Source organism: Bradyrhizobium sp. 2TAF36, from assembly GCF_052114925.1.
In the GTDB taxonomy this organism is placed as follows: Bacteria; Pseudomonadota; Alphaproteobacteria; order Rhizobiales; family Xanthobacteraceae; genus Bradyrhizobium; species Bradyrhizobium barranii.
The window spans coordinates 55,509-110,257 of record NZ_JBFRFR010000015.1 but is presented as its reverse complement, the minus strand read 5'-3'; the positions used below and the strand labels follow the sequence as shown (position 1 = coordinate 110,257).

52 protein-coding genes and 1 pseudogene (1 of these 53 only partly in view) are annotated in these 54,749 nt (G+C 64.0%); 28 read left to right on the top strand and 25 right to left on the bottom strand.

What is annotated here, in order from left to right; translation table 11 throughout:
- The 6 genes from AB4Z51_RS11340 to AB4Z51_RS11315 all read right to left on the bottom strand — a co-directional run.
- Positions 1-179 (bottom strand): helix-turn-helix domain-containing protein (locus tag AB4Z51_RS11340; protein ID WP_441497416.1); only part of this gene is annotated, 179 nt, incomplete at its 3' end.
- Positions 180-304: 125 nt separating this feature from the next.
- Complete coding sequence (locus tag AB4Z51_RS11335) at positions 305-697, bottom strand: cytochrome C oxidase subunit IV family protein (RefSeq protein WP_085404837.1); 393 nt, start codon at positions 695-697, stop codon at positions 305-307.
- 9 nt (positions 698-706) lie between these two features.
- On the bottom strand, positions 707-1,429 hold the full coding sequence (locus tag AB4Z51_RS11330; protein WP_085404836.1) for a heme-copper oxidase subunit III family protein: 723 nt from the start codon (positions 1,427-1,429) through the stop codon (positions 707-709).
- Between the two features lie 14 nt (positions 1,430-1,443).
- Positions 1,444-2,148, bottom strand: coding sequence for a cytochrome c oxidase subunit 3 (locus tag AB4Z51_RS11325; RefSeq protein ID WP_441268360.1), 705 nt, complete (start codon positions 2,146-2,148; stop codon positions 1,444-1,446).
- Complete coding sequence (locus AB4Z51_RS11320) at positions 2,145-3,923, bottom strand: cbb3-type cytochrome c oxidase subunit I (RefSeq protein ID WP_441268359.1); 1,779 nt, start codon at positions 3,921-3,923, stop codon at positions 2,145-2,147. Before AB4Z51_RS11320 ends, AB4Z51_RS11325 begins: the two co-directional genes overlap by 4 nt.
- Positions 3,924-3,997: 74 nt before the next feature.
- Positions 3,998-4,831, bottom strand: a complete 834-nt coding sequence (locus tag AB4Z51_RS11315; RefSeq protein ID WP_071915136.1) for a cytochrome c oxidase subunit II — start codon at positions 4,829-4,831, stop codon at positions 3,998-4,000.
- A gap of 545 nt (positions 4,832-5,376) precedes the next feature.
- Between AB4Z51_RS11315 and AB4Z51_RS11310 the strand changes: the two genes are divergently transcribed.
- Positions 5,377-6,285 carry a DUF2189 domain-containing protein gene (locus AB4Z51_RS11310; RefSeq protein WP_166105719.1) on the top strand — a complete coding sequence of 303 codons (909 nt, stop codon included), beginning with the start codon at positions 5,377-5,379 and terminating at the stop codon, positions 6,283-6,285.
- Between the two features lie 54 nt (positions 6,286-6,339).
- Here the strand turns inward: AB4Z51_RS11310 and AB4Z51_RS11305 are convergent, their stop codons facing one another.
- Both AB4Z51_RS11305 and AB4Z51_RS11300 read right to left on the bottom strand, forming a co-directional pair.
- Positions 6,340-7,536, bottom strand: a complete 1,197-nt coding sequence (locus AB4Z51_RS11305) for a DUF2865 domain-containing protein (RefSeq protein WP_441268358.1) — start codon at positions 7,534-7,536, stop codon at positions 6,340-6,342.
- Positions 7,537-7,666: 130 nt separating this feature from the next.
- Entirely contained in the window at positions 7,667-7,972 is a 306-nt protein-coding gene (locus tag AB4Z51_RS11300) for a hypothetical protein (protein WP_354117388.1), read from the bottom strand.
- Between the two features lie 289 nt (positions 7,973-8,261).
- Here AB4Z51_RS11300 and cysS point away from each other — a divergent pair, with 289 nt between their 5' ends.
- From cysS to AB4Z51_RS11280, 4 genes are all read left to right on the top strand, one after another.
- Positions 8,262-9,644, top strand: coding sequence for a cysteine--tRNA ligase (gene cysS / locus AB4Z51_RS11295; RefSeq protein WP_441268357.1), 1,383 nt, complete (start codon positions 8,262-8,264; stop codon positions 9,642-9,644).
- 115 nt (positions 9,645-9,759) lie between these two features.
- Positions 9,760-10,251 carry a GNAT family N-acetyltransferase gene (locus tag AB4Z51_RS11290; protein WP_063986451.1) on the top strand — a complete coding sequence of 164 codons (492 nt, stop codon included), beginning with the start codon at positions 9,760-9,762 and terminating at the stop codon, positions 10,249-10,251.
- Complete coding sequence (gene cimA / locus AB4Z51_RS11285) at positions 10,248-11,846, top strand: citramalate synthase (protein WP_441497415.1); 1,599 nt, start codon at positions 10,248-10,250, stop codon at positions 11,844-11,846. The genes AB4Z51_RS11290 and cimA overlap by 4 nt, the downstream gene beginning before the upstream one ends.
- Positions 11,847-11,988: 142 nt before the next feature.
- Entirely contained in the window at positions 11,989-12,366 is a 378-nt protein-coding gene (locus AB4Z51_RS11280) for a VOC family protein (RefSeq protein ID WP_441268355.1), read from the top strand.
- A gap of 4 nt (positions 12,367-12,370) precedes the next feature.
- On the opposite strand, the gene AB4Z51_RS11275 is transcribed toward AB4Z51_RS11280, so the two are convergent.
- Positions 12,371-12,976, bottom strand: coding sequence for a TIGR00730 family Rossman fold protein (locus AB4Z51_RS11275; protein ID WP_071915130.1), 606 nt, complete (start codon positions 12,974-12,976; stop codon positions 12,371-12,373).
- A 201-nt stretch (positions 12,977-13,177) separates the two neighbouring features.
- Here AB4Z51_RS11275 and AB4Z51_RS11270 point away from each other — a divergent pair, with 201 nt between their 5' ends.
- The 4 genes and pseudogenes from AB4Z51_RS11270 to AB4Z51_RS11255 all read left to right on the top strand — a co-directional run bounded on the left by AB4Z51_RS11270 (position 13,178) and on the right by AB4Z51_RS11255 (position 17,825).
- Complete coding sequence (locus AB4Z51_RS11270) at positions 13,178-15,136, top strand: ABCB family ABC transporter ATP-binding protein/permease (protein WP_441268354.1); 1,959 nt, start codon at positions 13,178-13,180, stop codon at positions 15,134-15,136.
- A 74-nt stretch (positions 15,137-15,210) separates the two neighbouring features.
- Positions 15,211-15,921 (top strand): annotated as a pseudogene (locus tag AB4Z51_RS11265) (phosphatidylserine decarboxylase); the annotation flags it as partial.
- An 80-nt stretch (positions 15,922-16,001) separates the two neighbouring features.
- On the top strand, positions 16,002-16,883 hold the full coding sequence (locus AB4Z51_RS11260; protein ID WP_028146689.1) for a CDP-alcohol phosphatidyltransferase family protein: 882 nt from the start codon (positions 16,002-16,004) through the stop codon (positions 16,881-16,883).
- A gap of 222 nt (positions 16,884-17,105) precedes the next feature.
- On the top strand, positions 17,106-17,825 hold the full coding sequence (locus tag AB4Z51_RS11255) for an RraA family protein (RefSeq protein ID WP_441268353.1): 720 nt from the start codon (positions 17,106-17,108) through the stop codon (positions 17,823-17,825).
- Between the two features lie 16 nt (positions 17,826-17,841).
- On the opposite strand, the gene AB4Z51_RS11250 is transcribed toward AB4Z51_RS11255, so the two are convergent.
- Positions 17,842-18,135, bottom strand: a complete 294-nt coding sequence (locus tag AB4Z51_RS11250) for a hypothetical protein (RefSeq protein ID WP_441268352.1) — start codon at positions 18,133-18,135, stop codon at positions 17,842-17,844.
- Between the two features lie 100 nt (positions 18,136-18,235).
- On the opposite strand from AB4Z51_RS11250, the gene AB4Z51_RS11245 reads away from it, so the two are divergent.
- The 9 genes from AB4Z51_RS11245 (at position 18,236) to AB4Z51_RS11205 (ending at position 29,201) form a co-directional block, all read left to right on the top strand.
- The gene (locus AB4Z51_RS11245) at positions 18,236-19,060 is read left to right on the top strand and encodes an SDR family NAD(P)-dependent oxidoreductase (protein ID WP_441497414.1); all 825 of its coding nucleotides are present in this window, start codon (positions 18,236-18,238) and stop codon (positions 19,058-19,060) included.
- 226 nt (positions 19,061-19,286) lie between these two features.
- A complete protein-coding gene (locus tag AB4Z51_RS11240) occupies positions 19,287-20,060 on the top strand; it encodes a motility protein A (protein ID WP_028146686.1) in 774 nt (257 codons plus the stop codon).
- Positions 20,061-20,084: 24 nt separating this feature from the next.
- A complete protein-coding gene (locus tag AB4Z51_RS11235; RefSeq protein WP_441497413.1) occupies positions 20,085-20,915 on the top strand; it encodes a flagellar motor protein MotB in 831 nt (276 codons plus the stop codon).
- A 273-nt stretch (positions 20,916-21,188) separates the two neighbouring features.
- The gene (locus AB4Z51_RS11230) at positions 21,189-23,087 is read left to right on the top strand and encodes a potassium transporter Kup (RefSeq protein WP_441268350.1); all 1,899 of its coding nucleotides are present in this window, start codon (positions 21,189-21,191) and stop codon (positions 23,085-23,087) included.
- Between the two features lie 140 nt (positions 23,088-23,227).
- Positions 23,228-25,156, top strand: coding sequence for a potassium transporter Kup (locus AB4Z51_RS11225; protein WP_028146684.1), 1,929 nt, complete (start codon positions 23,228-23,230; stop codon positions 25,154-25,156).
- Positions 25,157-25,460: 304 nt separating this feature from the next.
- Positions 25,461-25,787 carry a rhodanese-like domain-containing protein gene (locus AB4Z51_RS11220; protein WP_028170872.1) on the top strand — a complete coding sequence of 109 codons (327 nt, stop codon included), beginning with the start codon at positions 25,461-25,463 and terminating at the stop codon, positions 25,785-25,787.
- A 7-nt stretch (positions 25,788-25,794) separates the two neighbouring features.
- Complete coding sequence (locus tag AB4Z51_RS11215; protein ID WP_441268349.1) at positions 25,795-26,976, top strand: aminotransferase; 1,182 nt, start codon at positions 25,795-25,797, stop codon at positions 26,974-26,976.
- Positions 26,977-26,981: 5 nt separating this feature from the next.
- On the top strand, positions 26,982-28,094 hold the full coding sequence (locus tag AB4Z51_RS11210) for a polyamine ABC transporter substrate-binding protein (protein WP_441268348.1): 1,113 nt from the start codon (positions 26,982-26,984) through the stop codon (positions 28,092-28,094).
- A 300-nt stretch (positions 28,095-28,394) separates the two neighbouring features.
- Positions 28,395-29,201: an outer membrane protein gene (locus AB4Z51_RS11205; protein WP_441268347.1), complete on the top strand. Its 807-nt coding sequence runs from the start codon at positions 28,395-28,397 to the stop codon at positions 29,199-29,201.
- Between the two features lie 225 nt (positions 29,202-29,426).
- On the opposite strand, the gene AB4Z51_RS11200 is transcribed toward AB4Z51_RS11205, so the two are convergent.
- The 6 genes from AB4Z51_RS11200 to AB4Z51_RS11175 all read right to left on the bottom strand — a co-directional run bounded on the left by AB4Z51_RS11200 (position 29,427) and on the right by AB4Z51_RS11175 (position 34,215).
- Positions 29,427-30,359 (bottom strand): lipid A biosynthesis lauroyl acyltransferase, encoded by a 933-nt coding sequence (locus AB4Z51_RS11200; protein ID WP_439034590.1) that lies wholly within the window; start codon positions 30,357-30,359, stop codon positions 29,427-29,429.
- A gap of 8 nt (positions 30,360-30,367) precedes the next feature.
- Positions 30,368-31,645, bottom strand: a complete 1,278-nt coding sequence (locus tag AB4Z51_RS11195; RefSeq protein WP_063983968.1) for a beta-ketoacyl-ACP synthase — start codon at positions 31,643-31,645, stop codon at positions 30,368-30,370.
- Positions 31,646-31,692: 47 nt separating this feature from the next.
- A complete protein-coding gene (locus AB4Z51_RS11190) occupies positions 31,693-32,898 on the bottom strand; it encodes a beta-ketoacyl-ACP synthase (RefSeq protein WP_441497412.1) in 1,206 nt (401 codons plus the stop codon).
- Entirely contained in the window at positions 32,895-33,365 is a 471-nt protein-coding gene (locus AB4Z51_RS11185; protein ID WP_441268346.1) for a 3-hydroxyacyl-ACP dehydratase FabZ family protein, read from the bottom strand. Before AB4Z51_RS11185 ends, AB4Z51_RS11190 begins: the two co-directional genes overlap by 4 nt.
- 10 nt (positions 33,366-33,375) lie before the next feature.
- The gene (locus AB4Z51_RS11180; RefSeq protein WP_007592476.1) at positions 33,376-33,663 is read right to left on the bottom strand and encodes an acyl carrier protein; all 288 of its coding nucleotides are present in this window, start codon (positions 33,661-33,663) and stop codon (positions 33,376-33,378) included.
- Between the two features lie 210 nt (positions 33,664-33,873).
- Positions 33,874-34,215: a hypothetical protein gene (locus tag AB4Z51_RS11175; protein WP_063983965.1), complete on the bottom strand. Its 342-nt coding sequence runs from the start codon at positions 34,213-34,215 to the stop codon at positions 33,874-33,876.
- Between the two features lie 337 nt (positions 34,216-34,552).
- Here AB4Z51_RS11175 and AB4Z51_RS11170 point away from each other — a divergent pair, with 337 nt between their 5' ends.
- A complete protein-coding gene (locus AB4Z51_RS11170) occupies positions 34,553-35,182 on the top strand; it encodes a ParB-like protein (RefSeq protein WP_063983964.1) in 630 nt (209 codons plus the stop codon).
- 15 nt (positions 35,183-35,197) lie between these two features.
- Here AB4Z51_RS11170 and AB4Z51_RS11165 read toward each other — a convergent pair whose 3' ends face one another.
- Complete coding sequence (locus tag AB4Z51_RS11165; RefSeq protein WP_166352319.1) at positions 35,198-35,353, bottom strand: hypothetical protein; 156 nt, start codon at positions 35,351-35,353, stop codon at positions 35,198-35,200.
- Positions 35,354-35,629: 276 nt separating this feature from the next.
- On the opposite strand from AB4Z51_RS11165, the gene AB4Z51_RS11160 reads away from it, so the two are divergent.
- Positions 35,630-35,773, top strand: coding sequence for a hypothetical protein (locus AB4Z51_RS11160; RefSeq protein ID WP_441268345.1), 144 nt, complete (start codon positions 35,630-35,632; stop codon positions 35,771-35,773).
- A 43-nt stretch (positions 35,774-35,816) separates the two neighbouring features.
- On the opposite strand, the gene AB4Z51_RS11155 is transcribed toward AB4Z51_RS11160, so the two are convergent.
- Positions 35,817-36,014, bottom strand: a complete 198-nt coding sequence (locus AB4Z51_RS11155) for a hypothetical protein (RefSeq protein WP_441497411.1) — start codon at positions 36,012-36,014, stop codon at positions 35,817-35,819.
- 162 nt (positions 36,015-36,176) lie between these two features.
- On the opposite strand from AB4Z51_RS11155, the gene AB4Z51_RS11150 reads away from it, so the two are divergent.
- Both AB4Z51_RS11150 and AB4Z51_RS11145 read left to right on the top strand, forming a co-directional pair.
- Positions 36,177-36,908, top strand: coding sequence for a Crp/Fnr family transcriptional regulator (locus tag AB4Z51_RS11150; protein ID WP_441497410.1), 732 nt, complete (start codon positions 36,177-36,179; stop codon positions 36,906-36,908).
- Between the two features lie 139 nt (positions 36,909-37,047).
- Positions 37,048-37,215 (top strand): hypothetical protein, encoded by a 168-nt coding sequence (locus AB4Z51_RS11145; RefSeq protein WP_441497409.1) that lies wholly within the window; start codon positions 37,048-37,050, stop codon positions 37,213-37,215.
- Between the two features lie 32 nt (positions 37,216-37,247).
- Here the strand turns inward: AB4Z51_RS11145 and AB4Z51_RS11140 are convergent, their stop codons facing one another.
- The 5 genes from AB4Z51_RS11140 to AB4Z51_RS11120 form a co-directional block, all read right to left on the bottom strand.
- The gene (locus AB4Z51_RS11140) at positions 37,248-37,745 is read right to left on the bottom strand and encodes an MgtC/SapB family protein (protein WP_441497408.1); all 498 of its coding nucleotides are present in this window, start codon (positions 37,743-37,745) and stop codon (positions 37,248-37,250) included.
- The gene (locus AB4Z51_RS11135; protein ID WP_441268342.1) at positions 37,742-38,323 is read right to left on the bottom strand and encodes a peroxidase-related enzyme; all 582 of its coding nucleotides are present in this window, start codon (positions 38,321-38,323) and stop codon (positions 37,742-37,744) included. The genes AB4Z51_RS11140 and AB4Z51_RS11135 overlap by 4 nt, the downstream gene beginning before the upstream one ends.
- Before the next feature lie 114 nt (positions 38,324-38,437).
- Positions 38,438-40,210 (bottom strand): di-heme-cytochrome C peroxidase, encoded by a 1,773-nt coding sequence (locus tag AB4Z51_RS11130; protein ID WP_441497407.1) that lies wholly within the window; start codon positions 40,208-40,210, stop codon positions 38,438-38,440.
- 275 nt (positions 40,211-40,485) lie between these two features.
- On the bottom strand, positions 40,486-43,380 hold the full coding sequence (locus AB4Z51_RS11125; protein WP_441497406.1) for an ATP-binding protein: 2,895 nt from the start codon (positions 43,378-43,380) through the stop codon (positions 40,486-40,488).
- Between the two features lie 249 nt (positions 43,381-43,629).
- Positions 43,630-45,219 (bottom strand): ATP-binding protein, encoded by a 1,590-nt coding sequence (locus tag AB4Z51_RS11120; protein ID WP_224580704.1) that lies wholly within the window; start codon positions 45,217-45,219, stop codon positions 43,630-43,632.
- On the opposite strand from AB4Z51_RS11120, the gene AB4Z51_RS11115 reads away from it, so the two are divergent.
- The gene (locus AB4Z51_RS11115) at positions 45,218-45,436 is read left to right on the top strand and encodes a hypothetical protein (protein WP_231144588.1); all 219 of its coding nucleotides are present in this window, start codon (positions 45,218-45,220) and stop codon (positions 45,434-45,436) included. The genes AB4Z51_RS11120 and AB4Z51_RS11115 overlap by 2 nt on opposite strands.
- A 368-nt stretch (positions 45,437-45,804) precedes the next feature.
- Positions 45,805-46,773, top strand: a complete 969-nt coding sequence (locus tag AB4Z51_RS11110) for a catechol 2,3-dioxygenase (protein WP_038955078.1) — start codon at positions 45,805-45,807, stop codon at positions 46,771-46,773.
- Between the two features lie 70 nt (positions 46,774-46,843).
- On the opposite strand, the gene AB4Z51_RS11105 is transcribed toward AB4Z51_RS11110, so the two are convergent.
- Both AB4Z51_RS11105 and AB4Z51_RS11100 read right to left on the bottom strand, forming a co-directional pair.
- A complete protein-coding gene (locus tag AB4Z51_RS11105; protein WP_441497405.1) occupies positions 46,844-50,371 on the bottom strand; it encodes a molybdopterin cofactor-binding domain-containing protein in 3,528 nt (1,175 codons plus the stop codon).
- Entirely contained in the window at positions 50,371-50,853 is a 483-nt protein-coding gene (locus tag AB4Z51_RS11100) for a (2Fe-2S)-binding protein (protein ID WP_028159320.1), read from the bottom strand. Before AB4Z51_RS11100 ends, AB4Z51_RS11105 begins: the two co-directional genes overlap by 1 nt.
- 250 nt (positions 50,854-51,103) lie before the next feature.
- On the opposite strand from AB4Z51_RS11100, the gene AB4Z51_RS11095 reads away from it, so the two are divergent.
- The 4 genes from AB4Z51_RS11095 to AB4Z51_RS11080 form a co-directional block, all read left to right on the top strand.
- Positions 51,104-52,561, top strand: coding sequence for a 6-hydroxynicotinate reductase (locus tag AB4Z51_RS11095; protein ID WP_175618064.1), 1,458 nt, complete (start codon positions 51,104-51,106; stop codon positions 52,559-52,561).
- Complete coding sequence (locus AB4Z51_RS11090) at positions 52,558-53,454, top strand: UPF0280 family protein (protein ID WP_441268337.1); 897 nt, start codon at positions 52,558-52,560, stop codon at positions 53,452-53,454. The genes AB4Z51_RS11095 and AB4Z51_RS11090 overlap by 4 nt, the downstream gene beginning before the upstream one ends.
- 15 nt (positions 53,455-53,469) lie before the next feature.
- The gene (locus AB4Z51_RS11085; RefSeq protein WP_085404807.1) at positions 53,470-54,054 is read left to right on the top strand and encodes an amino acid synthesis family protein; all 585 of its coding nucleotides are present in this window, start codon (positions 53,470-53,472) and stop codon (positions 54,052-54,054) included.
- Between the two features lie 80 nt (positions 54,055-54,134).
- On the top strand, positions 54,135-54,749 hold the 5' portion of the coding sequence (locus AB4Z51_RS11080) for an ABC transporter substrate-binding protein (protein ID WP_166094556.1). The gene runs 588 nt beyond the window's last position; the window shows 615 of its 1,203 coding nt (coding positions 1-615); the start codon lies at positions 54,135-54,137; its stop codon lies off the right edge, out of view.

The following is a 54,749-nucleotide window of genomic DNA, read 5'->3' as shown; positions in this document are numbered from 1 at the left end:
CGCCGGGAGCGGTCGGCCAGCTCCCGATCGCCGGCCTGCCAGCGCGCCAGCCACTTGTAGCCGACGTCAGGACTGATGTTGAACCGACGGCACAGTTCGCGCCGGTTGGCGCCCTCCTGCAAAGCCAGCCGCACAAACTCGTGACGCTGATCCATCACTGACACCTCGCTCCAAGGCATGGACGGCCTCCCGAATCGGACCAATCCAGCCAATGTTGATGTGTCAGCTATGTCTCCGAACACCCGTCAGTGATCTGTCCGGGCTAAACACTTCGCGGGGCATGACAGTGCAAATCAGCTTGCCGCTACGACGGGGTTGCGAAAAACATCACCCGAAGCAAGTGGGTGTATTCGGATTCGAGCACCATGATGGTCACAAACACCATTACCGCGATCGGCGGCAGCAGGATGGCATAGGTGAGGGCCAGCCGCTCCCAGGCCATGTGCATGAAGACGGCGACGATCAGGCCGGCCTTCAACACCATGAACAGCAGGATCAGCGACCACCTGAGGTAGCCGTGTAGGCCAAAGTAGTCGACGAGGTAGGAGCACGTGCTGAGGACGAACAGCCAGCCCCAGACCACGAGGTAGAGCTTGATCGGGTGCTGTTGCCCCTTGGCGTGCACGGCTGCTGTTGCGACTGCGCCGTGCGCCGGAGCGTGGAGCTGGCCTTCCATGTGTACCGCCGCGTTTGTCATGCGCCGACCTCACCAAAGATAGAACAATGCAAAGATGAACACCCACACGAGATCGACGAAGTGCCAGTACAGGCCCATGATCTCGACGATCTCGTAATAGCCCTTGCGGCTTGTGAAGAAGCCGCGCCTCTCGACGTCGAAGTCTCCACGCCAGACCTTTCGCGCGATCGCGATCAGGAAGATCACGCCGATCGTCACGTGGGTGCCGTGGAAACCGGTGATCATGAAAAAGCTTGAGCCAAACTGCGCCGCGCCCCATGGATTGCCCCAGGGCCGGACGCCCTCCATGATCAGCTTGGTCCATTCGAACGCCTGCATTCCGACGAAGGTTGCGCCGAATGCCGCCGTGACCAGCATCAGGATTGCGGTTCTCACGCGATCGCGGCGGTAGCCGAAATTGACGGCCATCGCCATCGTGCCGCTGCTGCTGATCAGGACGAAGGTCATGATGGCGATCAGGATCAGCGGGATGTGGTTGCCCCCGATATTGAGGGCGAAGACTTCGCTGGGATTCGGCCACGGCACGGTCGTGGACATGCGCGCCGTCATGTAGGAGAGCAGGAAGCAACTGAAGATGAAGGTGTCGCTGAGGAGGAAGATCCACATCATGGCCTTGCCCCAGGACACGTTCTTGAAGGCGCGCTGATCGGACGCCCAGTCGGCGGCGATGCCGCGCCAGCCTTCAAGCCGCGCAGGCGATTGGCCCGAATGTGTCAGCACGGTTTCAGCCATCTGGTCTCGCCTCCCTAGCTCAGCAATTGACGGCAGATGTTGACGAAATCGTCGGTCCAGCCCGTGAGAAGACCGAGCAGGACAAGCCAGACCAACAGCAGGAAGTGCCAGTAGATGGCGCACAGCTCCACGCTCAAGCGCATGTCGGCGATCTCGGTGCCGCGCCACACCTTGGCCGAGGTTCGCCCGAGGGCCACCAGGCCGCCCGTCAGATGCAGCCCGTGCACCGCAGTCAACAGGTAGAAGAAGGAATTCGCCGGATTGGACGCCACGAAATATCCGGCAGCCCCGAGCCGTTGCCAGGCCAGGAGCTGTCCGGCGAGGAAGATCACGGCAGATGCTCCGCCGGCGAGCAGACCGATCTTGACGCTCTCGGTATCGTCTCGCCCGGCAGCCACGTACGACCATTGCAGCGCGACACTGCTCAGGACCAGGACGCCCGTATTGACCCACAGCAGCCGCGGGACCGGCAGCGGCCGCCAGTCCACCACGCTCATGCGCATCGAGTAGGCGCTGATGAAGAGGACGAACAGTGTGCTCGCGACAGCGAGAAACACGCCAAGTCCGACCTTCGCTGCCGGCCAGGTCATGCTATCGCCGCCGGGGAAGTCACCGACCGAGCCTTCCTCCAGCCAGGGCTTGGCCATCAGCCGCTGCTGCGACAGCCACCATCCGGCGATCACCGCAAGCACAGCCAGGAACAGGATGATGGCGCTCACGAAGCAGCTCCCTGAACGAACTGCGTCGCGCGTGGCGGCTGGTTCTGCGGAATGAAGTCCTCCGCGGCGCCGGGCACACTGTAGTCATAGGCCCAGCGGTACACGACCGGGAGCTCCTTGCCCCAGTTGCCGTGTCCGGGGGGCGTCTCCGGCGTCTGCCACTCCAGCGTCGTCGCCCGCCACGGATTGCCGCCCGAGGCCTCGCCCTTGAACAGGCTCCAGGCAAGATTGAACAGGAACACCATCTGGCTGAAGCCGACGGTCAAGGCCACCACGGAGATGAAGGCGTTCAGTGTATGGGCCGAGGACGGGATGAACGCCGTGTCGCCGAGTTCGAAATACCGGCGCGGAACCCCGAGCAGTCCAAGGTAGTGCATGGGGAAGAAGATCAGGTAGGCGCCGAGGAAGGTGACCCAGAAGTGAAACTTGCCGAGGAGGTCGTTCAGCATCCGTCCCGTGACCTTGGGGTACCAATGATAGATCGCGCCGAGCACGACCATGATCGGCGCCACGCCCATCACCATGTGGAAATGCGCGACCACGAACATGGTGTCCGAGAGGGGCACGTCCACGACGACGTTGCCGAGGAAGAGGCCGGTGAGGCCGCCATTCACGAAGGTGATGATGAAGCCGAGGGCGAACAGCATCGGCACCCTGAGATGAATGTCGCCGCGCCACAGGGTCAGCACCCAGTTGTAGACCTTGATCGCTGTGGGGATGGCGATGATGAGCGTCGTGGTGGCGAAGAAGTACCCGAACTGCGGGAACATGCCGCTCACATACATGTGGTGCGCCCACACGACGAAGCTGAGCGCACCAATCCCCACGATGGCCCAGACCATCATGCGATAACCGAAGATGTTCTTGCGCGCATGCGTGCTGATCAGATCGGAGACGATGCCGAAGGCGGGCAGGGCGACGATGTAAACCTCGGGGTGGCCGAAGAACCAGAACAGGTGCTGGAAGAGCAGCGGGCTGCCGCCGCCGTATTTCGACAGCTGTCCCATCTCGACGAGGGAGGGCATGAAGAAGCTGGTTCCCAGGAGACGGTCGAGCAGCAGCATGACCGAGGCAACGAACAGTGCAGGGAATGCCAGCAACGCCATGACGGTCGCCGTGAAAATGCCCCACACCGTCAGGGGCAGGCGCATCAACGTCATGCCGCGGGTGCGCGCCTGCAGCACCGTGACCACGTAATTCAGCCCGCCCATGGTGAAGCCGATGATGAACAGGATCAGGGACGACATCATGAGAATGATGCCCCAATCCTGCCCGGGCGTTCCGGAGAGGATGGCTTGCGGCGGGTAGAGCGTCCAGCCGGCGCCGGTGGGGCCGCCGGGGACAAAGAATGTCGAGGCCAGCACCAGGACTGCGAGCAGGTAGACCCAGTAGCTCAGCATGTTCACATAGGGGAAGACCATGTCCCGGGCGCCGACCATCAGCGGGATCAGGTAGTTGCCGAAGCCGCCCAGGAACAATGCGGTGAGCAGATAGATCACCATGATCATGCCGTGCATGGTGATGAACTGGAGGTACTGGTTGGCATCGATGAAAGAGAAGGTGCCGGGGAATCCCAGTTGCAGTCGCATCAGCCACGACAGCACCAGGGCCACCAGCCCGATGGCCGAGGCCGTCAGCGAATACTGAATGGCGATCACCTTGGCGTCCTGCGAGAAGACATACCGTGTCCACCAGCTCCTTGGATGATAGAGCTCGACTTCAGGTACTTCGGCAGGCGGGATGCCTGCGATCCCTTCATATGGAATATCGACCATAGAAACCTCCTCGGTCGTTTCCATCGGGGGTGAGGCATTGGCCTCGTGCACCCGATCTTCGCAGCGGCAGCCTGCTACTTGCCGCCGGATTGGTACGTCGCCTTCACGACAGCTCGCGCCGGCGACAATTCGGCAAACGTCTTTTGTTGCTCAAGCCAAGCGTGATATTCACGCTCTTCGTCGACGATGACCTTGGCCCGCATCTGATAATGAGCCGCGCCACAGAGCTCCGCACATAGAACATCGAACGTTCCGGTTCGGATCGGCGTTATCCAGAAGTAGGTCACCATGCCGGGGACCATGTCCATCTTGGCGCGGAATTCGGGCACGTAGAAATCGTGCAGGACATCAACCGAGCGGAGGAGAACCTTGACCGGCTTTCCCATTTGAAGGTGCAGGTCGCCGTTCTCGATCACGACGTCGTCCTGCGCATGCGGGTCGTCACGATTGAGCCCCATCGGATTGTCGGAAGCGATGTTGCGGACATCGGATGTGCCCAGCCGCCCATCCTTGCCCGGAAGGCGGAAGCTCCATTGCCATTGCTGGCCCATGACTTCGACCTCGGTGGCATCCGCAGGCACCGTCACGAACTGGTGCCAGACCACGAGACCGGGCGCGAGCATGGCGGCGACGCCGACGCCGGTCCCGACGCTCAGCCACCATTCGAGCTTTTTGTTTTCCGGATTATAGTCGGCCCGCCTTCCCTCTTTGTGGTGAAAGCGGAAGACGCAATAGGCCATGAAGGCGATGACCGCGACGAAAACGAAGCCCGTGATCCAGAACGTGATGCTGATGGTGTGGTCGATATAGGCCCAGTTCGTGGCGATCGGCGTCCACCACCACGGGCTGTAGAGGTGAAACAGCACCGAGCCGATCGCGACCAGAAGCAGTATCAGTGCGACAGCCATCCTGATCCATCCTTGCCATCGAAGGCTACGGATACGAATCCAGGGCGGAGCTCACGTCTGTCGCGATGGCGGACTTTCTCTACGCGGACATCTATGCTGACATATGCGCCATCACCGCGCCTCTTGCCTCGCCCATTCAACCGGTCGCGATATTCAAGAGGAAGACCGCGACCGCTGGGGGCGTCCAGACTTTTAAAATGATCCCCCGCGAACCCGGCGTCAATAGCATGTCAGCACGCTTAGGCGGCGTGGGCGATCCATGTTGCCGTGCAAGCTGGCGAGCGTCAGTCGCATTCTCGATGTGATGCATCGCACAAAATATGCGACGCACAATTCACCCAGCCGGGAGCGCTGGTCATTCCAGATCGCGCGCGCTAAGCTCGGGRCGCAGGTCGCGACGGGTTTCGTCCGGCTAAGCTCCTTCCTCGTTGAGCCTGGAACTGCCGTACTCGGCTCGATCGCGTCTCCCGCACATAAGGGCGGATACGCGCGGCCGGAAAGCGCGCCGTTTGCCGCCGCGACTTTCAGCAGAGGAGGGTGTGTCCATGGCCACTCTTTATCCCGACAACATCATAAAGCGGCACCTGTTCGGCGAAGCGGCCTCCTACCCCATTCGCAAGATCAGCTTGTCCGACCTGACCGAGGCCCTACGCCTGGGTTGGGAGGATTTCCAGGCGATGCCGAGCCACGCGATCGTCGTGTGCGTGATTTATCCCGTTCTCGGTCTCGTCCTGTTCAGGATGGTTCTCGGCTATTCGGTGCTGCCGCTCCTGTTTCCGCTGGCTGCCGGCTTTGCCTTGATCGGCCCTTTTGCCGCGATCGGTCTCTATGAACTCAGCCGGCGTCGCGAGCGCGGCGAGGAGGTCGATGCATGGGATGCGATCAAGGTGCTGCGCGCACCGTCGTTCGGCGCCATGGTCGAGCTCGGCGTGCTTCTGCTGGTCCTGTTCGGGGCCTGGATCGGTGTCGCGAACGCAATCTATGTCACGATCTTCGGTCACGCGGCGGCCGCAAGCATTCCCGACTTCGCAACGCGCGTGCTGACGACACCGGAGGGCTGGTCGCTCATCATCGTCGGTTGCGGTTGTGGCTTCCTGTTTGCGGTTGTGGCCTTGTGCGTCAGCGTCGTGTCGTTTCCGTTGATGCTCGACCGGCATGCGACTGCGATCGACGCGATCCGCACGTCGCTCCGAGCAGTGGCCGCGAATCCGGTTGCGATGGCCGGATGGGGCCTCATCGTCGCGGCACTGCTCGTGATCGGCTCGCTGCCGTTCTTCGTCGGTCTCGCTGTCGTCCTGCCGGTGCTCGGTCATGCCACCTGGCACCTCTATCGGCGGGTGGTCGAGCCGAATCCGAATCCACCGGACGAGCCGCCGCCGCCCCCGAAGGGAAAGCGCTACGCAGCGGACTTTCCGGCCAATCTCTTCCCGTGGAGCCGCGAGGGTAAGCAGTAACAGCGAAACGGCCGCACCTGGCGGCCGCCTTCGCGGGGCATGACGGGTTAGAGCCTACTTCTGCTGCTGCGGCAGGAACGTCGGGCCGACCGAGCGGATCGGCTTGTTCTCCGACGAATTGGTGGCCGTGCCGGTATCCGCAGGCGCTGCCGCAGCCGGTGCGCTGGCCGTCGTCGGCGCGGGAGCCGCGCCCTTCTTGGCAGTCGCAGGCGTGCCCTTGTTGAGCCGCTGCTGCTGCATCTTCTTGGCGCTCTCCTCGGTGACGATGATGTCACCCTGCTGCTCGGCCGCCGCCTTGTCGTCGGCGGATTTCAGCGCGTCGGCCCAGGTCTGGCCTGCGGCCTTRCAGGAGCAGGACGGGTTGAACTCGCTGCGGAATTTGAACGCGGTCGGCAGCGCCGTGTAGGGCTGGCCGCTGGTGGAGACCGCGGAGTTCATGTCCTCGCCGGGATTGCGATGGGTGTAGAGCACGGCTTCCGCGGCCGGGCACAGCGCCTTGCAGGTCTTCTCATCGTCGGGGAAGCGCGCCGGCACGGTGGCAAACGAGACCGGGAAATAGGCGCCGTCGCAGGTGCGCACGCACACGGTGCGGTAGGTGCCGGATTGTGGTCCGAGATCGGAGGGCGGCACGCCTTGCGGATTGTTGGGGTTGTTGCCGCCGCCGCCGAACAGATTGTTCAGGAAGTTGCCGCCTTGCGATTGCGCGGCGTTGGCATATTGCGGGCCGCAATTGTTCTGCGCCAGCGCCGCCAGCACCGAGCGGCGCTGGTTGTCGCGCTCCGGGCTGAAGCCGCCGGGGCCGCCGCCGCGCAGGCGTTCGAGATTGCCGGTGATCTGGTCCAGATTGGCGCGCATCTGCTGGATCTGGGTGTTGACCGGACCGCATTGCGCCGACTGGCCGTTGAACAGCGAGAAGAAGCCGGAGGAATCGCAGCCCATGCGCTTGGCCTGCATGGTGACGCGGTCGAGCTCGGCCTGCTGCTTGGCCTGGGAATCCTGGTAGCGGCGGATCTGGTCTTCGCGCGCGGGGTCGCCACCGCCGCCGCCACGATCGAGCCCGGCGAGCTGGCCTTCCAGCCGCACGCACATCGGATTTGGTCCAAGCCCGTTCTGGCCGGGCTGAGGCGGCGGGCCGGGCGGGCCCGCTTGCGCGAAAGCACCGTTGGCGAGCACGACCGTGCCCAGAAGCACGGTGCAGGCAAGGATGGAGCGAGCACGGGAGAGAGACAAAAATTCAGGCATATCCGCCATTCTAGCGAGGTCACGGCCCGGCGTGATTTTGGGGGCCGACGCGCGCCCTCCAATAGCCGCTTCCTGCGGCATCGTCACGTCGTTTCAGGGGCCGAAAACTGGTCCTAAGGTCCGCCAGCTCCGAGGGAATTCAGCGCTGGCAGGTGATTGCGACATATTCGTCGCAATGGCCATGGGAGCAGTTTGCGCCGGTTTTTGGGACAGAGCCGGTAATTTCGTCGGGATCGACCCGGCGATAGGCCGAGGCCTGGGCAAAATCGCGTGACTGGCAATAGGTGCGCGCGACCTGTGCGCCGCATTTCTCACCCTTGGCGAGGCACTGGTCGACACCGTAGCCGTCCGCCTGGTTGGCGATGATGAAGACGCGGGTCTCGGCGAATGCGCTGGATGCCGCGATGATGGAGGCACAAGAGACGAGCGCGAGCAGGGATCGCATGGGTGCACCGGGGCTTTAGGGAACCGCCGGGTTTCAAGTAAACTCAAAAGGTTAAGGATGATGAACCATCAAGGCGGGGCGGCCGCGCTTTGCGGAGATAAAACGGCGTTTTCGCGGCTCTCTTGACGCGGGGGCGCCTGATAGCCCATATGTGGCCGCATGTACGGTCTCCTCGCCATTTGTGGCATTTGCCGCGAGATTACGAGCTAGCGATTCGCTGGCTGGAGCCGTCTTTTCTCAAAAGCATTGAGAGCACTGGACGCCCGGCCAACAGCCGACGGGTATCCATATGGAATTGCGCCTTTACGATACGCTGAGCCGGGACAAGCGCACCTTCGTGCCGCTCGATGCGAAGAACGTCCGCATGTATGTCTGCGGACCGACCGTCTATGACTTCGCCCATATCGGCAATGCGCGGCCGGTGATCGTGTTCGACGTGCTGTTTCGGCTGCTGCGCCATCTCTATGGCGAGGCGCACGTGACCTATGTCCGCAACATCACCGACGTCGACGACAAGATCAACGACCGCGCCGCGCGCGATTTTCCGGGGCTCCCGCTCAACGAGGCGATCCGCAAGGTCACCGAGCAGACAGGAAGACAGTTTCACGCCGACGTCGACGCACTTGGCGCGCTGAGGCCGAGCGTCGAGCCGCGCGCGACCGAGCATATCGGCGAGATGCGCGAGATCATCGAGAGGCTGATCGCCGGCGGCTTTGCCTATGCTGCCGAGGACCATGTGCTGTTCTCGCCGCAGGCGATGAACGCGGCCAATTCCGGCCTGCCGCGCTATGGCGCGCTGTCCAATCGCTCGCTGGACGAGATGATCGCCGGCGCCCGCGTCGATGTCGCGCCCTACAAGAAGGACAACACCGACTTCGTGCTGTGGAAGCCGTCCAAGCCGGGTGAGCCGTCATGGCCGTCGCCGGCCGGCATCAAGGCAGACGGCCGTCCGGGCTGGCACATCGAGTGCTCGGCCATGGCCTGGAAGCATCTCGGCGAGTATTTCGACATCCATGGCGGCGGTATCGATCTCGTGTTTCCGCATCACGAGAACGAGGTCGCGCAAACCTGCTGCGCCTTCCACCAGGAGCGCATGGCGAACTACTGGATGCACAACGGCTTCCTGCAGGTCGAGAGCGAGAAGATGTCGAAGTCGCTCGGCAACTTCGTCACCATCCACGAGCTCCTCGCGGACTGGCCGGGGGAGGTGCTGCGTCTGAACATGCTGAAGACGCATTACCGCTCGCCGATCGACTGGACCCTGAAGTCGCTGGAGGAGAGCGCCAGGACGCTCGACGACTGGTATCGGGTCGCGGCCGACGCCGAGCCCGGCCAGCCGGCCGCGTCCGTGGTCGAGCCGCTGCTCGACGACCTCAATACGCCGCTAGCGATCGCGGCGCTGCACGGCCTGCGTGGCAGCGACGTGAGCGCGCTGGCGGGCTCGTTGCGCCTGCTCGGCTTCCTCTCCGAAAGCGCTGCGCAGTGGGAAGGGCGCAAGCGGCAGGCCAGCGGGGTCGATGCCAGGGAAGTCGAACGCCTGATCTCGGAGCGGACGGCCGCCCGTAGCCGCAAGGACTTCAAAGAGTCCGACCGTATTCGCGATCTGCTTGCCGCGATGGGCGTTGCGATCAAGGACTCCAAGGACGGGACGACGTGGGAGGTCGCGCGATGAAGCGGCCCGACACGCCTTTTCCGCGGCACTGGCTCTATTACATCGCGCTGAAGATCCTGCTGCTCGTGGCCGCCGTGGCGCTGGCGCTGAAACTCTATGGGATGTGGTGAAGACGATGGGACAGACTTTGCCAAAACCCGGCTTGCGGCCGTTCCTGCCTGATGACGTGCCGGTTCTCGCCGCGATCTTCACGGCAAGCATCGAGGAGCTGACCGGCGAAGACTACAACGAGGCGCAGCAGCAGGCCTGGATGGAAGCGGCGGAAACCGAAGAGTTCGGCAAGCGGCTCGCGGCCGACCTGACGCTGGTCGCGACGCTGGAGGGCTCGCCCGTCGGCTTCGCCTCGCTGCGCGGGGCCGATCACATCCATATGCTCTATGTGCATCCCGCCGTGACCGGTCAGGGCATCGCGACCATGCTGGTGGACGCGCTGGAAAAGCTCGCCGGCGGCCGTGGCGCGACCAGCCTGTCGGTCGATGCCAGCGACACCGCGCAAAACTTCTTCGCCAAGCGCGGCTATGTCGCCATGCAGCGCAACAGTATCACCATCAACGACGAGTGGCTCGCCAACACCACGATGAAGAAGACGCTCGGAGCTGCGCAATGAGCAAGGAGCGTCTCTATCTGTTCGACACCACGCTGCGCGACGGGGCGCAGACCAACGGCGTCGATTTCACCCTGACCGACAAGCAGGTCATCGCGGCGATGCTCGACGATCTCGGCATCGACTATGTCGAGGGCGGCTATCCCGGCGCCAATCCGACCGACACCGAGTTCTTCGGCACCAAGCCCAAGCTCAAGCATGCGCGCTTCACCGCCTTCGGCATGACGCGCCGGGCAGGGCGCTCGGTCTCCAACGATCCCGGCGTGGCCGGGCTCCTTGAAGCGAAGGCCGATGCGATCTGCTTCGTGGCGAAGTCCTCGGCCTATCAGGTGCGCGTCGCGCTGGAGACGACGAACGAAGAAAATCTGGCGTCGATCCGCGACAGCGTCGCGGCGGCGAAGGCCGCGGGCCGCGAGGTCATGCTCGACTGCGAGCACTTCTTCGACGGCTACAAGGAGGATTCAACCTTCGCGCTCGCCTGCGCCAAGGCCGCCTATGAGGCCGGCGCGCGCTGGGTGGTGCTGTGCGACACCAATGGCGGCACCATGCCGAACGAGATCGAGGCCATCGTCACCGAGGTGACGAAACACATCCCGGGCGACCATGTCGGCATCCACGCCCATAACGACACCGAGCAGGCGGTGGCCAATTCGCTCGCCGCGGTGCGCGCCGGCGCGCGGCAGATCCAGGGCACCTTGAACGGCCTTGGCGAGCGCTGCGGCAACGCCAATCTGTGCTCGCTGATCCCGACGCTGAAGCTCAAGAAGGAGTTTTCGGACGCCTTCGAGATCGGCGTCACGCCCGAAAAGCTCGCAACTCTCGTCAAGGTCTCGCGCACCCTCGACGACATGCTCAACCGCGTGCCGAACCGGCATGCGGCCTATGTCGGCGAGAGCGCCTTCGTCACCAAGACCGGCATCCACGCCTCGGCAGTGCTGAAGGATCCGCAGACGTATGAGCATGTGCTGCCGGAATTGGTCGGCAATCATCGCAAGGTGCTGGTGTCAGACCAGGCCGGACGCTCCAACGTCATCGCGGAGCTGGACCGGGCCGGCATCGCCTACGAGAAGAGCGATCCCAAGCTGACGCGGCTGGTCGAGGAATTGAAGGAGCGCGAGGCGGCGGGCTACGCCTATGAATCCGCCAACGCATCGTTCGATCTGCTGGCGCGCCGCACGCTCGGCAAGGTGCCGCATTATTTCGAGGTCGAGCAGTTCGACGTCAATGTCGAGCAGCGCTACAATTCGCACGGCGAGCGCGTCACCGTCGCCCTTGCAGTGGTCAAGGTCGACGTTGCCGGCGAGCGTTTGATCTCGGCCGCCGAAGGCAACGGCCCCGTCAACGCGCTCGACGTCGCGCTGCGCAAGGATCTCGGCAAGTACCAGAAGTACATCGAGGGCCTGACGCTGATCGACTACCGCGTCCGTATCCTCAACGGCGGCACCGGCGCGGTCACGCGCGTGCTGATCGAGAGCGAGGACGAGAACGGCGATCGCTGGACCACGGTCGGCGTGTCTCCGAACATCATCGACGCCTCGTTCCAGGCGCTGATGGACTCGGTGATCTACAAGCTCGTGAAGTCGGGGGCGCCGGCGTAGGGGACGGCTACGTAAGGGACGGCGCGGCCACAAACGCCGTCATTGCGAGGAGCGAAGCGACGAAGCAATCCAGAATCGTTCCGCGGAGGGACTCTGGATTGCTTCGCTTCGCTCGCAATGACGAGGGGAGGGAGCACGGCATATGATCGACCACATCTCCGTCGGCGTCACCGATCTCGATCGCTCCGCAAAATTCTACGAGACCACGCTCGCCGCGCTCGGCCTCACGCGCCTCGTCGCGCGGCCGCGGACGATCGGCTTCGGCAAGGCCTATCCCGAGTTCTGGATCAATCTGCGCGAGGGTATGCCGCACGTGGCAGCGGAGAGCGGCGTGCACATCTGCCTGCGGGCGAAGACGACGGCCGAGGTCGATGCGTTTCACGCCGCGGCGCTGTCCGCCGGCGGTGCGTCCGACGGCGCGCCAGGCATCCGTCCGCATGACCGCGTGCGCTACTACGCGGCCTTCGTGACCGATCCCGATGGCAACCGGATCGAGGCGGTGACGTTTCCGGCGGAGTAAGGCGCTAGAGCTTGCGCGCCACTTCCGGGGCGAGCTGCGTTTCAGATTCGGCGATCTGTGCCGCTGCCGCTTTCAGCTTCGGCAGAATATCCTCGACGCGATCGGCCTTGAGGATGTCGACCGAAAGGCCGGCGCGGATGAACTCGGTCTGGCGCATGTGCGACAGCAGCGAAAACAGCGGCTCCCAGAAATTGTCGATGTTGGCTAGCAGCACCGGCTTGGCGTGACGGCCGAGCTGTTTCCAGGTCAGCTGCTCCACCAGCTCTTCGAGCGTGCCAACGCCGCCCGGCAGCGCCACGAAGGCGTCGGAGCGCTCGAACATCAGCCGCTTGCGCTCGTGCATGTCGGGGGTGACGATCATCTCCTGCACGCGGGTCAGCGCGTTCTCGCGCTTCCGGAGGAATTCAGGAATGATGCCGGTGACGGTGCCGCCGTGATCGAGCACGGAGGTCGCGACCGAGCCCATCAGGCCGAGCGAGCCGCCGCCATAGACCAGGCGGACGTTGTTCTCGGCGAGAGCCTTGCCGAACGCCTTGGCGCCTTCGGTGAAGCTGGGATTGGTTCCTGGGCCGGAGCCGCAATAGACGCAGACAGTTTTGATCGTGCTCATTGGTGCCATGATGCATTGCAGCGCAGGGGCGTCAAGCCCAATTGGTGATTCGGATCACCCGGAAATCTACCGGTAAATGGCGACAAACAATCAAAGATTCGCCATCTGGCGGGGTGCGCTGGCATCGGGAAGGCTCTATATGACGGGCGAAAACCGCAAATCGTAACGCTGCCCGCACCCGGCGGGCTTTCAGGCTTCTTGATGGACCAACCTCAATCGTTCGACGGCGCAGACGTTCCCGATCCTCCCGCAGGGGGATCGCTGGAGCGAGCCACGCTGATGGGCACGCTGGCGCATCTGTGGCCCTATATCTGGCCGGGCGACCGTTTCGACCTGAAGATGCGGGTGGTCTGGTCGATGGTGCTGCTGCTCGCCGCCAAGCTGATCACGTTGACCGTGCCGTTCAGCTTCAAATGGGCGACGGATGCGCTGACCGGCGCCAACACCGCACCGGTCGCGGCCGACAACTGGCACCTCTGGGTGATCGCCTCGCCATTGCTGCTGACCGCAAGCTATGGCGTGACGCGCATCCTGATGGCGGTTCTGACGCAATGGCGCGACGGCATCTTCGCCCGCGTCGCCATGCATGCGGTGCGCAAGCTCGCCACCATCACCTTCATCCACATGCACGAGCTGTCGCTGCGCTTTCACCTCGAGCGCAAGACCGGCGGCCTGACGCGCGTGCTCGAGCGCGGCCGCGAGGGTATCGAGGTCATCGTGCGCATGGTGATCCTGCAGCTGATCCCGACCATCGTCGAGGTCACGCTGCTATTGGCGGTGCTGCTGTGGCAGTTCGACTGGCGCTACGTCGTGGCGACGCTGATCACGGTCGCGGTCTACATGTACTACACCTACATCGCGACCGAGTGGCGGATCGGGATCCGCCGCAAGATGAACGATTCCGACACCGAGGCGAACACCAAGGCGATCGACTCGCTGCTCAACTACGAGACCGTGAAATATTTCAGCGCGGAGACGCGCGAGGCGCAGCGTTACGACAAGTCGGTCGCGCGCTACGAGGAGTCGAGCGTTCAGGCCTATACCTCGCTCGCGGTGCTCAACACCGGCCAGGCCGTGATCTTCACGCTCGGGCTGACCGCGACCATGCTGATGTGCGCGATCGGCGTGCGCAACGGCACCAACACGGTCGGCGATTTCGTGCTGGTCAATGCCATGATGATCCAGCTCTACCAGCCGCTGAATTTCATGGGCATGGTCTATCGCGAGATCAAGCAGGCCATCATCGACATCGAGAAGATGTTCAACGTGCTGGGCCGCGAGGCCGAGATCAAGGACGTGCCCGACGCGCAGCCGCTGGTGGTCTCGGCCGGCAATCTGCGTTTCGAGGACGTGCGCTTCGCCTATGAGCCGACGCGGCCGATCCTCAAGGGCATCAGCTTCGAGGTGCCGGCCGGCAAGACGGTCGCGATCGTCGGCCCGTCGGGGGCGGGCAAGTCGACCATCTCGCGTCTGTTGTTCCGCCTCTACGACATCTCAGGCGGCAAGATCCTGATCGACGGCCAGGACATCCGCGAGGTCACGCAGGCCAGTTTGCGCGCCTCGATCGGCATGGTGCCGCAGGATACGGTGCTGTTCAACGATACCATCCGCTACAACATCCGCTACGGCCGCTGGGATGCCGATGATGCCGAGGTCGAAGAGGCGGCGCGGCTGGCGCAGATCGATCATTTCATCCGCATGGCGCCGATGGGCTACGAGACCCAGGTCGGCGAGCGCGGCCTGAAGCTCTCGGGCGGCGAGAAGCAGCGCGTCGCCATCGCGCGCACCGTGCTCAAGGCGCCGCCGATCCTGGTGCTGGACGAAGCGACCTCGGCGCTCGACACCCACACCGAGCACGAGATCCAGGGCGCGCTCGACCGCGTGTCGAAGAACCGCACCTCGCTGGTGATCGCGCACCGGCTGTCCACCATCGTCGGCGCCGACGAGATCATCGTGCTGGACCAGGGCCGGATCGCCGAGCGGGGCACCCACGCCAAGCTGCTCGTGCAGGGCGGCCTTTACGCCAGCATGTGGAACAGGCAGCGCGAAGCCGAGGCGGCACGCGAGAAACTGGCCAAGATGGCGGATTCCAGCGAGGCGCCCAACCGGGAGCCGCCGCCGGTCGACGACGCCCTCGCGACGTCAGCGGCCGCGGAGTGACCTTGTCTCGGGTCCCAACTCTGGCCTAAACAACTCCACCGCGCGGGGGCGACCCGGCGCCATCAACTCCCAGGCGGCAGATAGCGATGTCCATCCTCGATTCGATCCAGCGTCAGATCCCGCCGATCCACAAGGAGGGCTATCCCTTCATTGGCGGCTTTGCGCTGGCAAGCCTGATCCTGTTCTGGCTGTGGTCGCCGCTCGGGTGGATCGGCACGATCCTGACCGTGTGGTGCGCGCTGTTCTTCCGCGACCCCGTGCGCGTGACGCCGGTGCGCGAGGGGCTCGTGGTGTCGCCGGCCGACGGCCGCGTCTCGATGATCACCATGGCGCTGCCACCGGCCGAGCTCGGGCTCGGCGACCGGCCGCTGCCGCGCATCTCGGTGTTCATGAGCGTGTTCAACTGCCACGTGAACCGCAGCCCGATCGCGGGCAGGGTGGACCGCATCGCCTACCGGCCGGGCCTGTTCATCAATGCCGAGCTCGACAAGGCGAGCGAGGACAATGAGCGCAACTCGCTCGTGATCACGACGCCGACGGCGCGGATCGGCGTGATCCAGATCGCGGGGCTCGTCGCCAAGCGCATCGTCTGCTTCGTCAGGGAAGGGCAGGCGATCGGGGCGGGCGAGCGGTTTGGCCTGATCCGCTTCGGCTCGCGCCTCGACGTCTATTTGCCCCTGGGTACCAAGGCGCTGGTGTCGGAAGGGCAGACCGCGATCGCCGGAGAGACGATTTTGGCCGATCTTGCCGGGGACGACCCAAGCCGCGCCTACCGCGCCAATTAACCATTGGTAGGTGCATCAGGGCCTTCCGCCGCAATGGCGGAGGGGGACGGGGCTTGCTATATCTCGCCTTGAGGTAATCCATGACCCCCTACGATTTCAAAGATCCTGACGTGCGCCGCCGGCGGTTCCGCCCGATCCCGGTGCGGATGCTGGTGCCCAACGTCATCACGCTGCTGGCGATTTGCGCCGGCCTGACCTCGATCCGGCTGTCGATCGAGGGGCGGATGACGCTCGCGGTCTACGCCATCGTGTTCGCGGCCGCGCTCGACGGCATCGATGGTCGCGTCGCACGCATGATCAAGGGCCAGTCCAAGTTCGGCGCCGAGCTCGACAGCCTCGCCGACTTCGTCAATTTCGGCGTCGCGCCCGGCCTGATGCTGTACTTCTGGCAGCTGCATGAGCTCGGCAATGCCGGCTGGATCGCCGCCATGGTGTTCGCGATCTCCGGGGGCTTGAGGCTCGCGCGCTTCAACGCCACCATGGACGATCCGAACAAGCCGGCCTTCGCCGCCAATTTCTTCACCGGTGTGCCGGCGCCGGCCGGCGCGATCACGGTGCTGCTGCCGATCTACGTCGCGTTTCTCGATCTCGGCCGGCTGCCCGCGGCGGTGACGGCGGCCTATACGCTCTTGATCGCCTTCCTGATGGTGTCGCGGCTGCCGGTATTCTCCGGCAAGACCAAGCGCATGCGCGTGCCGCCCGAGCTGGTGCTGCCGGCGTTCGTCGCGGTGATCGTCTTCATCGCTATCCTGATCGCCTATCCCTGGCACGTTCTGTCGATCGGCACGGTGCTGTATCTGCTCGGTTTGCCGCTCGGCTACAAATCCTACCGCGACCAGGCGCGCGCGATGGCGGCCACCGCGCCGTCCGGAGGCGAGGTCCCGTCGCCGCCTTCGGCGCCGACGCTGGCCAATTTGTCGGAGCCGCCGCTCGACGACGACCGGCCCGGACGGCTGCACTAAAACGCGATGAGATTTGGCTGAATCGTCATCGCGCTTTAGGTCGTTGTTTGAGCATGATCTTTTCGGAAAACCGCTGCGCACTTTTCCGGATCATGCACTGAGCGGTTTTCGCGGATATCTGCCATGAAGGCGGCCGAGTTGGGTTGAAGCCCGATCTCGGCTATATCGCCCTGTGCCGGCGGCACCGCGCCAACAGCGGCCGCCAATCTGGGAGAGAACGCCGTGACTGATACCGCGACCGGGCCGCTGCCCGCTGCCGTCCTCGAAGCGCTGGGCCGCTATGACACCCCGACGATCTGCAATGCCATGGAGATCGTGGCGCCCGAGCGCCGGTTGATCGGCTACACCACCAAGCAACTGGTCTGCCCATTTCCCGACCTGCCGCCGATCGTTGGCTATGCCCGCACGGTTGCGATCCGCTCGGTGCTGAAGTCCTCGCTGCCGGCCGAAGAGCAGTCCAGGCGCCGCATCGAATATTACGAATATGTCGGCACCGGCCACGGTCCGCGCATCTCGGTGATCCAGGACATTGACGGTCCCGACGTCGGCTACGGCGCGTTCTGGGGCGAGGTGCAGAGCAACGTGCACAAGGCGCTCGGCTGCCTCGGCGTCATCACCGACGGCTCGATCCGCGACATCCCGCAATGGGCCCCGGGCTTTCAGGCGCTGGCCGGCTCGATCGGCCCGTCGCATGCCTGGGTGCATGCGGAAAGTTTTGGTGGCGAGGTTAGCGTCGCCGGCATGACCGTGAAGTCCGACGATCTGATCCATGCCGACCAGCACGGCGCCATCGTGATCCCGCTCGACATCGCGGCAAAGCTGCCCGAGGCCGCCGAACTCTGCGGCCGCCGCGAGACGCCGATCCTGGAGATCGCGCGCAGCCCCGACTTCTCGCTGGAGAAGCTGAAGGCCGCGCTGAAGCGCTCGGCGGAGATTCACTAAGGGGCGACCGAACGACTTACGGCCGCGACGCCGGCCGTGGGCCGCCCTGTTCCGTCAGAAACAGGGCGGCCTGATCCGGCTCGCCGAAGACTGCGGCGGCGCATCCGATCAGGGTGAAGCCACCGGCGAGATCCCAGAGGGTGATGTTGTCGGCATTATCAGGGACGTGAATCAAGCGCGCTGCGATCACGGCAAAGCCCGCCTCGACAAACAGCAAGACGCTGAACGCCGGCAGGACGAGCCCTGGCTCGAGCAGGTGGAGCGCCAGTACCGCGGGCAGCGCGGTGAGAAGACCGAACAGCGTCAACATGGCAAAACGGCTCCTGCGATGGAGCATGCCGCCCGGCGATAGAATACTGCATGATCTCTCATCGCGGATGTGGCGCAGGGCCGCAGTCGGAGGACGCACAATGAAGATGACTGGCAAAACCGTCCTGATCACCGGTTCAACGGACGGCGTCGGCCGTCACGTCGCGCGCCGGCTGGCCGAAGCAGGTGCGAGGGTCCTGATCCATGGCCGCAATGCCGTGCGCGCGAAAGCGCTGATCGACCAGATCGTGCAGGCCGGCCACGCTGCGCCGACATTCTACCAGGCCGACTTGTCGTCGATGTCAGGCACGCGAGAGCTCGCTGCGGCCGTTCTCCGCGATCACCAGCGTCTCGATGTGTTCGTCAGCAACGCCGGCATCGGCTCGCAGAACGACGGACCGCAACGGCAGGAGAGTCCGGACGGCTACGAACTGCGCTTTGCGGTGAACTATCTCTCGGGCTTCCTGCTTGCGCACTTGCTGCTGCCGCTGCTGAAGTCCGCGGCACCTTCGCGTGTCGTCAATGTTGCCTCTCTCGGTCAGCATCCGATCGATTTCGACGACGTCATGATCAGCAAGGGCTACAGCGGCTCGCGCGCCTACGCCCAGAGCAAGCTCGCGCAGATCATGTTCACCATCGACTTCGCGGAGGAATTGAAGCGCATGGGCATCACCGTCAACGCGCTGCATCCGGCGACCTACATGAACACCACGATGGTGCGCGCCGGCGGCATCACGCCGATCTCGACGGTGGAGCAGGGCGGTGCGGCGATCCTGCACCTCGTCGAAGGCGACGACGTCGCCGGCAAGAGCGGACTGTTCTTCAACGGCATGAACGAGATCCGCGCCAATCCGCAGGCCTACGATGCCGGCGCACGCAGGCTCCTGCGCGCACTCAGCCTCGAGTTGACCGGGCTTTCGTCCTGAGCTGCCATCCTGGCGCCCCGCAATCATGGTTAGCGAAGTGTTGAGATTCCCGTCGGTCGCGGGCAAAGCCGGCGCCCTGTCAGCGCGCTGCGCCGGTCTGGCGCCCCGGCTCAACTTAACCTTTACGCGGCTTTAAGGGGGGCACTCTAGGGTTTCCGATGCGGTTCGGGGTTGGGCCGCGCCAGCGGCCAGGACGGCCGTTGTTGCGTTCGCGTTGGAGTGTCCCATGGATATCATGACGAGCGTCGGGCTCATTGCGGGCATCATCGTCATTACGGCGATGATCTTCATGGGCGGCGACCTCCACATGTTCATCTCCGAACATGCCATGATCATCATCTTCGGCGGCTCGGTCTCGGCCACCATGATCCGCTTTCCGCTCAGCGCGCTCCTGCACGGCCTTCCGCTCGGCGCCAAGTTCGCTTTCACCATGAGCCGCCTGTCGGCGCACGACCTCGTCGACGAACTCGCCCGCATCGCCGAGATCGCCCGCAAGCAGGGCCCGGTCGGCCTCGAAAAGGTCGAGACCGACGAGCCGTTCCTGGCCAAGGGCATCCGCTACGTCGCCGACGGCTACGACCTCGACTTCATCCGCGACAATCTCGAGCGCGACCGCGACAACTTCCTCATGCACCTCGACGAAGGCAGCAAGATCTACCGCGCCATCGGCGACTGCGCCCCGGCCTTCGGCATGATCGGCACCCTGATCGGCATGGTGCAGATGTTCGCCAACATGACCGATCCCTCCAAGCTCGGCCCGTTCATGGCGACCGCGCTGCTCGCAACCCTGTACGGTGCGCTCGTCGCGAACCTGTTCTGTCTGCCGATCGCCGACAAGCTGCACGGCAAGCTGCTCGACGAGGAAACCAACCGCACGCTGATCATCGACGGCATCCTGATGATCCGTGACTCCAAGAGCCCGACGCTCGTGCGCGAAATGCTGCTGGCCTATTTGCCGGAGAAGCATCGTCACGCCGAGGGCGAGCCGGTGCCGGCGTAAAGCCGCCGCCCGGGATCTCGAGAGATGGCCAAGAAGAAGCGCGGCGATGCTCACGGTGGCGGTCACGGCTGGTTCGTGACCTTCGCCGACCTGATGGGCCTGATGATGAGCTTCTTCGTGATGCTCGTCGCGTTCTCGACACAGGACGCCAACAAGCTGAAGATCGTCGCCGGCTCTATGCGCGATGCATTCGGCGTGCAGAGCGAGGCGCGCTACGCCGGAATCGTCGAGTCCGACGGCCTGCCGACCCGCCCGCGGCTGAAGAACGTCGACCACATCCAGCCCGAGGACGYCTCCAACACGCCGACGCCGGATCAGGAGGACCGCGACCGCACGTCGGGCGCGAAGATCAAGGTCGACCGCAACTTTGCGCTCGCCGCGGCCTCGCTGCGCCAGGCGTTGCAGGACATGCCGGAACTGACCGAGATGTCCAAGCACATCATGTTCGAGGAGACCAAGCAGGGCCTCAACCTGGAGATCGTCGATCAGGATGGCCGCTCGATGTTCGCCGACGGCTCCAAGGTGCCGTATGACCGCACCCGCCGCCTGATCGAGAAGCTCGCGATCCCGCTGAAGGCGACGCCGCTCCGTGTCTCCATCGCCGGCCACACCGCGGCCGGATTCGTGCCGACCCGCAGCGACTATGGCGCCTTCGACCTGTCGGCCGATCGCGCCAATGCCGTGCGTCAGATCCTCGAACGCGAGGGCCTGCCGCCGTCCCACATCTTCGCCGTCGCCGGCAAGGCGGACACCCAGCCGCTGTTTCCGGACGATCCCTCGCTCGCGGCCAACCGGCGGGTAACGATCACGCTGATGCGTGAGGATCCGCCGCTGCCGCCGAATTTGAAGCCGTAGAGCGTATCGCGCGAAGCGGCCGCCGATTTCGCGTGAAGAAAACGCGTCGAACCCGGAATCTCGAGGCCCGCTCCGCTTCCCTTGGAGCGGACGGCTCTAGGCACTTGCGCTACCATCTTACCTGAGGCATGTCGTCGCGCTAACAACGATCGTTGCTGCGCCGTCACAGCATCCGCCCCGGCGGCTGCTATGGTGGTGTGCCGATTGACAGGCGCGCCGGAACGGTCAAAAGGCGCCGGATCAATTCTCGGGAAGAAGCGTTTCTCATCTCACATGACGGCGAGCATCACATCGACCGACGCTCAGGACGGGCCGGTCACCTCGGGTTTCTGGGGCCTGACGCTCGGAAGCATCGGCGTCGTCTTCGGCGATATCGGCACCTCGCCGCTGTACGCATTCCACGAGGCGGTCAAGGCCGCGGCCCATGGCGAGCCGGTCTCGCGGGTCATGGTGCTCGGCGTGCTCTCGCTGATTCTTTGGGCACTCTTTATCGTCGTCACCGCCAAATACGTCCTGCTCCTGCTGCGCGCCGACAATAACGGGGAGGGCGGCACGCTCTCGCTGATGGCACTCGGCCAGCGCGCGCTCGGGCGGCGAAGTTGGTTCCTGCTCGCGCTCGGCGTGGTCGGCGCCTCCATGTTCATCGGCGATTCCATGATCACGCCGGCAATCTCGGTGCTGTCGGCGGTCGAGGGTCTGAAGCTCGTGACCCCCGCCTTCGACCACTATGTCGTACCGCTCACCGTCATCATCCTGGTGTTGCTGTTCGCGGTCCAGAGCAAGGGGACGGCGCTGGTGGCCTCGGCCTTCGGGCCGGTGATGGTGGTCTGGTTCACCGTTCTTGCGGTGATGGGCGCCGTGCACATCGCCGACGATCCGTCGGTGCTGGCGGCCATCAATCCCTATTACGCGCTGCAATTCCTGCTGTCGCACGGCACGATCGGTCTGGTCACGCTCGGCGCCGTGTTCCTGGCGGTCACGGGCGGCGAGGCGCTCTACGCCGATCTCGGCCATTTCGGCCGCAAGCCGATCCAGTCCGCCTGGATGTTCTTCGTGCTGCCCGCGCTCCTGATCAACTATTTCGGGCAGGGCGCGCTGGTGCTGTCCGACCCCAGCGCGATCGAGCATTCGTTCTATCGCATGGTGCCCGAGAGTCTGGTGCTGCCGCTGGTTGGACTTGCGACCGCGGCAACCGTGATCGCGAGCCAGGCCGTGATCACCGGCGCCTATTCGCTGGTCTATCAGGCGGTGCAGCTTGGCCTCCTGCCGCGCTTCGAGGTGCGCTACACCTCCGAGACCCATGCCGGCCAGATCTATCTGCCGCGTGTGAACCGGCTGCTGCTGATCGGCGTGATGCTGCTGGTGCTGTTGTTCCACACCCCCAGCAATCTGGCTTCGGCCTACGGCATCGCGGTCTCCACCACCATGGTCGCCGACGGCGTCATGGGCTTCGTCGTGATCTGGAAACTGTGGAACTGGCGCGCTGCGACGGCTGCGGCGGTGATCGTGCCCTTCGTCGTCGTCGACATCAGCTTCTTCAGCGCCAATCTGCTCAAGCTGCTCGAGGGCGCCTGGGTGCCGCTGCTGTTCGGCGCGGTCATGGCCGGGACCATCTGGACCTGGCGCAAGGGGACGGGGATACTGCTCCAGAAGACGCGCCGGATCGAGGTGCCGCTCGACGACCTGATCCGCAGCCTCGAGAAGCGCCCGCCGCACGTCGTCAAGGGCACCGCGGTGTTCCTGACCAGCGATCCCGCCTTCGTGCCGACCGCGCTGCTGCACAATCTCAAGCACAACAAGGTGCTGCATGAGCACAACGTGGTCCTGACCATCGAGACCGCGCACACGCCGCGGGTCGAACTGTCCGAGCGGTTCCGCATGGAGAAGATCAGCGACAAGTTCTCCAAGGTCAGGCTGCGCTTCGGCTACATGGAGCAGCCGAACGTGCCGAAAGCGCTGGCGATCGCGCGCAAGCAGGGCTGGCAGTTCGACATCATGTCGACCTCGTTCTTCGTGTCGCGAAGGTCGCTCAAGGCCTCGGCCCAGTCGGGCATGCCGCTGTGGCAGGATCACCTCTTCATCGCGCTGAGCCGGTCCGCCAACGACGCCACCGACTATTTCCAGATTCCGACCGGGCGGGTGGTTGAAGTCGGCACCCAAGTCACCATCTGAACGCAATTGGCCAAGTCATGCAAATTTCGCATGGCAAGGGCCCAAAATCGGGCTAGGCTATGCCGGCAGCGCAGGACTATAAGCCGCGCGCTCTTCCGCCGTTGTGCAGTGAAGCATTCTAGAGGCCACTGGGCTCTCCCATGACAAGTGACGTAGCGATTTCCGCCCCGGAAACGGCGGCGGCCAATGGGCATGGCGAAGCCCACACCACCGCCCGTTTCGGTGCGCTGACGCTCGGCAGCATCGGCGTCGTCTACGGTGATATCGGCACCAGCCCGCTCTACGCGTTCCGCGAGGCGGTGATGGCGGCCTCGGGCGCGGAGGGGGTGCCTACGCCGGCGGCCGTGCTCGGCGTGCTCTCGCTGATCCTGTGGGCGCTCATCGTCGTGGTGACGCTCAAATACGTCGTGATCCTGCTCCGCGCCGACAACAATGGCGAGGGCGGCACGCTGGCGCTGATGGCGCTGGCCCAGCGCGCGGTCGGCACCGGCGGGGCGACCATCGTCCTGCTCGGCATCATTTCCGGCGCCCTGTTCTACGGCGACGCCGTGATCACGCCGGCGCTTTCGGTGCTGTCGGCCATCGAAGGCATGAAGGACGTCACCCTGCACTTCGAGCCCTACATCGTTCCGTTGACCGTGATCATCCTGGTCGGCCTGTTCGCCGTGCAGTCGCGTGGCACCGCCCGCGTCGCCGCGTTCTTTGGTCCCGTGATGTGCGTCTGGTTCGCGGTGATCGCGATCGCGGCAATCCACCCGATCATCGAGCAGCCGCAAGTGCTGTTCGCGTTGAACCCGCTCTACGCCGTGTCCTTCATGTTCCATCACGGCATCATTGGTTTCGTGACGCTGGGCGCCGTGTTCCTGGCGGTCACCGGTGCCGAGGCGCTCTATGCTGACCTCGGCCATTTCGGCAAGCGGCCGATCCAGACCGCCTGGCTGTTCATCGTGCTGCCGTCGCTGGCGCTGAACTATCTGGGGCAGGGCGCTCTCGTCCTCGGCGATCCCGGCGCGATTGTGAGCCCGTTCTTTCAGCTGTTCCCGCAAGGCTTTTTCCGCGGTTGCATGGTCGTTCTCGCCACTGCCGCCACGGTGATCGCGAGCCAGGCCGTCATCACCGGGGCCTATTCGCTGACGCGCCAGGCGATCCAGCTCGGGCTGCTGCCGCGCTTCGAAATTCGCCATACCTCTGAAGCCCATTCGGGCCAGATCTTCATCCCGCGCATCAACCAGCTTCTGCTGGTCGCGGTGGTGCTGCTGGTGCTGCTGTTCCGCTCCTCCAGCGCGCTGGCGTCGGCCTATGGCATCTCCGTCACCGGGACCATGGTGGTCACGGCGATGATGGGTTTCGTCGTGATCTGGAAGGTCTGGAAGTGGTCGCCGTTCGCCGCCGCCGCCCTGATCGTGCCGTTCCTGTTCCTCGACCTGACCTTCCTCGCTGCCAACCTGCTCAAGGTGTTCGAGGGCGGCTGGGTGCCGCTGGCGCTCGGCGCGCTCATGATCATCCTGATGTACACGTGGCGGCGCGGCAGCCGGCTACTGTTCGAGAAGTCGCGCAAGCTCGAATTCCCGCTCGCCGACCTCGTGGCGATGCTGGAGAAGCGGCCGCCGCAGCGCGTGCCCGGCACCGCGGTGTTCCTGACCTCGGACCCGCTCAGCGCCCCGACCGCGCTGATGCATAGTCTGAAACACTACAAAGTGCTGCATGAGAAGAATGTCATTCTCACCATCGAGACCGCGCAGACCCCGCGGATCGATCCAGCCGAGCGCGTGAGGCTGGAGCAGATCTCACCGACCTTCTCCAAGGTGACGCTGAAGTTCGGCTTCATGGAATCGCCCAATGTGCCGAAGGCGCTGGCGATCGCCCGCAAGCTCGGCTGGCAGTTCGACATCATGTCGACCTCGTTCTTCCTGTCGCGCAGGGCGCTCAAGCCTGCCGCCCATTCCGGAATGCCGCGCTGGCAGGACCGGCTGTTCATCTCGCTCAGCCGCTCCGCCAACGACGCCACCGACTACTTCCAGATCCCCTCCGGCCGCGTGGTCGAGGTCGGTACCCAGGTGACGATCTAGAGCCACCGCCGTCGTCGCCCGGCTTGTCCGGGCGATCCAGTACTCCGAGACAGTTGTGGTTGAATCGATAGGCCGCGGCGTACTGGATTCCCCGCCTTCGCGGGGAATGACACCGAGCGCGTGGTGGGATGCGAAGCAGGAGTTTCAGGCATCCTGAAAGCCGCGCTTCAAGTCGCTGCGATTTAGCTTTAACTTGCGGCATGCAGCTCAAGCCTTTGTAGCGCTTGATTTTCGTCTGCCGAGAGGCGAGGTTGCCGCCCGCCGGGATCGCCCCGGCAGGCGGCTCGTGACGTTGGAGGATGATGTGGCAAACCAGGTACAGGATCTGACCCCGGACGAGGTCTCCAAGGGTGTCGCGGAAGGGCGCTATCTCCTTGTCGACGTGCGCGAGCCGAACGAGGTCGACGCCGAGGCCTATCCTTACGGCGTTGTCGTGCCGCTCTCGACCTTCGATCCCAAGGCGATCCCCGATCCCCAGGGCAAGGAGGTCGTGTTCGCCTGCCGCTCGGGCAAGCGCTCGGTGACGGCCTCGCTCGCGGCCCAGGCGGCGGGTCTGCCTTACGACAAGCATCTGGCCGGCGGCATGCTGGGGTGGAAGGCGGCGGGTCTTCCCAGCAAGGTCGGTGGCTGACCTCGCGATGACGACCAAGAGCTCCTCGCTGAACAAGGTCTTTGCCGACCTTCCCGTCACCATCTTCGAGGCGATGTCGCAGGCCGCGCGCGACAACAACGCCATCAATCTCGGCCAGGGCTTTCCCGACGATCCCGGGCCTGAGGACATCCGCCGCGCCGCGGCCGATGCCTCGCTGAACGGCTACAACCAGTACCCCTCGATGATGGGCCTGCCGGAGCTGCGCCAGGCGATCGCGACCCATTACGGTCACTGGCACGGCCTCAAGCTCGACCCGATGAGCGAGGTGATGGTGACCTCCGGCGGCACCGAGGCGCTGACCTCGGCGATCCTCGCGGTGGTCCAGCCCGGCGACGAGGTGGTCTGCTTCCAGCCGGTCTATGATTCCTACCTGCCGATCATCCGCCAGGCCGGCGGCATTCCGCGGCTCGTCCGCCTCGAGCCGCCGCACTGGCGGTTGAATGAGGACATGCTGAAAAGCGTCTTCAATTCAAAGACCAAGGCGGTGCTCTTCAACAATCCCCTGAATCCGTCCGCGGTGGTCTATCCGCGCGAGGACCTCGAGCTGCTCGCCCGCTACTGCCAGGAGTTCGACGTCATCGCGATCTGCGACGAGGTCTGGGAGCACGTCACCTTCGACGAGCACAAGCACATCCCGCTGATCACCATCCCCGGCATGCGCGATCGCACCATCAAGGTCGGCTCGGCCGGAAAGATCTTCTCGCTGACCGGCTGGAAGATCGGCTTCGTCTGCGCCGCGCCGCCGCTGCTGCGGGTGGCCGCCAAGGTGCACCAGTTCCTGACCTTCACCACCGCACCGAACCTCCAGGCCGCCGTCGCCTATGGGCTCGGCAAGTCCGACGACTACTTCCTGTCGATGCGGAAGGACCTGACGCGGAGCAGGGACCGCCTGACCAGGGGACTGGAGAGCCTCGGCTTCCCCGTGCTGAAGTCGCAGGGCACCTACTTCCTCACCGTCGACCTGTCGCCGCTCGGGCTCAACGAGAGCGATACCGAGTTCTGCTGGCGGATCGTGAAAGACTACAAGGTCGCGGCGATCCCGGTGTCGGCCTTCTACGAGCAGGACGCGGTGACCTCCGTGGTCCGCTTCTGCTTTGCCAAGAAGGACCAGACGCTCGACACCGCGCTGGAGCGGCTGTCGGACGCGGTGCGCGGGCGCAAGAGGTAGGAAAGATGACGAACGTCGGCCGCTCCAGGCGTTGCCTTGGTTTTGCAATCGCCGCGGCGCTGACGTTGCTTTCCGCCCCCGCAGGGGCCGAGGAGCGGGTCGTCAACTTCTACAACTGGTCCAACTATATGGCGCCTGACGTCCTGGAGGCCTTCACCAAGGAGACCGGCATCAAGGTGGTCTACGACACGTTCGACGCCAACGAGACGCTGGAGACGCGCCTGATGGCCGGCAAGTCCGGCTACGACGTCGTGGTGCCCACGGCCTATTTCCTCCAGCGCCAGATCAAGGCCAACATCTTCCAGAAGCTCGACAAGTCGAAGCTGCCGAACCTCTCCAATGCCTGGCCGGTGGTGACCGAGCGCCTTGGCATTTACGATCCCGGCAATGTCTACGCCGCCAACTACATGTGGGGCACGACGGGCATCGGCTACAACGTCTCCAAGGTGAAGCAGATCCTCGGGCCCGACGCGAAGATCGACAGCTGGGACATCGTCTTCAAGCCGGAGAATTTGGCGAAGTTCAGAGATTGCGGCGTCCACATGCTCGACTCCGCCGACGACATTTTTCCGGCGGCGCTGAACTATCTCGGACTCGATCCGAACTCGACCAGGCAGGCCGACCTCGACAAGGCCGCCGACGTCGTCGCAAAAGTCCGCCCGTCGGTGCGCAAGTTTCACTCGTCCGAATATCTCAGCGCGCTCGCCACCGGCGAGATCTGCTTCGTGGTCGGCTGGTCCGGCGACATCATGCAGGCCCGCGCCCGCGCGGCTGAAGCCAAAAGCGGCATCGAGATCGGCTACGCGATTCCCAAAGAGGGCGCGCAGATGTTCTTCGACAATCTCGCGATCCCCGCGGATGCCAAGAACGTCAAGGAAGCCTACGAGCTGATCAACTATCTCTACCGTCCTGATGTCGCCGCGAAGAACTCGGACTTCCTGTCCTACGCCAATGGCAACCTCGCCAGCCAGAAGCTGGTCGACCCGAAGATTCTGAACGACAAGAACATCTATCCGGACGAGGCGACGCTCGCAAAACTGTTCGTCATCACGGCGCGTGAGCCTGCGACGCAGCGGATCATCAACCGGCTGTGGACAAAGGTGAAGACGGGGCGGTAGTCGCTCTGGGAACCGCCCGGAAGCCAAAATCTGCAAAACAACCCCATGCACAGTAGAAGCGTCACCTGCGGGTCGCCGGCGGTGGCGGTGCTTAAGTCGCGATGACGCCTGGCTTCATCGACGCGCGGACGCAATGACCTGAAGCAACGCGCGCGGTGCCGATCTGCGGCCGGTCTTCTCAGATTGCGCATACAACCTGACGTCGTTGCGATGGTATCCGGATGTGTCCTTGGGGTGACAGCGTCCGGCGCGGTTCCGGTGTATGGAACCGGAATATATTCGTTCATAGGAATTGCCCCAATGAAGAAAGTTGTTCTGGCTGCGGCCGGCTCGTTGCTGTTCGTCACCGCTGCGTCGGCGGCTGACATGGCCCCGCGTTACACCAAGGCTCCTGTCGTGGCGCCGGTCTACAATTGGGGCGGTCTCTATCTCGGTATCAACGGTGGCGGCGGTTCTGCGCACACCTGCTGGGACATCTTCAACGATTCCGGCTTCCCGATCGTGCCGTCAGTTCCCGAGGGGTGCCACAACGCGACAGGCGCCACCGTCGGTGGACAGATCGGCTATCGCTGGCAGGCGACCAACTGGGTGTTCGGCCTGGAGGCGCAGGGCAACTGGGCCGATTTTAGGGGCAGCAACGCGAGCCAGTATGCCGTCTTTGGTACCACCTCTCTCCTCAACGACGTCACCAAGGTCGACGCCTTCGGCCTGTTCACGGGGCAGGTCGGATACGCCTTCAACAACGTGCTGCTCTATGCCAAGGGCGGTGCGGCCGTCGTTCACGACAAATACTCGCTCACGGTGACGCCGGCCGGCGCGGCCGCTCTTGCGCCGTTTTTCGCCGTCGTCGCAGGTCAGACCGGTGCCGTCGGCTCCGAGACGCGTTGGGGAGGGACCGTCGGTGCGGGAATCGAGTTCGGCTTCGCGCCGGGCTGGTCCGTCGCCGTCGAATACGATCATCTGTTCATGGGCAGCCGGGACGTGACCACGAACACCATTGCCCCCTTCGCCGCGCCGCCAAGCACTCACCGCATCAGCCAGGACATCGACATCGGCACGGTGCGCGTGAACTACACGTTCGGCGGACCGGTGGTCGCGAAGTACTGAACGGTTCGAGAGCTTGAACGCGAAGGCCCCGGTCATGCGCCGGGGCCTTTTTTGTTTGGGACGAAGTCTTTCGGCAGAGAGGGCCAGACCCTCACCCTGAGGAGCGCGCTCTTCGCGCGCGTCTCGAAGGGCGAGGCCACCGGCCGGGCCTGCATCCTTCGAGATGCGCGTTCCGCGCTCCTCAGGATGAGGAATAGGTAGCCGCGTTAGCCGTCTGACGGCTCGCTACCGCCACCTTCGATGCAGCCACAACCATTGCTCGGGATGCTCGCGCACCCAGCCTTCCACCACGCTCGTGATCGCCTGCGTCGTGCCCTGGATGTCGATCTTGCCGTCGGCATCGCGCACCGGCGGGATCTCCTCGGTCAGCTCGCCGCGGAAACGGTTGCCGGGCAGGCGGATGATACGGACGCCGTGGATCGGGCATTCGACCTGGCGCAGCAGGCGCGCCAGCATCGGGTTGGCGCGGGTCTTGCGGCCGAAGAAGGTGACCTCGACGCCGCCGGTCAGATACTGGTCGATCAGCATGGCGACGTGCTTGCCGTCCTTCAGCGCCTGCGCGAGGCGCAAAGGCGCGTCGCGCCCCGCAGCGATCAGCGTGCCCATGTTGACCTGGCGCATCTCCTGGATGATGCGGTCGGCAGAGGCGATGTTCGGCCGGCGATAGAGGATCGCAGTGTCCAGCCCATGCGCGACGGCGGCGAGCGCCGGCAGTTCCCAGTTGGCGAGATGGGCTGCAAAGATCAGCGCCGGCTTGCCGTCGTCGCGGATCTGGTCGAACAGCTCGATGCTGCGCTGGGGCAGTTCGATCCGGCTCTTTTCCGGATGATCGCGGTCGTAATCCCAGACTTGGTCCATATGGGCGAATTCGGCACCGACGCGGCCGAGATTGTCCCACACGCCCATCAGGATGGTTTCGATTTCTTCCGGCGACTTCTCCGGAAATGCCGCGGTGAGGTTGGCGCGGCCGATGCGGTGCTCGCGCAGGCGCGGGCCGATCGTCTTCACCACGCGGGAGAAGAAGTCCGAGGTCTTGGCCGGATCGAAATAGCGCGTGGTGCGCAGCATGCCGACGGTGGTGGCCCCGATCAGGCTTCCGCCGAGCGACTTGGCAGCCTCCCGCGCGCGGGCCTTGATGCTCGCAGGTAACAGCGCCATGCGTCCGGTCAGGCCGGTTCGCGGGTCAGGATCAGCGAGGCGTTCTGGCCGCCGAAGCCGAACGAGTTCGACATGACCGCGGTGACGCGGGCATCGCGCGCCTTGTTGCCGACGACGTCGAACAGGATCGTGGGATCCGGATTGTCGTAGTTGATCGTCGGCGGAATGCGCTGATGCTCGAGGGTGAGCAGCGAGAAGATCGCTTCGACCGCGCCCGCGGCCGAGATGGTGTGGCCGACCATCGACTTGTTGGAGGTCACCGGGATCTTCTGCGCGAGATCGCCGAACACGGCCGATGTCGTGTTGAACTCCATCTTGTCGTTCTCGGGCGTCGCGGTGCCGTGCGCGTTGATGTGGTCGATCTGGTCCGGCGTCATGCCGGCATCGGCCAGCGTCTTGTTCATGCAGCCGATGATCGGCTTGCCATCAGGCGAAGAGCGGGTGCGGTGGAAGGAATCGGTGAGCTCGCCGCAGCCGGCGATCACGCCGAGGATTTTTGCGCCGCGCGCGGTCGCTGCTTCGTAGCTTTCCAGCACGAGGGCGCCGGCGCCTTCGGCCATGACAAAACCGTCGCGGTTCTTGGAGAAGGGGCGGGAGGCCGCCTGCGGCGGATCGTTCTGGGTCGACAGCGCCGAGAGCAGCGAGAACCGCACGAGAGCTTCGGGGTTCACGGTGCCGTCGGTTGCCACGCACAGCGCGGCATCGGTCTCGCCGCGGCGGATCGCCTCGACGCCGAGCTGGATCGAGGTCGCGCCCGAGGCGCAGGCCGTCGACAGCGAGATCGGCGAGCCCTTGGTGCCGAAGGTCTCGGCGAGATAAGCTGCTACCGAGCCGAACATGAAGCGGTGGTGATAGGCGCTGTACTTGCCGCCGCCGGAGATGCGCAGCAGATCGTCATAGGTGATATCCTGCGCGCCGACGGCACGGCCGAGCTCACGGCGCTGCGGCCACTCGACTTCGACCGGTGCAACCGCAAGGAAGAGCGGACCGGGGAAATCGGCCTTGGCGCCGATGCCGGCCTGCGCGAGCGCTTCCTGCGTGACGAGCTCAGCCATCCGCTCGGACAGGCCGGTGGAGGAGAACGGATCGACGCTGACGAAATCGACCGTGCCGGCCATCGTCGTCCTCAGGCCGTCGACCGGAAAGCGCGTGATGGTGCGGATGCCGGATTCGCCGGCCACGAGCTTCGCCCAATTGTCGGCCTTGCCGTTGCCGAGCGAGGTCATGATGCCCATGCCGGTGACGACGACGACGGGACGCCCGAGTTTGTCGCGTGGTGCAGTCATGTCGATCCCCCGATTGAGCTAGAGCATCCGCCAAAGCGCGACGCGCTTCAGCTTACGGCCTCGACCAGAGCCATGCCCTCGCCGCGCCAGTGTCCGGCCCCCACCACCACAATCTGGGTGGGCGCGCCCTGCATTTCAATCTCGGTCCCGGTGGAATCGTTCGGCGGGAACAGCGCACCGCGCGAGATCGACAGCGCCGCGAGCGCGATGCCAAGCGGGAATTGCGTTTCCATGGCGTGGCCGAACATCGTGYCGGTCGAACGCACCGGGAAGTCAGCATGGCCCTTCAGGAAGCCGCGCTCCTCTGACGTCGCGGGCTCCGCGCCGGTCGCGCCCGATATGATCGCGCCCTTGCCCTCGCGCCTGGGCAGCTTTTCCCAAAGCTTCTCCAGCGTCGCGGCCGTGTCGCCGGGTTGCTTGCGCCGGGCGAGGTCGGCAACGACGCTCGACAGCTTTGCGAACGGCTTTGCGCCGCGCGCTTCCGCGTGCGCCTTCGATTCCAGCACTAGGAACGCGCCGGCAGATCCCAACGCGAAACCGGGGTGATCCTTGCGCGCCCACACCGGAGCAAACTTGTCTTTCAGGTTGAAGTCGCCGAATTCGTAGAGGACCATCAGGTCTTTGCGCTCGCCATTGTGGGAGCCGCCGATCAGCGCGATGTCGCTCTCGCCCGAGGCGATGCGCGCGAGCGCAATGCGCGCCGCATCGGCACCCGCGACCTCTTCGCCCATGAAAGTGCGCGAGGTGCCGCCGAGACCGTGCACGATGGCGATGTTGCCGGCGAGCAGGTTCGAGAGCTGGGCCAGGAACAGCGTCGGCCTGAGATCGCTCATCAGCCGTTCGTTGAGGAAGCCGGGCGCATTGGCGCCCTTGACCTCGGCCGTGAGCACGCCGGAGTCGACATTGAGGTCGCGCTCGCCGCCGCCGGCGGCCACCACCATGTCGATCTTCGACAGGATGTCCTTGTTGCCCTTGATCCCGGCGGAATCGAGCGCAAGGCCCGCGGCATAGGTGCCGATGCGCTGCCAGGCTTCCATCTGGCGCTGGTCGCCCTTCTTCGGGATCTGGCTGTCGAAGCTAACAGGCATCAGGGGATGCACGATGCAGGGCGCAAAGCCCTTCTCATCGACATTGATGCGCTTGTCCTGAAGCGCGGCCCAATTGGCGTCCAGGCCTTCGCCGAGCGAGGTGGCGAGGCCAATGCCGGTGATCCAGACTTCGGTCTGGCCGGGCTTCAAAGCAGTGTCAGTCATGGCGATCCGGCCTGTTGCGGGAAGCCGACGCGTTTGGCGACCGCGTCCATGAAGCCGCGCATATCCGCATTGGGGAAGGGGATCTGCGTGAAGGTGAGCGTCGAATTCGCGCGCAGCTTGCCGCCGACCTTGATCTTGGCCTCGGTCACCGCATAGCCCGAGCCCTGATGCGACAGGGTCGCCTCGATGGTCATGAGATCGCCGGGGAAGACCGAGCCGCGGACCTTGGCCTCCTTGACGGCGGCCAGAATCGGCATGCGCTCGAACTTGAGCACGCCGAGCTGAAGCCAGCCCGAAGCCTGGGCCATCGATTCGATCAGGAGCACGCCGGGCATCAGGGGATAGCCCGGGAAATGCCCCTCGAAGATCGTGCTCTCCTTGGGGACCTGGGCTTCGACGACAATCGTCTTCGCGTCGACGTTCAGGTCGACGACGCGATCAATCATGTGGAAGTATTCGAGTTGCATGACCGCGCGCTTAGGCGCTCGCGCCCTTGGCCGCAACCAGTTCGTCGATGCGGGCGCACAGATTTTTCAGCACGAAATACTGCTCGGTGGTCGCCTTGCCGTCGTTGACCTCCTGGGTCCACTTTTCCAGCGGCAGCTTGATGCCGAACTGCTTGTCGATCGCGAACGCGATGTCCAGGAAATCGAGGCTGTCGATGCCGAGGTCATCGATGGCGTGGCTATCCGGCGTGATCGTGTCGCGCGGGATGTCGCAGGTTTCAGCGATGATCGTAGCGACCTGATCGAATGTGGAGGACATCACTAAGCCTTTGATATATTGCTGATATTTGTCTGAAGTTCCAGAGTGGAACGGTGGGTGGGCATCGCGCCCCGATGACGCCCTCAAACCCCCCTCTGGCCGGGTCGAAAGCCCGTATATCGGAGCGCCGCCCTGAGTTCAATGGAGCCGGGCGGCCCCGGCGACAGGGCTGGGGATGCCGTCGGCGGGCCTTTTCACCCGGGGGGGTGCCTAGATATGGGGCGTCGTGATCTTGGCGCAATCGCGGCGGCCCATCAGCACGCAATCCTGGGTGCGGCGCAGGTCGGCAATGCTCACCGCGAGCCAGATCCCGATCGCGGTCAGCGCGATGGTGAAGGCGAGCGCCGCAATATTGGCGAGCATGCGGTGGCGGAAATTGTCCGGTTCCGGGCGGGGCTTCTCGTAGCGCGACAGGTCGAGCGGCTCGGGCGCGACGCGCAGCGGCTGCACGGTACCGCTGCCCCGTTGGACCGGCGGGGGAGACGCGTTGCGCGGCCTGAACTGGAGCACCCGGTGCTCGTCATCCGAGCTGATGGGCCGCTGTGTTTTCATGGTGAGGGGATCACTCCGAAGCAGCGGTTTTAGATAGCATACGTCGTGAATGCCTTGCAGAAAATCTTCTCAACGCACACGTGCATTGCGCTTTCGCACTATCTTGCATGGCATATTTCCGGAACGGCGCGCGAGCGAACGCGGCGCCGGCTGTCAGGTCGGTGACAGGAAGCGGAGGTGGCGTCGCAGCAACGACACCGAAGCACGCACCGTCGGCTCTCGTGAACATCTGCTTGTGATATCCGCGGCCGGATYGAACGCATTTTGCCGCCGCGGGGCCCATGGCATAATCAAGGGAACCGGACCACCGGTTGCAACCATGTGAGGGGCCTTCATCATGACCACCACCAACGCACGCGAACCGAGAGTGCATCCGGTGCCGATCCTGTCGCTCCGGCCGACGCAGATGACGGTCGGCATGCGCGAGGTCAAGGAGAAGCGCAAGCGCTGGCGCGAGCACGGCAAGAAGAAGCAGGCCGACCTGCTCGGCAATCACATGATCCCCGTCGTCTACGGACCGGACCAGCGCTACTACGTGATCGACCATCATCATCTCGGCCGCGCATTGCACGACGAGGGCGTCAAGGAAGTGCTGGTGACCGTGGTCGGCGACCTCAGAATGGTCGAGCGCGAAGCTTTCTGGGGCGTGATGGACAACAAGCGCTGGGTCTACCCCTACGATTCCAAGGGCGAGCGGCGGCCGTTCCGCGATCTGCCGAAATCGGTCGTCGATCTCAAGGACGATCCGTTCCGGAGCCTTGCCGGCGAGCTCCGCCGCATGGGCGGCTTCGCCAAGGATACCACGCCGTTCTCGGAATTCCTGTGGGCCGACTTTCTGCGCCGGAAACTGACGCGCAAGGCGGTCGATGCCAATTTCGACAAGGCGCTCGAGAAGGCCCTGTCCGCGGCCAAGAGCAAGGACGCTATCTATCTGCCCGGCTGGTGCGGGCCGGCGGATGACGACTAGGCGCAACCGCTCGCATCAGTCGCGCTGAAAGATCTTGGCGCCGGGGTAGACGCGCCGGGCGTAGCTCACGACCAGCGCGCGGTCCTGGGTTGCCAGGAAGGGCGTTCGGATCTGGCACGAGCCGACGACGAGGTGCCACAGACCATTGAGCTTCCGGATAACGACGTTCATTTGAGCAATCCTCGATGACTCCGCGTTCCCGCGAATACTGCTTATCGCGGCAGTCTTGCGATTCATGATCGTGGTCGCTGGCGCGAAATTCCCGTTGCCGCTCGCGACCGTCGCAAGACAACGACGATGATTGTTAGTTGGTTACGGCGCGGCGGCCCGAGAAGCCGGATCTCATCACAGCCGCTTGAGCGAAGTCATTTTCCGCAGGGATGAAACCGTCCTGAAACAGAGCCACCCCATCTCTGTGGGGTAGTCGAGCTCACACAGGAGGCCAAAATGCGCCGTCTGGTTTTCGTAGTTGCCTTGCTCGCAGTCGCCACAGCAGGAATCTCGGCATCGTTTGCGGCAGTTCGCCACGCCAAGACGCTGACATTCTCCGAGCGCTTTGCTCCGGCGCTCGAGTTGATGGCGCAGCGCTAGCCACGTAGCGCCTCGCGGTCGCAGCTACGCAACGGTGGGACGATCACTTCTGGTGTTGCGAACCGGGTGAGGACAGAAGGCGTTCGATCTCGGCGGCTGCCTCGCCGTCGCGCGCCTTCTGCAACAGTGTGTGGCGTTCGGTGCCGGCTGGCAGCTTCTTGGCCGCGGCGCGGGCGTCCCGTGTGAACTTGCGCTCCTGGAGTGACAGGGCCGGTCGCGTGCGGTTGCGCTTCTTGGTCATGGCTGGACCTTTCCGGCGCGAAGCCAACCATGGGGAGGCACGTGGCGTCCTTAACTTTTGTTGGAACCGGGGGCGTGGATCGCGGGTTTTTTATTGCAGCGGCGCCTCTGCGCCAGGGATTGCAGTACAGGTCCCATCTCATACCAACCGGAGCTAGCTCGCGTGCCCAGCGATACGATCCGTGCTGCGCTTGTCAGGCGTTTGCGTACATCTTCCGGCATCTCGGACGACGACGTGAAGGAGATCGAGGCGCTCCCGATTGCGGTTCGTCAATATTCGGCGGAGGCGCCCGTGGTGCGCGACGGCGAGCGCGCAACCGATTGCTGCCTGATCGCAGATGGCTTCTGTGCACGTTCCAAGACGATAGCAAGCGGCAAGCGTCAGATCCTCTCTATCCACATCCCCGGCGAGATCCCCGACCTGATGAGCCTGTTTCTGCACGTGATGGATCACGACCTGTCGACGCTGACGCCGTGCACGCTCGGCTTCATCAGTCACGAAACGCTGCGAAAATTGCACCAGCGCAGTCCAAGCGTTGCCGAGATGTTTTGGCGAGACACGCTGATCGACGCCGCGATGTTTCGCGAATGGATCGTCAACGTCGGCCAGCGTCCCGCGCCCGCAAGGCTTGCCCATGTCATGATCGAGCTGCGCGAACGCCTCCGGGTCATCGGGCGTCTTGACGGCAACGGCTTCGAGATGCCGCTGACCCAGGAGCAGATCGGCGAAGCCCTGGGAATCACCGGGGTGCACGCCAACCGCGTGATCAAGCAGTTGCGGCAGGAGGGCATCGTCGAGCTGCACCGCGGCCGCGTCACGGTGCTGGACGAGCGGAAATTTCTGGACCTTGCGGATTTCGACGGCCGTTACCTGCATCAGTCGCCAACGCTTTGAGGCGCGCAGGCGACTTGACCTACCGCAAATTCGTATCGGTGCAGGGCGCTATGGTCCATCGGCATGATTGCCGAACCGGTGTTGCCTGAATGTCGAGGGCGCAGGTGGCTCCGAGTCATGCTGACCCGGAGGCATCACCGTGAGCGCAATCTTTCGCATTCTCTTCRTCGTTGCCGGTGCCATCACCGCGCTGTTCGTCGCGCGCGATGCCCTGAATTTCACGATCATCCAGACCTTCGTTGCCGTTCTGCTCGTCACCGCCATCGTCGGTGTCGGGAGCTTCTGGAGCCAGCGACGGAAAACGTGACGGATGTGAGAGCCGCGTGCTGGCGCAGCCGGCTAGGTCCGCGGCGGCGCGTCCGGAGACGTCTCCGCGGTGTGCGCATCCTCCTTGCCGCCGAGCACGCGGTGCAACCGTCGCTCGATGTGGCGGCCCACCGTCAGCAGCACGAAGGCGAGCGCCAGCGCGACGGCGACGATCTTCCACTGTCCGGCGCCGCAGACGATGCCGATGCAGGCCGCGAGAAAGGTACAGGCGGCGCTGGTCAGCTCGCGGACGCGAAATCCCATGCTTTGATGCACGATGACGCCGGCACCGAGAAAGCCGATGCCGGTGAGGATGCCCTGGATGACGCGGCTGGTGGCATCGGCGACCTTGGTTGGCTCGGCGAGCTGCAGGGCGAGCAGAACCACGGTCGCCGTGGAGAGCCCGACGATGCCGAGCGTCTTCAGCCCGATCGGCTTGCCGTGCAGGTCGCGGTCGAGGCCGATCGCGCCGGCGGCGACGGTCGCGGCACCGAGACGAGCAAGGATTTCGGGCCAGTCGAGCTCCGTCATTTTTTCGGCAAGCGCCCCATCAGGTAAAACTCCTCGTTCGGCCTCATGCCGGTGAAGTTTGCCAGCCGGTTGGACAGCGCGAAGAAGGCGGAGATCGCGGCAATGTCCCAGATGTCGTCGTCGCTGAAGCCGTGCGGTGCAAGCGCCGCGAAGTCCTCCTCGGAGACGCGCTGCGCCTCGGCCGAGACCTTCATCGCGAAATCGAGCATCGCCTTTTGCCGCGGCGTGATGTCGGCCTTGCGGTAGTTCACAGCGACCTGGTCGGCGATCAGCGGGTTCTTGGCGCGAATGCGCAGGATCGCGCCGTGCGCGATCACGCAATACTGGCACTGGTTGGCCGCCGAGGTCGCGACCACGATCATCTCGCGCTCGGCCTTGGTGAGGCCGCCGTCCTTCTCCATCAGCGCGTCGTGATAGGCGAAGAACGCGCGGAACTCTTCGGGCCGGTAGGCCAGCGTCAGGAACACGTTCGGCACGAAGCCGCTCTTCTCCTGCACGGCGAGCAGGCGCGTGCGGATGTCGTCGGGGAGCGTGTCGAGGGCGGGTGCGGGGAAGCGTTGTGAAGGAGGAGGGGACATGACGATGTTCCGGATGGGGCTCTCGGGGAAACGCGGAACATAGTCGATCGCAGTCCTTCGCGCAAAGCGCTTGCGCGGACTACATCCTGGCTAGTGCAGAGAGAGCCGAGGCTCTCAAAGGGTCTTCAAATATTCGAGGAGTGCCTTCTTTTCGTCGTCGCTCAAGCGCGTGCCATAGTCATGCCCGCATCGGCTGTTTCCTGAATTGAGGTCATTGCAATCGGTGACCGGACGATTTGGCCCCTCTTGTGTGACGTCAAGACCAACATTTTTGATGTCGTATCTCGCGCCAACTTTGAATTGTGACATACGCTTCGCAGGCGGTACGAGCAATTCCGCCAATGTCGGCACCGAGCCGTTGTGCAAGTAAGGCGCCGCGGCCCAAATTCCCTCCAGCACGCGAGCTTCATACTCGCCTCTGTTGAGGGTCCGCTCAAGAAGCGTCCCCGGTTCGATCGTCAGGCTTTCTGGCTGGCCCGGAGGTTGCGCGCTGCTGGGCGGCGCGATGGACGCCTTGACCGGAGCCGGTGACAGAGAGAGGGATGTGGAGGGCGCCTTTTGGGCGTTGGGAGGCAACAAGGAGCCAAAGCCGTCACCGGAGCCGACGTCGCTCCCCAAAAACAGCTTATTGTCGAGGATCGCTCCGGCGACTGCACTGAACATCATGTGGACGGCATAATCCTCCTCCTCGAGGTGCCTGGCGATCAACGGGATACCTGCTCCCTTCAGCGCGCCGGTCTTCACCCTCCAACCAAGCTCGTCGAATTGACGTGTGTCGGTGCCGACGTTCTGAACCGGCGTCACCCACGTCGTAACAAACAGGTCGCGCAGCGCACGGACTTCCTTCTTCTCGTGACACCCCTTGCTGCACTGCCTCTCGAAGATTTTTTGACCGTCTTTAGCCAGCTTCGAGTCGATAGGCCAATCTGATGGCCATTTTGGCGGGCCCATCTTCAGGAGCAATTCCTCAAGTCGTTTCAGTCCATCGAAGTTGATGGAGTTGGCATAGTTGAAGAACGGGCCGAACGAGCGCCTTGGTTCGAAGTTGCCGAATGCGAGAGCCTGTCCCGTGTTCCGGGCAAGTGCAAAAACGCGGTTTCCATTCAACACAAAACCGGCCCAGTCGGTCTGGTTCTGCATCGGTGAATTCCACAGGAAAGGATAGCGCACCGGAGCATCGCCAATCTTCATGTTCTCCGGGATCAAAAAATCGGGCGGCGGCCCAACGTCGGTGCCGGATATGCGGTTGAAGATGATCCCGATGGCGTCCAGCCGCCCAGGCCCCCAGCCAACTGGCGGCAATGTACCGGCCACGAATGCATGAACGCGCCGGTGCCATGCATCAACCCTCTGCCGTAGTGCGGCAACATCGGCAGCAGAAGGTGTCGCAGGTTGGGAGACGGCCGCAGCAAATGCAGCGAATGCCGCGTCGCTGGCGGTTACGTCTCCTACCGCCTTGTCCAGGTCGCTCAGGAACTCCTGGAAATCCATAAAGGCCGGACCGCCGTCGATGCGGTACGTCTTGCCCCCAACTTCAACCTGCCGCGTGTGACACGCGGAGCATGTTATCCCGACCATCTGGGACTCTGCGGGACCCGTGGTGTGGAGGCCGACGGGGAGGTTGGTATTATTGCCCGGATTTGGGAGAAAGCCGTATCGGGTCAGACCATCCGAGAGGAACGGTTGTCCGTCCTTCGCTTTCAATGCCCGTAACCAGGTGAGGTTGATTAAGCGGGAGCCTTGGTCGCGCGTGTAGTAGTCGGCCCTGTCTTCCGCTGTCCATTTCGGGCCTTGGTCGACATAAATGGGATCGCCGAGAGCGGTCTCAATTCCCGAACTTGCGGCGGCGACCAGCGCAAAGCCAATGAGGAAAGCGATACGACGCATCGCATGAGCCTCCGTGAACTACAATTGAACCACCCGTTTTCTCGAAATCAGAATTTGTGGAGATATGCGCAGCTCGGCGAGACGCAGCTCGCCCGGTAGCGACGAGAGCTGTCAGAAATAGCCGTCCGATGCTCGAGATTGTACTTCTTGGCAAAGTCCCGTCAAGGTCGTTGCTCCGGGTCGGAGCCCCGGATTGCATGCCGCGCCCGTTGAAGAGCGGCGAGCCCGCGACACGGGTTCCTGTGAACTGGTGTGTCTCGACACGAGCGGCCTTGCTAAACCGCGAGCCGGGATCCGTCCCAGGCAACAATGCCAAACTGATCGCAAATCGCGTGCATCTCGGCGAGATCCTCAACGACGCGGGCGGTGCCGGGCTTCGCCTCGGCGAGCAGTCGCGCCCTCAAGCCAAGACATTCGACAATCAGCCATGGATTCCTGATGGTCCTGGCGATGGAAAGAGCATCATCCAAGGCGCTCAGGCCACGTTCGGATTTCCCGTCCCGAACGAGAGCCTCAGCGTAACCCGCATAGAGAAGGCAGAGCTCGATCTGGCCTGTCCGCAGATGCGTGCCGCTCTCCATACAAGCGTCTATCAGGTCGACGGCCTGATGTGCCTGGCCTGTTCGTGCCAAAGCGGTCGCCATTGCTCCGGTCAGGTTGGCCTTGCTGGCATCGTAGCCGTTACGTTCGACGATCTCCCTTGCAATCGACAAGCATTCCACAGCCTGGTCATTTCGATGGAGCATGAGGAGATTTCGTCCCATCGTAATGCGGGCGAGCACTTGCCCATATGAATCCTGTTCACGAACTGCGATCTCCAATGCACGCAACGCGAATCCGAGCGCCTCCGCATATTGACCTGTTGCATTCATGAACCAGCTCCTGAATGCCAAAACCGTGCATTTTGGACCGGCCGGTGTCCCGAGACGGGCAGTCTCGAGTTCTCCTGTGAGCATTTCATTCAGTTCGTCCATCGCCGCAATCGCGCGATGGACGTGGCCCATGCTGTGCAACACATTTGCCATGATGGTCTGATTTGAAAATATGAGTGCGGTCGATTTCAGCGCTCGAGCCGTTCTCAGTCCCTCGCTCGTTATTTGCAGCCCTTCTTCATACCGGCCCTCAAACCAGTAGACCATCCCGAGTTGCGACTGGACGCTGCACACGTGAGCAATCCTGCCTTGGCGCCGCGCCAGCTCCAACGTTCGTGGCAAATGCATATTTACTTTTTTGAATTCGCCGAGTTGCAGCATCGAAGCGAAGCTCATTCGACCGAAGTCGACATATTTTTCTTCGGCGGCTTCCCCAAGACGCTCGATGAGCTTGAGCGCCCGGTCGTATATCAAACTGAGCGATGAGGCTGCGGCGTTCCGGCGCGCTTCGACGGCAGCGTCCCAGAGATAGCCAAGTGCAGCATCAGCATCTCCGGCTTCCTCTGCGTGAAAGGCCAACTGTTCGTAACGACCATCCAGATTCGGGTAACGCCGAATGATCGCCTGGACAGCGGCCTGGTGGATTTCCAGACGCCGGCCACGCGGTATCGTGTTTGCACAGGCCTCGGCGATGATCTGATGCCGGAAACGCACGGAGTTACCCGCAAGCGGATGGACAAAAGCAAATCGGGCAAGCTCGAACAACGCAGTCAGCAGCTCGCCTACGTCCACGCCGAGCACCGTCGTAGCCAATTGGATTTCTACCTCCTCTCCCAGCAGGCTGAGTGTCTGCACGAATGCCTTCAACTTCGGAGAAAGTCGTTGCAGCCGCGCATGAATCACGGACTCGACGCTCTGAGGTAGCGAATGTTCGCTCGTTGCGTTCGTCGCGTCCGCCGAACGCAAGAACTCTTCCAATACGAAGGGGACGCCGTCGGCGCGATCGAWGGCTCTCGCAAACACGGTCGGGGATCGAGTTTTCGGCCACAATTGGCGTCCCAAAGCCTCCATGCAGGCCCGCGACAGCGGTTGTAGATGAATGAGCGAGTCCGCAATCTCCATGGACTGGTCTGATGATTCCGGACGTCCGGTCAGCAATATGCAAAGCGGCTGTGGGGGACTTGCGCGCGCGAGCAATTTCAGGAAATGGCGGCTTTCCGGATCGATCCACTGGAGGTCTTCGATCAGCAAGAGAGTTGGTCGATCAAGCGCCAATGCGAGGAAGGCATTGACAAGTGCGCGTGCAATTTGCGTTTGCGTATTGTCGGTCAATCGTTGACGAGAGGACGCTTTTCCAGCGATGAATAGGGCTTCGAGCTTTCTGCGATCGCCTGCTTCGACGTGCAGTTCCGCGAGAGCCTCGCGAATATGGTCATCCGAAGGTGAGCTGTTTGCAGCGAGCATGTCGCCCACCAAGGTGCGGGCGGCGGCGAATGCGGTGGCACGTTTCTGTACGCCGCCATAAAAGACGCAGCATCTCACGTCGGATGTCAGCGCCTCGGTCATTACGGCTGTCGCAAGGCGGCTCTTACCGATACCTGGTTCGCCCAGCAGGGTGACGGAGCAGCTTTTGCCGCCCGGGCGCGGGAGGAGCTCCCGAAGCGCCGCAAGTTCGTCGACCCGATTCACGATCGGATTTTGATAGCGGCTGGCGATTTCGTTGTGATCGACATCGTCCGGCCGGGCATTCAGCGTGTAGGCCTCGATGACCCGATCGGCGATTCCCGAAGTCGTCTTGTGCGCCGTAAGGCCGAGTGGCGACCGGCACAGCTTTGCGGTTTCGGCGCTAACCCTGATCTCGCCTGCCGCTGCTTCCTGCTGCAGCTTGGCAGCAACGTGCACGGTCGCTCCGGCAACGTCGAAGCGGGCGATGGCATTTTTCCCGCCTATGCGTAAGCCGACCAGGCCGGAGTGAAGTCCGACGCGAAAATTGACCGGATCTCCCCTGGGGCCGGTCGACTGGCTATGGCTCTGAATATCCCAGGCTGCGATGCACGCACGATCCGCATGATCCTCATATGCGGTTGGCCAGCCGAATATGGCAATGCCACCGTCTCCCGCATAGTGGACAATCTGTCCCCCGAGACGCTCCACGGAGCTGCGGATGTGATCCAGCCACTGGTCCAAAAACGCTTGAGCTTCATCGGGGTCGCAAGCCGCGATGTGGCGAGTTGAACCCACCATGTCGACGGCGAGCACCGTTATGATGTTACGATCCGCAATATTGGCACCGCCCACGGACATCCTCGCGCCCCGCGTGCTCAAACCGGCTCCAAAAGGCAAGGGTAGCACGAAGGACAAGCCTTGGGCTATCCGCGAGACGCGGCCTTGAGCCGCGATATCCGGTGCATTCCCCGTCTTTCACGACTGTCCGTTGTTCGGGAAATTCCAGAGGCGATCGTGATTGAATCGAGGGGCCGCGGCGTACTGGATGCCCCGGTCAAGCCGAGGCATGACAGCGGAATTTGCCGAAGCGGTGTCCGTTCCTTACCGCAGGGGCTTCTTCAGCAGCGAGAAGCGATCCGGGTCCAGCCCCATCGAGGGCTGCAGCATCGGCGCTTCGGCGGTCGCGAGCGTCTTCGCGGGCGGCTGCGAAAACACCGGATCGTTCGGCACGTCGCGTTGCGAGGTGGCGCCGCGCCAGCGCTCGAGCACGGCGCCGACGAAATGCATGTCGTGACCGGAGGTGACCGACGGCACGCTTGAGATGGTGGCTTCGCCGCGCGGCAATTGGTGCGGCGGCACTTCCTTGAAGCGCAGGCGGGTCGGCAGCGCGACGCCTTCGCCGAACGCCAGGACTTCGCGGGTGCCGAGCGATGGCACGAAGGACAGCAGGTTCGCGGCCGCATCCGATACCGCGGCGCGCAGCAGCGCCTGGTCGCGCTCGTTGGCCAGACGCATCGTGAACAGCGTGTTGCACTGGGAGATGATGGTGGCGTCGAGCTCGGCTGGACGTTGGGTGATGAGGCCAAGATAGACGCCGTATTTGCGGCCTTCCTTGGCGATGCGCGACACCGCCTTGCGGGTCGGGCCGAAGCCGACATTGCGGTCGGCGGAGGCATATCGGTGCGCCTCTTCGCAGACGAACAGCATCGGCGACACGCCGTCGCTCCACAGGCCGAAGTCGAAGGCCATGCGGCACAGCACCGAGACGACGGAATCGATGACCTCGGCCGGGAAGCCGGCGAGCTGCATCACCGTCATCGGCTTGCCGTTGGCGGGCAGGCGGAACAGATGGCTGATCACCTCGGCCATGGTGTCGCCGCCGACATTGGCGTTGTCGAACATGAAGGCGTAGCGCGGGTCGTTGCGGACGGCCTCGATGCGCGAGATCAGCTTGTGATAGATGATGCGAGAGGAGCGGTTTTCCAGCTTGCCCATGCGCTCGTCGATCAGCGAGATCAGATCGACCAGGCGGTATGGCACCGGCGTGTCGACGGTGAAGCCGACCTGCTTGGGATCGATGCGCTTCAGGCCGAGCCGATCGGTGTTCTGATACTGGGTGTAGATGCCCTTGGCGATCGGGATCACCTCGGCGAGGACGTCAAGCTCCTCGGGCACGCCGGCGCGGCCGCCGAACAGCACGTCGACGATTTCCTCGAAGTTGAACAGCCAGAACGGCAGCTTCAGGTTTCGCGGGTTGAGCACCAGCGCGCGATCGCCGAAGCAGCGGCCATATTCGTTGTGCACGTCGAGCAGGAAGATGCGCAGGTTCGGGCGTGATTTCAGGATCTCGTTGAGCAGCAGCGACACGCCGGTGGATTTGCCGACGCCGGTCGATCCCAGCACCGCGAAATGCTTGGAGAGCATTTCCTCGACGTCGACATAGGCGACGACGGAGCGATCCTGCTGGAGGAAGCCGACATTGATCTGGTCCGATCCGGTCGGCGCGTAGATCGTGCGCAGCTCCTGGCTCGTGATCAGGTCGACGGAATCGCCGATGGTCGGATAGTTGGTGACGCCGCGCTGAAACTTGGCCTTGTCGGCGGCATTGTGGATTTCGCCGAGCAGGTCGACCGACGCGATGGCGATGTAGTCGGAGCTCGAGAGGTTCTCGCAGGACACCTCGGTGATCATGGCGACGATCACCGAGCTGGCGCAGCGGATGCTGACGAAACGGCCGACGGTGGCCCGAATTTCTGAGACCGGCATCTGGCTTGCCGCCAGCAGCCCGACCCGGGCGAGCGACCCGCGTACCGAAATCACGCGTCCAAAGGATGTCACGATGAATGAACCTGGCATGAGCAAGGGGTTTAACCCTGACTATGCGTGCCGCGGCTGGACAAACGGTTAAACGGCAGGCGCGGGGGCTTTGTTAAATCTGCGACAATTCGGTTGAGAGATTTGCTCCTAATGCATACTTGCGGGCGGAATCGGTAGGGGAATGCCGCTTTTCTAGGCCGATAGGCCCGACAGCGCTTAAGGAAGATTTTACCATTCGGCCAGTCGGTCCGCCGTTCGGGGATGGAGGTCATCCCGGCTGGCGCGTCATTCGATCCGGGCGGCGATGTTTTGATTTGTTGACGGGACCTAATCATTTGTACATTAGTACAAATGAACCCGCGGCCTGGATGCCGCCCCCGGACACTTGAGCGCGTTTGCAGCCTTGCGTCCGATTGCGCGATCCGGTCCGGCGGATCGCAGCCACGCCCGGAGGAAAGCATGCAGCCCGAACCGATCCTCGATCTTGCTCATCTCGGCCACATGGAACTGCTGACGCCGAAGCCTGACGAGAGCCTGAAATTCTTCGTTGACGTCATGGGCATGACGGTGAGCGGGCAGAAGGGCGAGTCGGTCTACCTGCGCGGCTGGGACGATTATGAGCGCTATTCGCTCAAGCTGACGGCGTCGAAGACGTCGGGCATGGAGCATATGGCGCTGCGCGCGCGCAGCCAGCAGGCGCTGGAGCGCCGCGTCGCCGCGCTCAAAGGCTCCGGCTTCGACATCGGCTGGATCGACGGCGACATGGGGCAGGGGCCGACCTTCCGCTGCCGCGATCCTGATGGCCATATCGTCGAGCTCTATTACGAGACCGAATGGTACCAGGCGCCGCCGGAGCTTAGACCTGCGCTGAAGAACCAGGCGCAACGCTTTCCCGCGCGCGGCGTCAACGTCCGCCGTCTCGATCACCTCAACTGCCTCGCCGTGGACATCAAGGCCAACCGCGAGTTCTTCGAAAACTATCTCGGCTGCCGCCTCACCGAGCAGATCGTGCTCAACGACGGGCGGGAAGCGGCGATGTGGCTGACGATGTCGAACAAGAGCTACGACTTCGCCTATTCGCTCGATCATTCCGGCACGCCCGGCCGCTTTCACCATGTCACCTACGCGCTCGACAGCCGCGAGGAGATTTTGCGCGCCGCCGATATCTTCCTGGAGAACGGCGTGCACATCGAGACCGGCCCGCATAAGCACGCGATCCAGCAGACCTTCTTCCTCTATGTCTACGAGCCCGGCGGCAACCGCGTCGAAGTCGCCAACGCCGGCGCGCGCCTCATCCTCGCCCCCGACTGGAAGCCGATCGTGTGGACCGAGGAAGAGCGCAAGAAGGGGCAGGCGTGGGGATTGAAGACGATCGAGTCGTTCCACACCCACGGCACGCCGCCGGTGGAGGCGAAGAAGCACGGCTAGAGCATGACCCGGACCCGAAGGGCCGCGTTAGCGCAAAGTGTGAAGCGGTTTTCCGGTCATGCTCCAAAAATCAATGCGTTGAGGTGCGCACCCGCGCGATCGTCTCGCGCACGCCGGACCAGGCCGGCTTGTCCGGCGCGAATTGCTGGCGCAGGAAGCTGACCAGTTCTTCGACCTGCGCGTCGCTCATGCTGTTCTTGAAGGCGGGCATGTAGCCGAGGTCGCTGGAGACGGGCTCATTGATGCCGTGCAGGACGACCTGCACGAGATTGTCCGATGTCGCGCTGTGCAGATTGCTGTTGAGCGCGAGCGAGGGCCGCGTTCCGAACAGCGGCAGGCCGCCGACCTCGTGGCAGACGGCGCAGGCGCCCTGATAGAGCCGCGCGCCGGTGGAAGCGGCGGTCGCGACTTGCGTTGCGCCTTCGAGCTTCGCGGCGAGCGCATCCTGCGTCTGCGTATCGGTTGCGGGGTCGTTGAACGAGTTGAGGTAGATCGCCATCGCGCGGATGCCCTGGTCGGGTAGCGCCGTGAGATCCCTGACGATCGGCGCCATCGGACCGGCCGCGACGCCGTGATAACGCGACTGGCCGGTGCGCAAATAGGCGAAGAGTTCGTCTTCACTCCATGGAATCGGCGCATGCGAGAGCGAGGTCAGGGCCGGCGCTTCCCAGCCCTCGGCAAAGCCGCCGGCGAGATAGGCCTCGCGTTGCTCCGCGCCGAGCGCGTTGCGCGGCGAATGGCAGGCGCTGCAATGGCCAAGGCTCTCGACGAGATAGGCGCCGCGATTCCACTGCTCGGATTTGGCGGGATCGGGCTTGAATTCGCTCGTTCTGTGGAACAGGGCATTCCAGCCCGCAAGCAGCGGGCGGAGGTTGAACGGGAAGGCGAGCGCATTCGCCGGCGCCGTGGCGCGCACCGAAGGCTGGGTCATCAGGTAGGAGTAGAGCGCCTGCATGTCGGCGTCGCTGGTCTTCGCGAAATGGGTGTAGGGGAAGGCGGGGTAGAGCTGCCGTCCGTCGCGGTGCAGCCCGTCGCGCATCGCGCGCTCGAATGCGGGATAGGACCAGGCGCCGATGCCGGTCTCGACGTCAGGCGTGATGTTGGTTGAGTAGATCGTGCCGAACGGCGTCTGAAGTGCGCGGCCGCCGGCGTTGAGCACGCCATTGAGGCTGGTGTGGCACTCCGCGCAATTGCCGAGTGCTGCGAGTTGCTCTCCGCGCGCGATCGTCGCCGCGGAATAGACCGATGGATCGGGACGTGCGATCGGCGCGATCGCGCGCCCGGGCAGGAGAGCTGCGCCGACGCCGATCGCGGCAGTGCAGACCGCCGCAATCGTTGCGAAAATGCCGGCGCGCTTGGCGAACGGATTCTGCCAGATGCGTGACGGCGGCGGCGCAGCGGGTGCGGGCAGGGCTTGCGGCATGGCTGCCGCGTCGCCGTGCAATCCCTTAAGGATGCGCTCCGGCGTGAACGGCGGCTCGCGGAAGCGCACGCCGGTGGCATCAAAGATCGCGTTGGCGATCGCGGCTGCGCTCGGCACCGAGGCGGACTCGCCGACGCCGAGCGGCGGTTGGTCCTGACGCGGCAGCATCAGCACGTCGATCTTGGGCAGGTCGGGGAAGGGGATGATCGGATAGGCGCCCCATTCGCGCGCCGCCACTGCGCCGCGCTCGAACGACACTTCTTCCATCAGCGCGCGGCTGGTGGACTGGATGACGTTGCCGTGGATCTGGTGGCGCACCCCGTCGGGGTTGATCATCAGGCCGGAGTCCTGCCCGGCGACGACGCGCGTGACGCTGACATCGCCGGTGGACTTGTTCACCGCAACGTCGGCGACCCAGGCCGACCACGCCGCGCCATAGCCGGGAAACTTGCTGTGGACATAGAGCGCATAGGCAAAGCCGCGCCCGTGCACGACGTCGCCGCCTTTCTCTTCGCGGACGGGCCGGGGCGTCCAACCCGCGCGCTCGGCCACGGCATTGACGAGATCGACGGCGCGCTGGTCTTTCAGGTAACGCAGGCGGTATTCGATCGGATCGACGCCGGCCTCGGTCGCGGCCTCGTCGATATAGGATTCATGCGCGAAGGTGTTCGGCAGGGCCGAGACACCGCGAAACCAGGAGGCGCGCACGATCGGCGCCATGTCATGGGCGACGACGCGCATGTGGTCGTAGTCGTAGGGCGGGATCGCAGTGCGGTCGCCCATCTGGAGCACCATGGGCTCCGGTGAAATCCGCCCCGTCAGCAGCAGCGCCAGCGTTGGCGCGGCGTTCGAGGGATAGCGCGTGGCGAGATCGTAAGCAGCGATGCCGCCGTCGGCGTCGAGCCCACCATTGACATCGATCAGCTGCGCGGTGCCCTTGGGCTCCCAGGCATGCTCCTGCTCGCGCGTCAGCTGCACGCGCACGGGCCGGCCGACGGCGCGCGACAGCAGCAGCGCATCCGCGGTGACATCATCGGCGCAGTTGCGGCCGTAGCAGCCGGCGGCCTCCAGGCGGATCACCTCGATCTCGCTTTCGGGACGTTCGATCAGGAGCGCCAGATCGCTGCGCAGGACATGCGGGTTCTGCGTGCCCGACCAGACGCGGATGTTACCGTCCTGGACATCGGCGACCGCGCAGGACGGGCCGATCGAGGCGTGCATCTGGTACGGCCACACATAAGTGCGCTGCATCGGCGTGGCCGCGCTTGATATCGCCTTATCGACGTCGCCCTTGTCGATCAGCGTGCGCGGCGTCGATGGATTGGCGCGCAGCGCGGTCTCGACGTTGGCGAGATCGGTTAGATGAGGTGTCGGCTTCCAGCTCACCGCGAGCTGCTCCGCCGCGCGGATCGCGTTCTCCTCGCGCTCGGCGACCACGCCGACGAAATCGCCGATGCGCACGACGGAAATGATGCCGGGAATGTCGCGTATCGAGGACTCATCCACCGCGATCAGGCTGGTGCCGACGAACGGGCCGGCATCGACGCCGGCATAGGGCGGGCGCACCACGCGGCCGTGCAGCATGCCTGATAGCCGGACGTCGTGCACGAAGGTCAGCTCGCCGGTCGCCTTGGCGGGCAGGTCGACGCGCGGCGTCGACTGGCCGACGATGGCGTAGTCGCCAACGGGCTTGAGCGCGACGTCGTCGGCAAGCTCGAGGCGAATGGTCTCGCCGCCGATCAGTTCGCCATAGCTGACGCTGCGGTTGTGCCCGCGCACGAGGCCGTCTTCGATCTTGATCTCGCTGGCCGGCAGCTCCAGCCGCTCGGCAGCGCGCGCGATCAGGAAGTGCCGCGCTTGGGCTGCGGCCTTGCGCAGGGGGACGGCGGTGATCTGGATGGTCTCGCTCGCGATCGTCGCGCCCTGGTTCGGCACCACGGCGGTATGGCCGAGCACCACGACGACGCGTGCAAAGGACACATCCAATTCTTCGGCGACGATCTGGCCGAGCGCGGTGCGGATCCCGGTGCCGAGATCGACGTGGCCGTTATAGGCCGTGACCGATCCATCCGTGGTGATACGGATGAAGGTCTCGGATGTGACTTCGTCCACGGTGCGGACGACGACGAGCGAACCGGATTGCCGCTCAGCTCCGTTCGAAACAGGGGAGGCCATCAATCAACGGCCTCAGTGATCTGGCCGGATGCGCGCATCACCGCGCGCAGGATCTCGACATGGGTGCCGCAGCGGCAAAGATTGTAGCGCAGCGCCGCCAGCGCCTCCTGCTCGGTCGGCTGCGGGTTGATCGCAAGCAGCGCCTTGGTGGTCATGATCATGCCGTTGAGGCAATAGCCGCACTGCGCGGCCTGCTCGTCGATGAAGGCCTGCTGCACCACATCCGGCTTGTCGCGCGTGCCGAGCCCCTCGAGCGTCAGGATGTCGCGGCCTGCGCAGCCGCTGACGGGGATCACGCAGGAGCGCGCGGCCTGCCCGTCGATCAGGACAGTGCAGGTGCCGCATTCGCCTAAGCCGCAGCCATATTTCGGACCGTTGAGCGCGAGATCGTTGCGCAGCACATAGAGCAGCGGCGTCTGCGGCGCTGCCGTGATCTCGTGGATCCTGCCGTTCACGGTGAGGCGGATCGGTGTCTGCGTCATCCTCGTTCCCAAGCCCGTGGCCAAGTGCTCGTCAAAACCTACGTCGCGACGATACCGTTTGTACACAAACGTGCAAGCCGCGCATGCCGCACTGCAGCGCGACTGCCTTCTTTGTGGACAGAGCGGATAGGCAAATGGGGTTTTATGCGGCAGCCGCATCTTTTGCGCCGCACCGCCGCTTGACAGCCTTAGGGAGGGCGCGCAACATCGTTCGTATACGAATGATAACCGCAGTCGGCTGGCTTTGCACATGGTGACTGAAACGACGAGCGCCGCCATCGACAAGATCCGTTGCGATGCCTGTCCGGTGATGTGCTACATCAAGCCGGGCGCGGCGGGCGCCTGCGACCGCTATGCCAACCACGACGGCAAGCTGGTCCGCGTCGACCCGCACGTGATCCTGGAACGCACCGTCTCGCATGGCGGCAAGCTCGTTCCGTTCAGCCGCACCGAAGATTGGGACGGCAAGATCGTCCACGAGCCCTCAACCTTTGTGACGGCGATCGGCGCGGGCACGACCTATCCCGACTACAAGCCGGCGCCGTTCATCGTCTCGTCCGAGATCGATGGCGTCGATATGGTGACTGTCGTCACCGAGGGCATCTTCTCCTATTGCGGCATCAAGGTGAAGATCGACACCGACCGCTATCTCGGCCCGGAAACCGCGACCGTTCGCGCGCAGGGCGAGGCGGTCGGCCACGTCACGACAAGCGAATACGGTTCGCAGATGCTGTCGCTCGGCGGCGTGCATCATCTCACCGGCGGCTCCAAGAAAGAGGGCCGCGTCACCTGTGACACGCTGATGGATCTCGCCAATTGCAAGGCGGTCGAGCTGACCATCGACGGCGGCGCCAGCGTGGTGGTGCAGGCCGGCCAGCCGCCGATCGTCAACGGCATGAAAGAGGAGCGCATGCGTGTCGGCTGCGGCTCGGCGACGATCGGCATGTTCGCCAAGCAATGGCACGGCAAGGTCGACGAGGTCGTCGTCGTCGACGACCACATCACCGGCGTGCTCTCGGAGCACCAGGCCGGCAAGCTGCTCGACATCGCCGACACCGGCATCAAGATGAAGGGCCGGCGCTCGACGCCCGGTCGCTATTTCCAGGTCGCCGATCCCGGCACGGGGTGGGGCGGCACCAACATTTCCGATCCGCTGGCGATTCTCGGGCCGTTCGACGCCAAGGAAGCCAAGCCTGGTCTCTCCATGCTGATGGTCTCCACGACCGGCGAGCACTCGTCTTATTATGTGCTCGACGAAGCCCTGAAGCCGGTCGAGACCGAGATGCCTGATGACCTGAAGTTCTCGGTCGAGCGCATCCAGGAGAATTGCGAGCCGGCGCTGTGCACGGTGCTGTTCATGGCCGGTGCCGGCGGCTCGCTGCGTGCGGGCGTCACCGACAATCCGGTGCGGCTGACGCGCTCAGTCAAGGACGCTTTGACGCGCGTCACCAGCGGCGGCGCGCCTGTTTATGTCTGGCCGGGCGGCGGCATCACCTACATGGTCGACGTGACACAGATGCCTTCGGGCGCATTCGGTTATGTGCCGACGCCGGCGCTGGTCGCACCGATCGAGTTCACGATGAAGCTGTCGGACTACGCCGCGCTCGGCGGGCACATGGATTACGTCAAACCGCTCTCCGAAGTGCAGAACGGCGAAGATGTTCGCCAGTTGCCCTGGCAGAACCCGATTCCGGGACGCCGGGCATGACCAGGCTCCCGCAAATCGCATTGCTGTCTGGTGGCCGGCGGCTGCATTTGCAGGATGGACCGATTGATCTGATCGTGGAGGCGAGGGGGCGCGCGGACGCAGTGCGTGCGGCCTATGAGGCAGCGGCGCGGCGATTCACCGGACTGCTCGACGAACTCTGTGCGGAATTGCCGGAACTGCGGACGGCTGCTGAGAAGCAGACTTCGCTGAAGGGCGTGGTGGCGCGTCGGATGCACGCTGCTGTCGCACCCTATGCTTCCGATTGCTTCATTACGCCGATGGCCGCGGTTGCCGGCAGCGTGGCAGAGGAGATTCTTGGCGCCATGCTGGGCGCTGCGGCGCTCGATCAGGCCTATGTCAACAATGGCGGCGATATCGCGCTGCATCTCGGCGAGGGCGAGCATTTTTCGGTCGGCTTGATGGATCGGCCTGATCGTGACGGCGTGCTGCGCAAGATGAGGGTCTACTCAGGTGATCCCGTGCGCGGCATCGCGACCAGCGGGCGTCACGGCCGCAGCTTTTCGCTCGGCATTGCCGACGCGGTCACGGTGCTGGCTGCCACCGCATCGCAGGCCGATGCGGCCGCGACGGTCATCGCCAATGCCGTCGATCTGCCCGGGCATCCCGGCATCATCAGAAAGCCTGCGAACGAGCTTCAGCCCGACAGCGATCTCGGCGCGCGTCTCGTCACCCGCGATGTCGGTGAATTGTCGCAGAACGAGGTCGCGGCCGCACTGGAATCTGGCGCGGAATGTGCACGGCAATTGTTCGATCGCGGATTGATCGAGGGTGCCGTGTTGCAGCTTTGTGGTGATATGCTTGTCATCGGAACCAGGGATATGGAAGAGCAACGAACGCGCCCGCGCATGCTGGAGAACGCGGTCTATGTCTGAACAGGGAAGCGAAACATGAGCGCGATCATCCGCAAGATCGTCACCGTCGTCGAAGAGACGCAGATGGAAATGGGTCGCCAGGTCTCGCCGCCGACGCGGCGCGCCGCGGCGATTGCCGTGATCGAGAACCCCTTTGCCGGCAAATATGTCGAGGATCTGTCGCCGCTGATCGCCATCGGCGAGGAGCTCGGCGATCTCCTGGCGAAGCGCGCGGTGGCGGCGCTGGGCATCGATGGCGCGAAGGCGCAGAGCTACGGCAAGGCCGCGGCGGTCGGTGAGAACGGCGAGCTGGAGCATGCGGCGGCTATCCTGCATCCGAAGATGGGCGCTCCGGTGCGCAAGGTTCTGAGCAAAGGCGCGGCGCTGATCCCGTCGTCGAAGAAGCGCAGCGGCCCTGGCACGACGCTGGACATTCCGCTTGGTCACAAGGACGCCGCCTTCGTGCGCAGCCATTTCGACGGCATGGAGGTGCAGATCAACGACGCCCCGCGCGCCAACGAGATCATGGTCGCGGTCGCCGTCACCGATAGCGGCCGTCCCTTGCCGCGCGTCGGCGGGCTGACGGTTGCGGAAGTGAAGGGTGAAGACGGTTTGAAATAGAGTTTGAACCGGGGAGGCGGGCATGGCTTCTCCGACAAGATCACGCTGAAGACGTAGAGAGTTCAAAACTGGAGGTTGGGATGCGAGCGAGAAACACTTTTGTGGGCGCGGCCTTCGCGCTGCTGGCGGGCGGCATGGTTCATTCGGCCGTGGCGCAGGAGATCAAGATCGGCGAGATCAACAGCTACTCGCTGTTGCCGGCGTTCACCGAGCCCTATCGCAAGGGCTGGCAGCTCGCAGTCGAACAGGTCAACGCGGCCGGCGGCATCAACGGCAAGAAGCTCGTCGTCGTCTCCAAGGACGACGGCGGCAAGCCGGCGGATGCGCAGACCGCGGCCAACGAGCTCGTCTCCAGCGAGGGGGTTGCGATGCTGACGGGTACGTTCCTGTCGAACATCGGTCTCGCCGTCAGCGACTTCGCCAACCAGAAGAAGGTGTTCTTCCTCGCGGCCGAGCCGCTGACGGATGCCATCACCTGGTCCAAGGGCAACAAGTACACCTTCCGTCTGCGCCCCTCCAACTACATGCAGGCGGCGATGCTGGTGGAAGCAGCCAGCAAGCTGCCGGCCAAGCGCTGGGCGACGATCGCGCCGAACTATGAGTATGGCCAGTCGGCGGTTGCGGTGTTCAAGAAGCTGATGTCGGAGAAGCGTCCTGATATCCAGTGGGTCGATGAGCAGTGGCCGCCGCAGGGC

What these genes read in the sequence shown, in the direction of transcription:
- AB4Z51_RS11215 (WP_441268349.1), top strand. Translation starts at nt 25,795, where the DNA reads ATGACGACCAAGAGCTCCTCGCTGAACAAGGTCTTTGCCGACCTTCCC.
- AB4Z51_RS11110 (WP_038955078.1), top strand. Translation starts at nt 45,805, where the DNA reads ATGCAGCCCGAACCGATCCTCGATCTTGCTCATCTCGGCCACATGGAA.
- AB4Z51_RS11140 (WP_441497408.1), bottom strand. Translation starts at nt 37,745, where the DNA reads ATGACGGAGCTCGACTGGCCCGAAATCCTTGCTCGTCTCGGTGCCGCG.
- AB4Z51_RS11290 (WP_063986451.1), top strand. Translation starts at nt 9,760, where the DNA reads ATGGGACAGACTTTGCCAAAACCCGGCTTGCGGCCGTTCCTGCCTGAT.
- AB4Z51_RS11280 (WP_441268355.1), top strand. Translation starts at nt 11,989, where the DNA reads ATGATCGACCACATCTCCGTCGGCGTCACCGATCTCGATCGCTCCGCA.
- AB4Z51_RS11260 (WP_028146689.1), top strand. Translation starts at nt 16,002, where the DNA reads ATGACCCCCTACGATTTCAAAGATCCTGACGTGCGCCGCCGGCGGTTC.
- AB4Z51_RS11230 (WP_441268350.1), top strand. Translation starts at nt 21,189, where the DNA reads ATGACGGCGAGCATCACATCGACCGACGCTCAGGACGGGCCGGTCACC.
- cysS (WP_441268357.1), top strand. Translation starts at nt 8,262, where the DNA reads ATGGAATTGCGCCTTTACGATACGCTGAGCCGGGACAAGCGCACCTTC.
- AB4Z51_RS11210 (WP_441268348.1), top strand. Translation starts at nt 26,982, where the DNA reads ATGACGAACGTCGGCCGCTCCAGGCGTTGCCTTGGTTTTGCAATCGCC.
- AB4Z51_RS11185 (WP_441268346.1), bottom strand. Translation starts at nt 33,365, where the DNA reads ATGCAACTCGAATACTTCCACATGATTGATCGCGTCGTCGACCTGAAC.
- AB4Z51_RS11170 (WP_063983964.1), top strand. Translation starts at nt 34,553, where the DNA reads ATGACCACCACCAACGCACGCGAACCGAGAGTGCATCCGGTGCCGATC.
- AB4Z51_RS11275 (WP_071915130.1), bottom strand. Translation starts at nt 12,976, where the DNA reads ATGAGCACGATCAAAACTGTCTGCGTCTATTGCGGCTCCGGCCCAGGA.
- AB4Z51_RS11195 (WP_063983968.1), bottom strand. Translation starts at nt 31,645, where the DNA reads ATGACTGCACCACGCGACAAACTCGGGCGTCCCGTCGTCGTCGTCACC.
- AB4Z51_RS11320 (WP_441268359.1), bottom strand. Translation starts at nt 3,923, where the DNA reads ATGGTCGATATTCCATATGAAGGGATCGCAGGCATCCCGCCTGCCGAA.
- AB4Z51_RS11135 (WP_441268342.1), bottom strand. Translation starts at nt 38,323, where the DNA reads ATGTCCCCTCCTCCTTCACAACGCTTCCCCGCACCCGCCCTCGACACG.
- AB4Z51_RS11100 (WP_028159320.1), bottom strand. Translation starts at nt 50,853, where the DNA reads ATGACGCAGACACCGATCCGCCTCACCGTGAACGGCAGGATCCACGAG.
- AB4Z51_RS11330 (WP_085404836.1), bottom strand. Translation starts at nt 1,429, where the DNA reads ATGGCTGAAACCGTGCTGACACATTCGGGCCAATCGCCTGCGCGGCTT.
- AB4Z51_RS11155 (WP_441497411.1), bottom strand. Translation starts at nt 36,014, where the DNA reads ATGACCAAGAAGCGCAACCGCACGCGACCGGCCCTGTCACTCCAGGAG.
- AB4Z51_RS11270 (WP_441268354.1), top strand. Translation starts at nt 13,178, where the DNA reads ATGGACCAACCTCAATCGTTCGACGGCGCAGACGTTCCCGATCCTCCC.
- AB4Z51_RS11130 (WP_441497407.1), bottom strand. Translation starts at nt 40,210, where the DNA reads ATGCGTCGTATCGCTTTCCTCATTGGCTTTGCGCTGGTCGCCGCCGCA.
- AB4Z51_RS11250 (WP_441268352.1), bottom strand. Translation starts at nt 18,135, where the DNA reads ATGTTGACGCTGTTCGGTCTTCTCACCGCGCTGCCCGCGGTACTGGCG.
- AB4Z51_RS11085 (WP_085404807.1), top strand. Translation starts at nt 53,470, where the DNA reads ATGAGCGCGATCATCCGCAAGATCGTCACCGTCGTCGAAGAGACGCAG.
- AB4Z51_RS11240 (WP_028146686.1), top strand. Translation starts at nt 19,287, where the DNA reads ATGGATATCATGACGAGCGTCGGGCTCATTGCGGGCATCATCGTCATT.
- AB4Z51_RS11245 (WP_441497414.1), top strand. Translation starts at nt 18,236, where the DNA reads ATGAAGATGACTGGCAAAACCGTCCTGATCACCGGTTCAACGGACGGC.
- AB4Z51_RS11225 (WP_028146684.1), top strand. Translation starts at nt 23,228, where the DNA reads ATGACAAGTGACGTAGCGATTTCCGCCCCGGAAACGGCGGCGGCCAAT.
- AB4Z51_RS11310 (WP_166105719.1), top strand. Translation starts at nt 5,377, where the DNA reads ATGGCCACTCTTTATCCCGACAACATCATAAAGCGGCACCTGTTCGGC.
- AB4Z51_RS11200 (WP_439034590.1), bottom strand. Translation starts at nt 30,359, where the DNA reads ATGGCGCTGTTACCTGCGAGCATCAAGGCCCGCGCGCGGGAGGCTGCC.
- AB4Z51_RS11205 (WP_441268347.1), top strand. Translation starts at nt 28,395, where the DNA reads ATGAAGAAAGTTGTTCTGGCTGCGGCCGGCTCGTTGCTGTTCGTCACC.
- AB4Z51_RS11105 (WP_441497405.1), bottom strand. Translation starts at nt 50,371, where the DNA reads ATGGCCTCCCCTGTTTCGAACGGAGCTGAGCGGCAATCCGGTTCGCTC.
- cimA (WP_441497415.1), top strand. Translation starts at nt 10,248, where the DNA reads ATGAGCAAGGAGCGTCTCTATCTGTTCGACACCACGCTGCGCGACGGG.
- AB4Z51_RS11120 (WP_224580704.1), bottom strand. Translation starts at nt 45,219, where the DNA reads ATGATCACCGAGGTGTCCTGCGAGAACCTCTCGAGCTCCGACTACATC.
- AB4Z51_RS11095 (WP_175618064.1), top strand. Translation starts at nt 51,104, where the DNA reads ATGGTGACTGAAACGACGAGCGCCGCCATCGACAAGATCCGTTGCGAT.
- AB4Z51_RS11175 (WP_063983965.1), bottom strand. Translation starts at nt 34,215, where the DNA reads ATGAAAACACAGCGGCCCATCAGCTCGGATGACGAGCACCGGGTGCTC.
- AB4Z51_RS11335 (WP_085404837.1), bottom strand. Translation starts at nt 697, where the DNA reads ATGACAAACGCGGCGGTACACATGGAAGGCCAGCTCCACGCTCCGGCG.
- AB4Z51_RS11315 (WP_071915136.1), bottom strand. Translation starts at nt 4,831, where the DNA reads ATGGCTGTCGCACTGATACTGCTTCTGGTCGCGATCGGCTCGGTGCTG.
- AB4Z51_RS11115 (WP_231144588.1), top strand. Translation starts at nt 45,218, where the DNA reads ATGGCGACGATCACCGAGCTGGCGCAGCGGATGCTGACGAAACGGCCG.
- AB4Z51_RS11165 (WP_166352319.1), bottom strand. Translation starts at nt 35,353, where the DNA reads ATGAACGTCGTTATCCGGAAGCTCAATGGTCTGTGGCACCTCGTCGTC.
- AB4Z51_RS11090 (WP_441268337.1), top strand. Translation starts at nt 52,558, where the DNA reads ATGACCAGGCTCCCGCAAATCGCATTGCTGTCTGGTGGCCGGCGGCTG.
- AB4Z51_RS11180 (WP_007592476.1), bottom strand. Translation starts at nt 33,663, where the DNA reads ATGTCCTCCACATTCGATCAGGTCGCTACGATCATCGCTGAAACCTGC.
- AB4Z51_RS11300 (WP_354117388.1), bottom strand. Translation starts at nt 7,972, where the DNA reads ATGCGATCCCTGCTCGCGCTCGTCTCTTGTGCCTCCATCATCGCGGCA.
- AB4Z51_RS11160 (WP_441268345.1), top strand. Translation starts at nt 35,630, where the DNA reads ATGCGCCGTCTGGTTTTCGTAGTTGCCTTGCTCGCAGTCGCCACAGCA.